We start from the raw sequence: 57,671 nt of genomic DNA on the forward strand, positions 1-57,671 counted from the left end.
CGACCGTTAAGCCCTCCAGCGTCGATGGTACTTGAACCGAAGGGTTCTGGGAGAGTAGAACGTTGCCAAGCGAATGCCCACCTGGTGGGCTTTTTATTATACGGAGGCTTAGTGAAGTGGCTAAACACGGCAGACTGTAAATCTGCTCTCTCCGAGTTCGGTGGTTCGAATCCATCAGCCTCCACCAATTTCATATGCGGAAGTGGCTCAGGGGTAGAGCATCGCCTTGCCAAGGCGAGGGTCGCGGGTTCGAATCCCGTCTTCCGCTTCATATGAAGAAACCAGCAAACATCCAAGTTTGCTGTTTTTTTGTTTTACCACGGACATCCTAGTGGATGATTCGGGTGATCTGTTTCTTTTTCCATGACCAGCGGTAATAAGCATACTGCAAGGCCAGGCTGACGAAGAACGCGATCGGATAGGCGGTCCAAATTCCTTGTATACCCAGACTGGTATAATTGGAGAACACAAAGGCTGCCGGCACTTCCACACACCAGATCGAAATGACGCTGAAGATCGTCGGCATCAATACGGTTCCGCTGGCCCGCATAATCGAAGTTACAATCATGGCATGCCCATAAATCAGATAACTCCATAAGGTAATCATAAGCAGGCTATGCGCGATTTGGATCGTTTCTTGACTGGTGAGGAACCAGGATAAAATATTTTCCGAGAAAAGATAAACGAGTAGAATGAGAATGCCGCCGATCAAGTAGTTCAGCAGTAGGCCGGTGCGCAGCACTTTATCCAGCCGTTCCAGTTGATTAGCGCCTATAGCTTGCGCAGCAAAGATAGACACGGTAATCCCGATGCTTATCGCAGGCATGGACACGTAACTGGCCACTTGATTGACGGCGCCGTATGCTGCGGTAGCATTCGAACCATAATGATTCACGAAAGCAATAACGGCAATCTCCGATAGCGAGACGAGAATCATATTCACACTGGATGGAATCCCAAGGCGCAGCAATAATTTGAGGATGGCAAAGTCCATCTTGAGATGATGCGCTGTCGCGGCGTCGAACCGGAGCGTATGCTTCGTTTTTTGCAGATAGAACAGCAGTAAAATGAAAGTGAATATGGTCGAAATGACCGAAGCGTAAGCCGCTCCATAAAGGCCAAACGCCGGTAATCCAAGCCAGCCAAAGATGAGGACGGGCAATAAGAGCAAATTAAGTGCTGTGCTGACAAGAAGCGAATAAAAGGGTGTCTTCGAGTCGCCTGTTCCGCGCATGAATGTCGTATAAGCAAAGTATAGAAATAAAAAGGGCATAGACCAGAACAAAATCCGCGCGTAATGAACGCTAACCTCAATGATATTCGCCGGTGTACCCAACCAACTCATGATATCCCAGGTGAAAATCCCCCCCAACAGCGACAGCACGATCCCCAAAATAAAAGTGAAGGTGAGCGTCGTGCCGACAACAGCTTTTAATTTTTCTTCGTTGCGCTCCCCGTAAGCTTGGCCGATTAAGATCGCACTGCCGGAACCAATCCCAATCGTAAAGGATACCAACAGGAAAAATAAGGGGAAGAACGACGAAATCGCGGCTAAGGCGTCTACGCCATAATAACGTCCAACAACGACACTGCCTACCAATTGACCGATCGATTGCAGAGCATTGCTTAAAATCAAGGGCATCAAAAACATAAACATAGTTCGAAGCAAAGGTTTGGTATTTGCTTGACGGATCACTTGCGCTTCCAATGTAAAAACTCCTATCTGTGGTGTAGTGTTTTTTTTGCTCACCTATGTCGGAGGAGATAAGTAAACAAATTTATGAATCATCTATTATTATATGAACAAAACACAATTATGTCTATAAAATAAAACCCATTCCAAACCTTAACAGTTCGTGATGGGTGATAGGCATGAATCTTTTATATATGTAAGGCTCGTTCCCGCAGCTCTGAAGGGTAAAAACCAAAGTACTCGCTAAACAGCTTGGTAAAATGCCGTGTGCTATGATAGCCGACTTTCTCAGCAGCCTCTTGCACCTTCATCGCCGGATGCTTGAGAAGCAACTCCTTGGCTTTCAGCATGCGCGTCTCCGTCAGAAATTTGACAAAGGTGACGCCCTGCTTCTTATGAAATAATGAACTTAAATAATTGGGGGTCACATTGAACTCCCCAGCGATTTGTCCAATGCCGATGTCGTTCATATAGTTGTGGTTCACGTATTGAATAACTAACTGAATCCAGTCTCCTTGCAGCTTCTCGTCGGGGGAACGTTCAGAAAGCATTTTTTCACCGTGACTGAGCAGGGCGGCGAACCATTTCTCTGTATCGTCACGCAGGCTGAAGGAGATTTCAAAATCAATGGCACATTGAAGAAAATTGCAAACCGCTTGCACGACTTTTGCGTCATGCAGCAGCTTATCCGTAAACGCTTTCTTTAAGAAAGCGTGTTCCTTCGAATAATGGACATAGTCCTTCTCAGTAAACAGTCTGCACAGCGTTTCCAAGTGCTGGCCCAGCGCTTGAAGCTCCGTCTGTTTGTTCATTCGGACGACTTCCGGGTAGGGAAGGAACCGACCTGCCTGCACGCTGCGGGAAGGGGAACAAGCTTCAATAACCCGGAGCTGCTCGCTAATTTGCCCTAAGTCCGAGCTGGCCTCCGTCTGATAAGCCGTCAATAAGCAGGAGCTATTATTGAAAAGCGCAGCTTCGTGTTCGACACACTGATGAAACTCCTTACGCAAAGCAGCGGAGCTATTTAATGAAGAAGAGGCATCCCATGCCATGAACAAAGCAAGGTTTCCATTATGCAGCGTTGTGATCGCGAATCGGACACCTCGATGCGTCAGTTTGCTCGCCGAGCATTGATGCAATACATGGACAAATCGAGCCCTTAATTCCATTTTTTTGCTTTCATTCAGGAAGCTATCGAGATAAAATACAGTCGCTCTACATTGAAAGCTGCGATAATAAGCGCTGGTGTCCATATCTGCTACGGATTTGGCCCCTGTCGTCAACAGCAGGATATCCTGCTCGAAGTGCCGATTGGCGGCGGCCAAATCCTCGACATATGTCTCGTAAGCTCGACGGATACAGCTGTGCAAATCTTCTGGCGTCGCCGGCTTAAGCAAATATTCTTTGGCTCCCAGCTTTAAGGCGTTCCTCGCATAATCGAACTCGGCAAAGCCCGTCAGCACCACCCATTGCGTGGATGGGCAGCGGTCCTTAACGAGTTGAATGGCATCGAGGCCATTCAGCTTCGGCATGCGGATATCGACGAAGACGAGATCGGGGGCCAGCTTCTCCGCAAGCTCCACGAGTTCCTCGCCATTTTTGGCTTCGCCAACCACTTGAATCGGAAGCTCCAGCTCGCTCAGCATGCTCCGCAGGCTGGATCGAACCAGGCTTTCATCATCGGCAATGAGGACATTCATGCTCTCCACTCCTTATATCGGAATCAAAATGGTTACTAAGGTTCCCGCCCCCGGTGAGCTGGATAAATTTAACTCAGCCTTTTCATAAGACATTAACAATCTGGCTTTGACATTGGCAATCCCGATATGCTGCTGCGCGTCGTCAGGAGCTGCCTCGAAGCCGACACCGTTGTCAGACATTTCGATTCGCAAGCAACTTTGTTCATCGGCCCGCTCCATGGCGGCTGTGATGCGGACGACACACGGCTCATCGGACGGCTCTACGCCATGAATAATGGCGTTTTCCACAATTGGCTGCAGCAGAAGCTTCGGGATCGGGAAGGAGGCGGCGGCCTCGTCTAATTGGAAGATCATCGTTAATCTTTCATCAAATCGCAGCTGCTGCAGCAAGGCATACTTTTGCAGAAACTCAAATTCATCCTTGAGCGTCGCTGATTGGCTATCTCCAAGAATGTAGCGCAGCATGCCGCTTAGGGAGAACACGGCCGCCTCCAGCTTTTTCGTCTCTCCGGCCCGGTTCAAGCCGATGATGCCATTGAGGGTGTTATATAGAAAATGGGGCTGAATTTGTGATTGCAGTGCGCGATACTCGGCATTGCGCTGAGCCAGAACAGCCTTGTATTCGCGATTAATCAACTCGTCCAGCTGATTGATCATTTTATTGAACGACTCTCCCAGCTGGCCGATTTCGTCCATATTGTTGACTGAATAGCGGGCTTCCAGATTTCCCTTTTTAACCTCTTTCATCACTTCCACCATGCGCTTGAACGGTGTGATGATCCAGCGAGAGAAGTAATGAAACATGAAGAAAGTGACAATCAGACTGACGACGGACAGCAGTACAGCGACGAAATAAATCCAACGGACTTTCGCTTTCACTTCGGCGCTCGCTAACAGAACAACGACGTTCCAATTCGAAGTGGCGAGCTTTTTTGAAACGGTTACATAAGACGGATTTTCAATAGTGTCCGGTGTATCACTTTGCTCAAGTTGACGCTTCATCTCCTGTGGAATCGGATGATTGGCATAGATGATCCGTTTATTCTCATCGAGGACGGCAATGATGGAGCTTACGTTGAAGGTGATGTCCTTCGTAATCTTCTCCAGGACGACGGTATCCGCATCCGCCAGAATGACAGCCAGAGGCTCTCGAGAATCAGGATCCTTGATCAGGCGCGCTACGGAAAAAACGCGGGACGCCTTGGAGTTGACGATGTAATCCTGCGGGTGGGAGCTGATAAAAGCGGCCTTGCCGTCGGCTTCAAGCGCTTTCTTATACCAGTCCTGTGTGGAAAATGGGTAGTCGGACACCAGTCTGGATAAATTAGAACGGGAGGTCATGTACACGCCGCCGTTGCCGTTGGAGATCGTGATCGTGCTCAGAATATCATTGCGCGTATTGATCAAATAATTCGGCATGGTGACGGATAAAGCTCTGTCCGTTTGCAATCGGGTGTAGGCGTCGGCATTCTCGTAACGGTTGCTGGCTTTCAGTTTCAGCGCCCGCATGACCTCGTCGTTCAAATAAGGCGAAGAGGACAGGCGTTCCAAATCATCCAGATACGTCTCGATATTGAGTGCCAACGCGTTGATCGTTCCGGTTGTGAGCTTCTCGGTTTCTTTGGTAATCAAGCGTTCGCTAAAAAATGGAAGAACAAAAGCTAAGATAATGATCGGGGTAACGATGGACAGCAGGTAAATGCCGATGAGTTTGAATCTCAATGTGCGGAAAAAGGTCATAGCAACACTCCCTTATGAAAGAGAATACGGTCTTGGGGAGGATTGGTCAACTTTATTTTTGATCAAGTATAATGAATCCAGCATGTGTAGAAATGAGCGCATGGTCTGTTGATTTGGCACATATGAAAGCGTAATCAGCACTGATATTATTGGGGAAGTATAGAGGGTCTATACAAAACTCATCGAGGGGGATATGTATGAGGAAATCAAAAGTGTTTACCGTATTGTCAGTCATGCTGGTTGCAGGAACCGTCCTGAGCGCATGCGGCAGCGGAGATAGCAGCAGTAGCAGCAGTGCCAGCGCCAGCCCGACTCCCGGAACGCCTGCTTCGACGGCGAAGAGCACCGACACAGGAAAGCAAGTAACCCTTACGGTTGCGACAAATATTGTCGGTGAGCCTGCGAACGTGCTGCAGGGGATTGCAAAAAGTTTTGAACAAGAGAATCCGAACATTCATGTTGAATTCAGCGCCCCTGGCGCCGAGTACGAAAATATTATGAAGATTAAGATGGCGTCGAACTCGATGCCGGACGTATTCTCGACGCATGGTTGGGCGAAAATCCGCTATGGCAACTATTTGCTCGATCTCAAAGATCAGCCTTGGGTAAGCCAACTGGATGCTAACATCAAACCGGCTGTAACCGACGAGAGCGGCAAAGTGTATGCGCTTCCGATCGATCAGGATAAATCCGGTCCTGTTTATAACGCTGATGTTCTTAATCAATACGGCATCAAGGTGCCGACCACGATTGAAGAACTGCTGCAGGCTTGCGAAGACATCAAGACCAAAAGCGGTGGCAAAGTGACACCGATTCATATCGGTGGCGCTGACAGCTGGCCAATCGGGCAATTTTTTGATTTCATGGCGAGTTCCTATTTTGTGAGCGGTAACAAAAGCTTTGGCAAGGAATTGAAGGATGGCTCCTTTGATTGGAAAAACTTTGATCAACTGCCGCAGATGTTCCTTGACTTGCAGAAAAAAGGCTACTTGAATAAGGACGTTCTGACAGCCAAGTACGATGATTCGGCCAAAGCGTTTGCGGAGGGCAAAGTGGCGTTCGGTTTCTACGGTCCTTTCCTCATCGAAGAAGCGAAGAAAACGAATCCGAATGTCAAAGGCGGCCTTATGCCGATCCAGGCTGCGGTTGCAGGCGATAAGACGACTTTTGCCGGCGGAGAGAAAACGACGTGGGGAATCTGGAAGGATACACCAAACGCAGAAGCAGCGAAGAAGTTCGTGGCTTACTATGCGAAGCCGGAAAATGTTGCGAAAGTGGCGAAAGCCCAGGTGCTTCCTCCGGGAATTAAAGGCGTGGCGGTGGATGCCGGAGACTTGACGAAAGATTTTGAGACGTACAAAGATGTGCCAGTGTTCCCTTACTTTGACCGGGAGTACTTGCCGAACGGCATGTGGGATGTGATGTGCAAGAACGGCCAGGATATGCTGGCAGGCGCTATTACTCCAAGTCAATTCTCGGAAAATATGAAAAAAGAATTTGATCGTCTGCGAGCAGCTAAATAAAAAAAGAATAGCCCGTAGATGTTGCTGCATAAGGTCTGCGGGTTATTCCTTTTCATAAAGGATGGGAGCTACATGAAATCAGGAGGGCAACCGAGTCTACTGCGCCAATGGTTTAAATCATCTGCTGCGCTAAATATAATGTATGTTCCCGCCATGCTGCTGTTTGCCGTTTTCATCTTTTATCCGCTGATTCAAGGGGTGAAAATATCGTTCACCAATTGGGACGGTTATTCACAGCATTATGCATGGGTAGGTTGGGACAAATATAAGATGATGGTTACGGATCAAAAGGTGCTGCTGACGATGAAAAATACGCTCATCTACGGTCTGGGAAGCACGCTGCTGCAAAATTTCCTCGGCTTGGCGTATGCCCTGTTCCTCGATCAGAAGATTCGGGGCAAGGGACTGATTCGTACCATTGTCTATCTTCCCGTCATTATCAGCCCGCTAATTATGGGATATATTTGCTACTTCTTCTTCCAATACGACGGCGGTGCTGTGAATGATGTACTGCTGCTGCTTCATCTGGAGCCTCTCGATTGGTTAGCTTCGGGGCCTCGCGCCGTATGGATCATCACCTTGGTCAATACCTTCCAGTACATGGGCGTTGCCATGATCATTTATTTGGCCGGCCTGCAATCGATTTCGAAGGAGTATTATGAGGCTGCCGATATCGATGGGGCGCAGTCGGGCGCGAAGTTCAAGAACATTACGCTTCCGCTTCTCATGCCTGCTATCACCATCAACATTGTCCTCAACATCATTGGCGGACTCAAGTTGTTTGACGTCATCATGGCGATGACCAAGGGAGGTCCTGGCTATGCCTCGCAATCCTTATCGACGATGATGTATAACTTGTATTTTGCTCGCCAAGATGCCGGTTATGCGGCAGCGCTGGGCATTGTCATGTTCATTTTTATCTGTTTCTTTGGTCTTACCGCCCTGTACCTGCTGCGAAGAAAGGAAGTGAAGATGTGAAGAAGCGTAGAAACGGACTGGCTTATTTCATTGCCGCTGTGATTTTTGTCATTCACATCATTCCTTTTTATGTGTTGATCAGCATGTCGTTTAAGCCGGCCCAGGACACGAGCAGCAAATGGGTACTGCCCAAAACGCTGTATCTGCAAAACTTCGCCGAGTCGTGGAAAGCGGCTCAGCTGAACAGAGCTATTTTGAATAACAGTATCATCACAATTTCCGTTGTCGTCTTCGTGGTACTCATCGGCGCGCTCGCCTCTTATCCGCTGGCAAGATATCAGACGAAATGGAATAACTTCATTTATACGCTCAGCATCTCTTGTCTCATTGTTCCTGCGCTCACCATCCTGGTTCCTTTGTATAAACTTGTGGTGGATTTGCACGGGATTAACAGCTACTGGGCGATTATTCTCACGCAGGTGGCATTTGCCCTGCCGATTACGATTTTCTTATTTACAGGCTTTATCAACTCGGTTCCCCGTGAGCTGGACGAGGCTGGTCTCATTGACGGCTGCAGCCGGTTCGGGATTTTCTTCCGGATTATTATGCCGTTACTCAAGACGATTACGGCAACGGTCGTCATTTTGATCGGCGTTCAAGTCTGGAACGATTATCAATTCTCGGTATTTTTCCTGCAAAAAAAGCAAATGATGACCATTCCGGTTGCTTTATCCGGATTTATCTCGCAATTCCAAAGCAATGTAAATTGGGTAGCCGCAGGCTGCTTGATCGGCATGATGCCATTAACCGTGGTGTATCTATTACTGCAAAAATACTTCATCAAAGGCATGGTTGACGGCGCTGTCAAAGGGTAGAGACATCCATTCAATGACGATTTATGAAGGAGAGGATACGCATGATTTCAGTTCTGCACCGACCAGCGCGCAAGTGGATATCCACTATGCTTGTACCTGCATTAGTGGTGACAAGCACGTTCGGTTTGACAACAGGTACCGGCACCGTGCATGCAGCTTCCGGCTTCACACCGCCTCAGGCGGTATTCGATCATTTACAGCAAGACGATTGGTCCGAGATTCATGATGTCTTATCCAACGTTTACGGATCGATCACCACTCCGCTCAATATCAGCGATGTCGATAAGGGGAGCTACACAACAGGGCAGCTCATGGGCAATGGCGATATTGGAGCGATTGCCGCAGGTGTATCTCCTACCTCCCAGCAGTTTTATTTTGCCAAGAACGATTTCTGGGGAACGCTGCATGCGCAGGGTAGTTCTGTGAAGGACAACGCCGGCATCTTGTCGGGAGGCGGCTTGGATATATGGCCGACCCAGGGCGGTGGCAGCCAGTCGGCAGCTTCGTTTCAGATGAAGCAAGATATTTTGAACGCTCAAGTCGTTACCCAGATGCAGCTATCGAATGATAAGGGCAATGATGCCGATATTGAGCTGCGGTCGTGGACGGCTGATACGGACAATGTATTTGTCACTGAGGTTCAAAATAAAAGCAGCGACAGCATCACCCTGAATACGAAGCAATGGGTTCCGGCGATGGCCTACGCAAGCGGCAGCGCGACAGATTTAACGGATGCGCAGACAACTTACCCCTATACAGGGGGCATCGATATGACGGGCGCCAATCCGGTCCTGTGGACAACACGGGATACGAATGCGGGGAACTCCGGCAATACGACGGGCTTCAGGAGCCGCATGGCGACAGCCACAACGGTGGTAGGCACTACGCTCACGAATACCAAAGAGAAAATCGAAGCCAATGACTACTATGACAGTAACAAAGGGAAGTATTATAACTCGCTCGGCGAGTCCGGCGATTTCACCGTTGGCGCGAACGCATCCGTCTATCTCGTGACCTATTTCGCGAGCAGCAGCGGTGCTTATGACCAGATCGGCTCTGTGTCCGATGTGCAGACGAAGGCCGTGAGCGGGCTTACCGCTTACACGTCGAAGAGCGCGATCGATCAATTGAAAGCGGAGCATCTGAACTGGTGGAAAAATTACTGGCTGAAGAGCTACGCCCAGTTTAATGATGTTGAACTGAACCAGTACTATTACAGCTCTTTGTACATTCTTGGTAGCTCGAACAGACCGACAAGCGCGAATGGCAAAGTGAATGCGCAGAACCTCCCGGCCTCGATGTACGGCGAATGGGTGCCTGCGGATAATGTGGGCTGGGGCGGAAGATACTTCCTGAATTATAACCAACAAGCCCATTATTACGCTTCAGGCTCAACGAACAGAATCGAGACCGCTGTTCCTTACAACAGGGTGATTGCCTATGACCGTCCTTGGCAAATCAACAATGCGGTTGATCAAGGGTTCGATGGAGCTGTTCATGTGCGAACGCTATCTCCGTTTCACCTCATGGCTCAAGCGCAAGTCGATGCCGACCCGAAAGCGGCAACGAAAACCTATGGATTTAGCTCGGGATCCACGGATCAGAAATCGAACGGCATGTTCGCCGTGGTGCCGATGATTTTCTACTACGAATACACGCTGGATGACGGTTATCTGCGAGATGTGCTGTATCCATACCTGAAAGACTTGCTTACGTTCTACAGTTCTTATGTATTAAAGCAGGATGATAGTAATGGACAGTACCACTACTCCGTCATCGGCTCGTCCATTCACGAAGGGGATGCGGCTGACATCAATCCCGATCTGGATATCGGGGCGATTAAGTACATGTCCAAATTCCTCATCTCGCATGCTGCGGCAATGAACGAGGATCAGGCGAATATCGATCGTTGGCAGGATCTAATGGAACATACCGCCTATCCGGAGGCGATGCTGCCGAAAGGGATTTTTAATGCGGCGAATACCGGCAATCTGGTGCCTACGCTCATCGCGACGGATTATCAATCGCCTGACCAGCCGCATGTGGACATGATCGAGCCCGGGGATCAGCCTGTTGAGCTGGAAGGTGTCGTCTTCCCGTTCGAAAATGCGCAAATGCTGGACGGTGACAAAGAGCTGCTGCAAAAGGTGCGGAATACGCTGGAATATATGAACGCTTGGGCGGCGAGCGGCTTTGCCGGCTGGAGCAGTCAAAATAACGGCTTCCCCAAAGTGTATGCCATCGCTGCAAGAGCGGGTTGGCCAGCGGCAGATCTGCTCGCCAAGTTCAAGACAGCGCTGAAAGCCAAACTCCGAAGCAGCAACTTGACCTATTATGGCAGCGGTGGTGCTGTCGAGACGATCGCCTCCATGGAGGGCTTGAATTCGATGCTGCTGCAGAGCGATACTACGCCGAATATGCCGAGCACGATCTGGGTGTTCCCGAATTGGGATCAGTCGCGATCCGTATCGTTCGAGCGCTTAGGCGCCAAGGGGAATGTGGAAGTGTCCAGTACGTTTGACGCAGCGACGCAAACGGTTCCTTACGTGGACATCCACAGCCGGCGAGAGGGGCAAATCGCGCTGGTCCATCCATGGTCGGCCGGCAAACCTGTCATTCAAGTTGTCAACAATGACAACACCTTGGGTGATGCAGTGCCGTATACGATCCATGGCGGCAAAATTATTTTTGATGCGCATGCTGATACCCGTTATATGGTAATGAACGATATAACGGATGCAACGTCGCATGTGACAGATCTTGCTTTGGATAAATATGCTGCCAATCTGATCTACCAAGGTGGTAATGGCAGTGATAGTGCTGTAGTGACGGCCACTGTATACGGGAACGCTGGCGGCATGGTGACATGGTCTTCATCGGACAGCAGTGTGGTAACGGTGGAAGGGCATGGCCACACAGCTACGCTGAAAGCGGTAGGAACAGGCGCGAATAAAGTGGCCAATGTTACCGTCACGGCGACAAGCGCAGATGATGGCGGCGTGGCGCAGACGATCAAGGTCAAAGTCGCTGACGCTTCTACAGTGCCGACAAGCCTGACGATGGTCAGTCCGGGCAAAGCGACGATTTACGGTCCAGGCAGTACGGACGCTTCCACAGCGAAAGTGTCGGCGACGGACAGACTGCAGCTGACGGCATTCATCAGTCCCGTTAACGCATATGATAAACGGATTTTGTGGAAGAGTGACAAGCCGAACGTGGCGATGGTTGACAAAAATGGTTTAGTCATTGCGCGTGGAACCGGTACAGCCACTGTTACGGGAACGAGTATGGCGAATCCAAGCTTGCCGCCTATTACGAGTATCGTCACCGTGACCTCATCCGGTACGGACTTTAGCGGAGACGCCACGCTGGCTTCCGTCATCAATGCGGCTAAGTCCATATCCGCCTATGCCGGCGACAAGACGGGAAGCGGGGGCTTCACCCAGAAGTCGAGCAGCCCGAACTGGGAAGGCATGCAGGAGAATTTCCAGAAGGCCTATATCAATGCATTAGGCGTCAAGGATAAATACGCCGGTTATTCGACTTTTAATATTAGCCGGGACACCGCTTTCTTCACAGCCGTCGCTTTAAACGAAGCGATCCGCTCGATTGATCCGAGCAAAGCGTTAACCATCGTGCAAGATGTCGATAAAAGCGCGCTCGTTTCCGCCATCGATAGTGCCTCGAAATTGAAAGCTGACAATTTTGACACGGAAGAAGATTGGGCGAATCTGCAAGCTGCTTTGGCAGCTGCTCAGAGCGTGAACAGCGATCCTGCGGCGAAGCAAGCCGATGTGGATAACGCCTACGAGGCTTTGAAAGCAGCGATGAGCAAAGTGGCCAGTATGCCCACATCGTCCGGCGGTGTGCCTGTTATTCAAGCCAATACGGTGACAGCCGACGTATATGGAAGCCGCTTTGTGCAAATGCAGGCACCGCTGGGCACGTGGAAGTGGACGGTGGCGAATGCTGACGGTTCAGCGAGCACGGCGGCCACGATCGATCCAAACGGCGGATTGCTGTACGCCACAGCGGAAGGGGCTTATCAAGTGACAGCCACGGAAGTCGGCGGTTCGTCTGTCTACAATTCTTTGATCGCCTTTCATCAAATGTCAGCCATTACGAATTTGACGATGAACGGCAATGGTAACGGCAAAGTGTTCGGTTCGACGAGCAGCGGTTCCTACCCGCCGACCAACGTTTTTGACGGCAGTACGAGCACGTTCTTCGATCATAGCACTAGCGAGCCTTATGTCGGTTGGGACTTCGGCCAGCCTGTTGCGGCCAATGTCATTCGCTTCCTGCCGCGTACCGGCTCGAATGCAGCCCGCATTTTCGGTGCGAAGCTGCAGGGTTCCAACACGTCGCAATCCAGCGGCTATGTGGACTTGTTAACGATTACGGATGCGATCTCGAATGGCACGTCTTCATCCTGGTTCATCAAAAACCTGAGCAATACGACGGGCTATCGTTATTACCGTTGGCTGGGTACGAACGGGTCGCATGGTAACGTGGCGGAAATTCAGCTTTTTGTCAACGTAGACAAAACGGAGCTCGGCAAAGCCCTGAACGCGGCTCAATCGCTTGTTGCAAGCAATTATACCGAGCGTTCATGGGAAGTTATGCAATCCGCAATGACGAATGCGGATCTGGTGTTCAATAATCCGACGGCCGGCCAAGCGGATATTGATGCGGCTGCAGCCGAAGTGCGCTCGGCGATGGATGGGCTGCAAGTAGCGGAAGGAAGCGTACTGGCAATAGCAGCCGGCATTACGTCGATTGCTCCGCCGGCGAAGGATGCCGTTATGTTAATCCTGCCAACGGTTCCTGCAGGATTCACAATAGCGATTCATAGCTCAAGCGATCCGGTTGTCATTGCTACGTATGGAGCGATTCAGCCGCAGGATACCGATGTGACGGTTCATCTTGTGTTAGAAGTAACCGCAGAATCCGACCATTCGCAAGCACTCACAAACAGCATACCTGTCGTCGTGCCTGCGGGTTCGACAGCTGCTGAGATAGCAGCCGGGATCACAGCCATCGCGCAACCTGCGAAGGATGCGCTTTCGTTAGCGCTGCCGCAGGTGCCGCCAGGATTCACCATCGGCATTAAGAGCTCCAGTAACACCGTGGTACTGGACACGTATGGCAACATTACACCGCCGGTGAAGTATACGACTGTATATCTGGTGCTGGAAGTGACGAAACTGGCGAATCAAACGAAGGCGGATACAGGCGCGATTCAAGTGAACGTGCTGCCGAAGTCCGGAGATGACAAAGGGAATGGCGGCAGTGTAAACAGTGGCGGAAGCGGCTCACCATCGCAACCGGAACAACCGCAAACGGGCACACAGCTCGTGACTTCCGAGGATCTTGCGCAGCTTAACGCTGAAGGCAGCGTATCCATTCCGATTTCGTCGGATGTGCTGCAGGTCGCGCTTCCTGCTCGCTCAGCGGAGCTTCTTGCCGGACATCCACTGGTAATCCAATCGGATAAACTGTCGCTTACCATTCCAGCCGAAGTGCTGGCACAGCTTGCAGATCAGCTTTCAGGCGACGATCTGCTAACGAGCACGATCCAACTGAGCGTGAAGCCGCTCTCCGGTACCGAAGCCCAAAGTCTCCTTGCCAAGGGAGAAACGCTTAGCGGTGCGGATCTTCAATTATCAGGCGAGATTTTTGATTTTAGCTTATCGCTGGTCACCAAAGATGGTCATGTGACAAGCAGCCTAAGCAGCTTTAATCAGCCGCTGACGATTCGCTTGAAGACGGATGCAGCGATGAATCCGGATTTGCTCGGCATTTACTACATCGCTGATAACGGACAGCTGGAGTATGTCGGCGGACGATTCGAGCAAGGCGAGCTGGTGGCGGAGATTCATCATTTTAGCAAATACGCAGTTCTGGCGTTCAAAAAATCATTTGCCGATGTCCCGTCCACTCACTGGGCTGCGGAAGCCATTGCAGCGCTGACGGCGAGGCACATTGCGAATGGAACAAGCGACACTGCTTTTGAGCCGGAACGCTCTGTAACACGTGCGGAATTCACAGCTTTGCTTGTCAGAGCGCTGCATTTAACGGCGGCGGGCGAGCAGAAGTTTGCTGACGTAAATGCGCAGGCTTGGTACGCCGAGCCTATTGCGATCGCGGTGAAGGCAGGAATTGCCGGCGGCAGGAGCGATCAGGCATTTGCTCCCGACATGCAAATCACCCGCGAAGAAATGGTTACGATGCTGATGCGCGCATACGCGCTCGCCAAAGGGACGAAGCCGAATGACAAAGCGGCCGTATCCTTTAGCGATGAGTCAGCCATTGCACCATGGGCTCTCGTTGATGTCAAAGAGGCGGCAGCGCTCCAACTTGTTAATGGACGCGAAGCCGATAAATTCGTACCTGGCGGCATTTCTACGCGTGCCGAAGCTGCCGCGTTAATCTACCGCATGCTGAAGTAAACTATCGCAAGCACCAACGATGAGTTGGTGCTTGCTTTCTACTAAAAAGAGAGCGGAGGAGCTCTGTTATGCCTATTTTTTACCAGGAGTCCAGTAAGCAATTTCATTTACAAGCCAAAGAAACCAGTTATATCATACAGATTCTGCCTTCAGGCCATCTTGCGCATGTGTATTGGGGCAAAAAGCTGCATAGCCGGCATGCGCCCAAGCTGCCCCCGTTTATCGATCGTCCTTTCTCTCCGAATACAGGAAGCGGGAAACGAATGTTTTCGTTAGACACATTGCCGCAAGAATATCCCGCGTATGGCCAGGGCGATTACCGGCATCCTGCATTGGAAACCGAGCTGGAGAACGGCTCGCGCATCACTGATTTACGGTATGCCGGTTACCGCATCTATGAAGGAAAACCGCAGTTAGCGGGACTGCCTGCCACTTATGTCGAACAACAGGACGAAGCTTGGACGCTCGAAATCGAGCTGAAGGACCAAATTAGCGGCTTGCAGGCGACGCTGCTTTACTCCGTTTTTGAACAGCATAATGCGCTGGCTCGGTCGGTTCGTTTCCTGAATAACTCGGATCACAGCTTGAAGCTCGCGCGCGCGTTAAGTATGAGTGTCGATATGCCCCATGCAAACTATGATGCGCTGCATCTGGCCGGCACTTGGGCGAAGGAAAGGCATGTCGAGCGTTCAGCCGTCACAAGCGGCAGCAAATCGATCGGCAGCAGCAGAGGGGCCAGCAGCCATCAGTACAATCCGTTTGTTGCGCTTCTTCAGCCGAACGCCGACGAGGATCACGGGGATGTTTACGGGTTCAGCCTCGTTTACAGCGGTAACTTTAGCGCGACGATTGAAGTCGACCCTTTTTATCATACACGGGTATCGATGGGCATCAATCCTTTTGATTTTACCTGGCTGCTTGAGCCTGGCGAGACGTTCCAGACACCTGAAGCTGTGCTCGTATACTCCGCTGAAGGATTGGGAGGCATGTCCAGAACGTTTCATAAACTGTACCGTACCCGGTTGTGCCGGGGAATTTACCGCGATCAAAGCAGACCTGTATTAATTAACAACTGGGAAGCGACTTATTTTGACTTCAGCGAAGAAAAAATCGAAGCGATCGCCAAGGCCGCAGGCGAGCTCGGCATCGAGCTGTTCGTGCTGGATGACGGCTGGTTCGGGCGCAGAAACGACGATACCAGCTCGCTCGGCGACTGGTACGTGAACCGTGACAAGCTTCCGCACGGTCTGGACCACTTGGCTAAGCGCGTCAATGAACAAGGCCTGCAGTTCGGGCTATGGTTTGAGCCGGAGATGGTATCCCCTGACAGTGACCTTTACCGCGCGCATCCGGACTGGTGCTTGCACGTTCCTGGCCGTGATCGGACGCTTGGCAGAAATCAGCTTGTGCTGGATTTAAGCAGAGAAGACGTCTGCGCGGAAGTCGTGCGCCGGGTTTCAAGTATTTTGGCGGGGGCGCCGATCTCTTATGTCAAATGGGACATGAACCGCCATATGACGGAAATCGGCTCCGCGAAGCTCGCCCCGAACCGGCAGAAGGAGACCGCGCATAGGTACATGCTGGGGTTATACCGCATTATGGACGAGATTACGGCGGCCTTCCCGCATGTTTTGTTCGAAAGCTGCTCCGGTGGCGGCGGCAGATTCGATCCGGGCATTCTGCATTACATGCCGCAGACGTGGACAAGCGACAACACCGACGCGGTGGCCCGCCTGAAGATTCAGTACGGGACCAGTCTGGTCTACCCCGTAAGCGCCATGGGGGTGCATATCTCGGCTGTGCCGAATCATCAAATGCACCGTTCCACCTCGTTGAAGATGCGCGGTGATGTGGCGATGTCCGGCAATTTTGGCTACGAATTAGATCTGACGGCGTTCACGGAGGAAGAAAGAGAACTGGCCATCTTGCAAATTGCCACGTACAAGGAAGTGAGAGAGCTGGTTCAACAGGGCAGCTTTCATCGGATTTTGAGCCCGTTTGACGGTAGCGAGGCGGCCTGGATGTTTGTTGCAGAAGACCAGTCGGAAGCGCTGGTCGCTTATTTTAAGGTGCTCGCAGAATCGAATGAGCCGACGAAACAGCTCCGGTTGAAGGGTTTGCATCCTGAATACGTCTACGAGATGGAAGGAACGGATGAGAGGTATGGCGGAGATGAGCTGATGTATGCAGGCATATTCCTGCCTGATCTTCATGGAGATTTTCAAAGTCTTCTATGGCGGTTTAAGGCAGTAAAATAGCAGCACTTGAAACAGTCCCGTTAAGGCGCAGGCCTCATTGGGACTGTTTATTAGTTTCCACGATTACATCATGGGGATCTTGGATTCCTTGATATTTCCGCTGCTGTACGCCCCATACGGTTAAAGAACCCATTAATACAACAAAGGCAATTACGAGCCAAAACGGCTGGTATATTCGGCGAAAACTATCTGCAAGTTCGGTGCCCGACATATAGATTGGATTTTTCATACCCAATCGCCTCCTATCGACGAATCTAGTACTAGTTTTAACCAATCTATAAACTTCTAAACCTATTAGCGCTGGTAGTGGTGCCGTGTCCGCGCCGGTGCCGGTGCCCGTGCCGTCATAGAATAGAGTTGTAGTTAGGTCAGCTGGCGAAGAGCTGGGAGACGGTCTATATTTTTCTGCTATAATAAAGGGAAATAGTAGGATATCTTCATGATGTGGAGGGAAACATATGGACATTAAGCAGGATGATTTGACAGGTTCCCAAATAGCGGCATTGATCGCGGAGCATCTGCATGGGATGACGCTTCATTCCCCGCCGGAAAGCATTCATGCTCTGAACCTGGAGGGCTTGAAGCAGCCGGATGTGACGTTCTGGAGCGCATGGGAAGAAGAGGAGCTGCTGGGATGCGGGGCGCTGAAACAATTGGATGAGCAGCATGGCGAATTGAAATCCATGCGAACTGCAACCGCACATCTCCGCAAAGGCGTGGCCAGGCGGGTTCTGGAACACATCATCACGGAAGCCAAGCAGCGCGGCTACAAACGGCTGAGCTTGGAGACCGGTTCGATGGAAGCTTTTTCCCCGGCAAGAACGCTGTACGCAAGCGTTGGGTTTCAGGATTGCGGACCGTTTGCCGATTACGAGGAAGATCCGTACAGCATTTTTATGACAATGGAATTATAAAAGATGCTGGTCTGCTTCATGTTTGACATGAAGCTTTCTCTGTGTTTAAATGTTTAAGTGTTTAAACATACAAACTTAATGTTTCAGGGAGGGCTACCCCGATGCAGAAAACGGCGCTAATTACAGGCGCGACAAGCGGTCTGGGCTATGACTTTGTGCAGCTGTTCGCCCAGGATGGGTATCGTCTTGTGCTTGTAGCGAGAGATGGTCAGAAATTGGAAGATATCAAGCGCAGTCTGAAGCATGTGGAAGTGATTACAGTTGCCAAGGATTTGAGCGCGCCGCATGCAGCAAGTGAAGTGTTCGCTGAGCTGGAGGAACGCCAAATTGCAGTCGATGTTTTGGTGAATAACGCAGGATTCGGGTTAATGGGGCTTTTCGATGAACTGGATATACAGAAGCAGATCAATATGATCCAACTAAACATAGCGGCGCTTACGGAATTAACCTATTATGCGCTAAAGCATATGAAAGCGCGGAACAGCGGCCGGATCATGAACGTCGCCAGTACTGCGGCATTTCAGCCAGGGCCGATGATGAGCGTTTATTACGCGACGAAGGCGTACGTGCTGTCCTTTTCCGAAGCGCTTGTGGAAGAGCTGGCCGGCACAGCGATCACCGTGACTACGCTCTGCCCGGGGCCGACGCAGACGAATTTTGGTGCCGTTGCCAATGTGGAGGGCACGAAAATGTTCAGCGCAGCGATGCCTTCGAACATCGTGGCCAAGCAGGGTTACCAGGCGCTGATGGCAGGAAAGCGCGTGATCATTACCGGTGGGATGAACAGAGCCGGGGCGCTGGCAGCCAAATTTTTGCCCAGAAGCTGGGCAGCGAAGATGGCCAAGTATGTAGCGGGGGCGAAGTAACGCTTCTTGCAGCGGTTTTGTCAAAGGGAGGAATTCATAGACAGATGTCATCACAGAACGCTATCGATATATTTAGAGCCTGCATTCCGCTGTTTAATGTCTTAAGCGACCCGGCGCGGCAAGATATTATTCTTCTGCTGGCGGAGCGCGAGTCCTTAAGTGTCAACGAAATTGCGGAGCATTCTAGTCTGTCGCGGCCGGCGATTTCGCATCATTTGAAAATTTTGCGGGATCACCACCTTGTTCAAATCGAGCAGAAAGCGACGCAGCGCTATTACTCGCTTCAACTCGAGCAGAGCGTGCAGCAGCTCAAGCAGCTCATTGAAGTCGTGGAGCGTGAATGTTTGAGTTGACGGATGGGAGAAATATCCATTGCTTTTTAAACAAGGGTCAATTATATTGTAAAATGAAAATTGCATATAAACCCTCATCACGCTGATGAGGTAGAGGTTGCGATGATGAAGAGTACATCGGAGGAAGTCCAGTACAGACTGTTGATTCCGATGAAAAGGCACCATCGCCGAAGCTGCGCGGTTGACTGACCGCGTCTGCTGGGGCCGTTTCCGAAAGGAGCGGAACTGTCATACTGTTTCATTCAAAAACAGTATGTTGTGCTATCTTGATGTTCAGGAATGATGAGGGAGTTAAGGCTGCCTTTCTTGATGAAGAGAGGCGGCTTTTTTTGCGTTTGCAGCAGGTCATTTTAGGCATGCTAAAGGAAACTGGATAAAGGGAGCTGTACAGCAAGTGAAAGAGAATAAACTGCGCAGAGGCTTAAAATCGCGGCATATGGCGATGATTTCACTCGGCGGATCGATCGGAACGGGACTGTTTCTGGCCAGCGGCGGCGCCATTCATTCAGCAGGGCCGGGCGGCGCCTTGCTCGCTTACGCCATTATCGGCATCATGGTGTACTTCCTGGTCACCAGCTTAGGAGAAATGGCAACTTACATGCCGGTATCCGGTACGTTCAGTACGTACGCAACGAAATTCGTAGATCCATCGCTTGGCTTCGCGCTAGGCTGGAACTATTGGTATAACTGGGCGATCACGATCGCGGCGGAATTGTCCGCGGCTACGCTCATTATTAAGTTTTGGCTGCCTAATAGCCCGTCGTTTATATGGAGTGCGCTATTTCTTGCCCTGATGATCGGACTTAATTTGTTATCCGTTAGAGGCTATGGAGAATCAGAATATTGGTTCGCTATGATTAAAATTGTTACCGTCATTGTGTTCATTGTGATCGGCTTGCTTATGATCGTCGGTATCTGGGGCGGAAAAGCGGTCGGGTTCAGCAACTTCACGGCCGGCGAAGCGCCGTTCTCGGGCGGACTGCTCGCTGTGCTCGGCGTGTGCATGGCTGCCGGCTTCTCCTTCCAAGGGACGGAGCTCGTCGGTATTGCCGCCGGGGAGTCGGAGGATCCGCGCAAGAACGTGCCGCGGGCGATCCGTACGGTATTCTGGAGAATTCTGTTGTTCTACATCTTGGCGATTTTTGTGGTCGGCATGCTGATCCCGTATTCCACAGATACCCTCGCTAGTGATAGCGTTGCGGCAAGTCCGTTTACGATTATTTTCGAAAAAGCGGGCTTAAGTGTAGCGGCATCGGTGATGAACGCGGTCATTTTAAGTTCAGTATTGTCCGCCGGCAACTCGGGTATGTATGCATCCACACGTATGCTGTGGGTATTAGCAAAAGAAGGCAAAGCGCCGAAATTGTTCGGGAAGTTGAACAAAAAAGGCATCCCCGTCTTCGCCTTGCTGGCGACAGCCGCACTTGGACTATTAGCCTTCCTGGCCTCGTTTTTCGGCGACGGTCAAGTGTACACCTGGCTGCTCAATGCTTCAGGCATGTCCGGCTTCATCGCGTGGCTAGGGATTGCGATTAGCCATTATCGCTTCCGTAAAGCTTACGTTGCACAAGGACGGAACGTAGCGGACCTTCCCTACCGCTCCAAATGGTTCCCGTTCGGTCCGATTGTGGCTGGCGTGATGTGCGCGATTGTTATCGTCGGTCAAAGCATCAGTGCGTTCTCGGACGGCAAGGTGGACTGGATGTTCCTGCTGGCTTCTTATATAGGCATCCCGTTCTTCCTCGCATTTTGGCTGGGCTACAAGTGGAAATACAAAACAAAAGTGCTCAAGCTGGAAGAATGCCAGTTGGATGTAGAAGAAATATAAGAAAGTGTCCCCGGTCGTTTGGCTGGGGACATTTTTTAGTGGCGACTTTGGGCGGTAGGCGCTTGGCGCTGGGTGTGGGCTGGGTGTGGGGCTAATTGGAATTTGCCCAATTGCGGCGAGGGGAATGACAGTGGAAGGAGCTGTAGTCCGGAAATGCCCAATTGGAGAGCCGTTTATTGCGCTGGGGGGCCTGAGTCGTCGCTCTAATTGGGCAAAGTCGGACTGGAGCTGTCCCTGGGGGGGCATATTCGACTGGGGAACTTGTCAACAGGCGCCCTCAGGCAGTAAGAGACTTGAAATAGCGGTACACTTTTTCCAGCTTGCGGGTCTGCTTCCCGTCTGTTTGTTCCATCCGGCCGAACTCGAAGAACTTCACCCGCTTGATGCCGACGAAGCTGAACAGTGCTCTGCGCAGCAGCACCTTATGCGCATTGTTCAACCAGAAGAGCGGATACAGCGCGGGACCTTTCATCGTGGAGATGCAGACGGCGGATTTGCCTTTCAGCAGCCCTTCGGGGAGCAGACCACGCCCGTCGCGGTAGGCAAAGCCTGATGCGAACATCTGGTCGATGTAGCCGAGCAGCATAGCGGGAGGGCGGCCCCACCAAATCGGGTAGATCATGACAATTTTGTCGGCCCATAATAGTTGCTCGCGGTAAACGGCCAGATCGGGGGCGGTGTGCATATCTCTTCTGCGCTTTTTTTCATTGAAGACAAGAACGGGGTTAAAAGCTTCCTCATAGAGATCGAGCACCTTTACTTCCTGGATCGCCTCGTTTTCGCGGCAGCCTTGAAGGACCTGTTGCAAAAATGCGTAGCTTAAGCTTTGATGGTTCGGATGCGTAAAAATAACGAGCATATTCATCGCAATGCCAACTCCTTTAGTTATCATTTGATAAGTAAATCGTAACATTCGGTTGAATAGTTGTCAAATGATAAATATTTTGCTATCGTTGCATGGAAGAGGTGTAGAACATGGACAAAAAAGATTTGTTTTATCAGGCGGTTTCATTTATTACGTCTGTGCATCAAACGACCTATGAGCTGACGAAGCAAGTACCGCTCGGAGATATCACCCCAGTTCAATACGGGATATTGGAATATATCGCCGTGGCACAGCCCGTAACGCCCAGCGAAATCAGTGAATGTAAGCATATATCCATGCCTAATACAAGCCGCGAGCTGAAGAAATTGAGTGAAAAAGGGCTGTGTGAGAAATATGATGCCCCTGACGATAAGCGCAAGCAGTTCATCCGCTTGTCCGCGGCAGGACAGACCTTTATGAATGAAGCTTTTGCTCATATGGAAAAGCAATTTTTGGAGCGGCTGGGCGCGGCAACAGAGGACGAGCTGAACAGGATCGCGCAGGCGATGGAAGTTCTAAAGGCGGGGTTGTTCCGGTAAAATAATGGTAAAGCCTAGGATGCGATGGATGCATCAGGCTTTTTTTCTAATGTTAATCTTACGTTAACGTAAATTATAGTTCTTTCTGCTATGATAGGAGGAGCTGTCAATTTTTCTGAAAAAGGAAAAGAAAGGAGGCAGAAGAACGACAAATGTCCCTATTGCCGAAATATACGATCGAAGATGTCACGGAGCGGCTCGGCATTACAGCGCGAACGCTCCATTATTATGAAGAAATCGGCTTGCTGCCTGTCGTTTCGCGGACGGAGGGCAGGCACCGCATCTACGACGAGGCGAATGTGGAGCGCATTGAGCACATTCTGCGGCTGAAGCAGGTGCTGGGGGCTTCCTTGCAGGAGATCCGGGATATTCTGCAAGCCGAGGAAGAGCTGGATCACATCCGGGTTCAGTATTACGAAGAACCGCACTCGGAGGAGGAGCGCGATCAACTGCTCGACGATGCGGCAGAGCGGCTGCAAAGCATCATGACGCACATCGATGAGAAAATCGCCAATCTGCAGACGATGCGCCAAGGCTTCAGCGCACGCTTGGAGCGGGCGAAGCTGCTCAAACAGCGGACTCAGTGAATTAGAGCATTTAGAGAGTGATTTATGGAGAGGAAGAGAACCGAATGGATCAATCGAGGAAATGGTGGATCTTATCCGTAACAAGCCTGGGCTCCTTGTTATCGGCGCTCAATTTCAGCACACTGATTATTGCCCTGCCGGATTTGCTCAAAGGCTTGCAAGCCTCGCTGCTGCAGGCGATGTGGGTCATGCTTTCCTACATGGTCGCGCAGACGGTGATGGTACTCATGGCCGGCTCGCTAGCCGACCGGTTTGGCCGCAAGCGGCTGTACATCGCCGGCATGCTGATGTTCACCGTCGTGTCCCTTGTGGCCGGCTTTGCCGATAATGCGCCGGTGCTAATTATATTCCGCATTCTGCAAGGCGTCGGCGGCGCGATGGTCATGGCCAATAGCACCGCGATCGTGGCCGATGCATTCAAGAAAGAAGAGCTCGGGCGCGCGCTCGGGATCAACATTATGGTCGTCGCCGTCGGCCAGATTATCGGCCCGGTGCTGGGCGGTTGGTTGACGACCGCTTATGGCTGGGAGTGGACGTTCTGGTTTAACGTGCCATTTGGCGTCCTCGGTGTCGTATGGGGAATCAAAACGATGGGCCTAAAAGACGAGAAGATCGCTCCGCCGAAGAGCGGGGGCTTGGACCGTGGCGGTATCGTCACCTACGTGATCTCCATCACCGGCCTGCTCATTGCGCTAACTTGGGGCCCGATCGAAAGCTGGTCGTCTCCGGTGGTCTGGATATGCGGGCTCCTCTTCGTGGCGCTGTTTCCGGTGTTTCTCCGCTGTGAGAAGCGGCATCCGAACGCCCTGCTGCATCTGCCGCTGTTCCTGAACCGCACGTTTACGTTCGGTATCATTTCGGCGACGTTGAACGCGATTGCCCGCATGGGCATCATGTTCATGCTGATTTTTTACTTCCAGGGTGCGCTGGAAAAAGACGCGCTTGTAGCCGGCATTATGACGATTCCGCTCGCCGCCGGCATGCTGGTCGTCTCGCCCCTCGCAGGCAGCTTGGGCGATAAATACGGGGAGACGGCGCCGGCGACCGTCGGCTTGTTTTTAAATATTTTTGGCATGGCAGGGTTGGCCTTGGATACAGGACTTTCGACGCCTTTCTGGCACCTAGCCGTGTATATGACCATTATCAGCATCGGGTCGGGGCTGTTCAACTCGCCGAACTCCAGCAGCATCATGAATGCTGCCGGTGCGCAGTACCGCGGAGAGGCTTCAGGCATTCGCTCGCTGACGACGAACATGGGGATGATGCTCAGTATAGCGTTCTCTATGCCGATCGTGACTCACAGTATCCCGCATGAAGCGATGCTGGCCATTTTTTCCGGTACGCAAGTGGGGATGAATGGCAACGAATCGGCGTTGGCCGGATTTATTACCGGGCTGCATGCTGTGTTCTGGTTCATGGCCGGGCTTATGGCGCTGGCAACCGTCCTGTCCTACTTACGCGCGAACAAACGTCCGCAAGCATTAGGGACGTCCATGCATCATAAATAGATTTTATAGAAACCAAGGAGATTTAAGAGAGATGTCGGATCGTACTGTACTTTTAAAGCTTTTGGGCGTGTCGCTGCTATGGGGCGGCAACTATGTGGCCAGCGCTTACTTGCTGCGAGATTTCTCGCCCATCCTGTTATCTTTCACGCGGTTAGTCGTGATGTCATTATTCCTTTTATCCGTAGCGGCTGTCAACAGGTCGATGCGCTGGCCAACTACTCGCGAGTGGGTGCTGCTGCTATTCGCCGGTATTTTCGGCACGCTGTTTAACCAGCTGTTCTATTTCACCGGGCTGAAATTATCAACGGCGGGCAATGCCGCGCTCATTATCGCGCTCTCACCGATCGCCACGACGCTGCTGTCACGGCTGTTTTTGAAAGAAGAAGTTACCGCGCAGAAGTGGTTGGGCGCGTTGGTTGCTTTGGTCGGTGTTGTATGCATTGTTCTCTATGGCGGCAAAGCACTGGGTATCTCCAAAGGCGACTTGTTCTTGCTGCTGGCGATGCTGGGCATGTCGATCAGCCTCTTGTTTATCCGCAAGCTGACCAGCGGCATGACGTCGTATGAAGTGACGATCTATTCCACGCTGATCGGCACGATTCTGATGTCGCCAGCCGTGGGCTTCGAAGCGCTGCAAGGGCAAATGCACTGGAGCCACCATCTGTGGACATGGGTGCTGCTCGTCAGCGTAGCGGTTATCGGTCAAGGGTTGGCCGGCTTCTGGTGGAACCAGGGCATCGCTGTCGCCGGAGCTTCGACAAGCGCGATGTTTATGAACATTCCGCCATTTATCGCGATCATCGTCAGCTTCTTCGTGTTGGGCGATCCGATTCGTACCGCACAAGTGGGCGGCGGGGTTCTGATCCTGGCCGGTGTGGCGATTGCCAATATGAGACGCCGTCAGACACCAAGAGTCCAAACGAAAGATGCGGTCGGTCTTTCTTAGCAGCATAGGGCTGCCTCTACAAGCAGATTTGGCTTGGGGGCAGCCCTTTTTGCATGAAGTACTCGCGCCGCTCCTAAAATCCTGCCATAATTGCAGGATAGACATTGCCGGTCGCGCAAGCGCGCTACGCGCAGCCCGCTCATCACGTTGAAATTATATGTCATAAATTAAAATTTTATTGAAATTTAATTTCAAGATCTATATACTTTAGAGTGGAAACGTTAACAAACTTCCGATCGATCCAAGTCCACTCAGGGCATGTGTCGATCCGGGCGAAGGAGCTTCAGATAGGATGGATCCTCTCAAACGATCGCGTATTGTATCTTTTTTGGAACAAGAAGTTAACAATCAGCATATCCCCGGAGCCGTTCTTTATGTGTCACATCAGGGACAGCCGCTTCTGAAGGAAGCAGTCGGTTATCGGGCGGTACATCCTGCGGCACTTCCGATGCAGTTGGATACGGTGTTCGACTTGGCTTCGCTGACAAAGGTCATTGCCACCTTGCCCGCCGTTCTCAAACTGCTCGAGCAGGGTCGTCTCTCGTTGTCCGATCCGATCGATGCGTTCTTGCCCGATTTTACACAGCAGCAAGGCGAAACGGTTCGCATTCTTCACTTGCTGACGCACACGTCCGGCTTGGCTGCCGATTTGCCAATGGCCGTTACGCTGAAGTCGTCCAGGGAAGAGCTGCTTCAACGGATTACTCAGGCAAGCCCCCGGCATCAGCCTGGGACGAAAGTCGTTTACAGTGATTTAGGTCTGATCATGTTATATCTAATTATTGAACATATTACAGGTGAACCGTTTGAAGTGTTTTTGCAGCGGGAGTTTTTTGACCCTTTGGAAATGCGGGACACGTCCTTCTTACCGAAGTATGAGCCGGAGCGTTTTGCCGCTACCGAATTTTCCGCCGAACATAACGCTTATAAGAGCGGTATCGTTCACGATGAAAAAGCGGAGCGCCTAGGCGGGATCAGCGGCCATGCGGGACTCTTTTCTACAGTCGACGACATGGCGTGCTTTGCAGCGATGATTGAGCAGGGCGGCGTCTACAAAGGTCAGCGGATACTGACCGAGGCGGCCATCGAACTGTCCAGGAACAATTTTACACCTTATGATGCGGAGTTTCGGGGGCTGGGCTGGCAGCTGAAAAACCCCCTGATTTATTCGTCCAGCGGTGACTTTATGTCGCAGGCTTCCTATGGCCACACCGGGTTTACCGGCACCAGCCTGTGGTTTGATCCTGACATTCAGCTGCATGTGATTTTGTTGACGAATCGCGTTCACTATGGGCGTAAGGACCATATTCTTCGACTGCGGCCACGGCTTCATAATTTAATCTACACTTCACTCTAGATTCAAGCGCAGAAAAGAGGAATTCACATGAACTACAACTATATACCATGGACGAGAGAAAAGGCGCCTCAGATTTGCGATTTGTGGAATCGCGAGCTTGGCGGGCAATTTCCGATGCGGCTGGAGCTACTGCTGCAAAACAGTTTTGATGATGCCAATGTGCTGCAGGCGGGCTCTTGGATCGTTCTGGACGAGGAGCAGGTCGTCGGTTTTATCGTGGCGAAGCGCTGGCAGGAGCAGGGGGAATTGGTGCTCGGTCTAGGAAATGGCTGGATTCAAGCGCTGCTGGTGCACAGCGACTATCGCGGGAAGGGCATGGGAAGCGAGCTGCTGAAGCGTGCGGAACAGGCGCTGAAAGCGTCCGGTGCCAAAGATATTTTGCTGGGACGCGATCCGTGGCATTATTTCCCGGGAATTCCTGTTGAATATACGGATACCAAATCATGGTTTGAGCGCAGGGGCTACGAGGATCAGAACCGCGACGAGCACGATCTGCTGGCTGCGTATGCGCCGGAACAAACAGAAGCGCTGCCATCCTTTCCCGGTGTTACCTTTCGTTTATTGAAAGAAGGGGAGCAGGATCAGCTGCTGACGTTCCTGCATCGCTGTTTCCCGGGGCGCTGGGAGTACGAGGCGATCCAGTATTTTGCCAGAGGCGGGAGTGGGAGAGAGTTTGTCGTGCTTGAAAAAGAAGGCAGTGTCATTGGCTTCTGCCGGATCAATGATGCGCAATCCCCGCTCATCGCGCAGAATGTGTACTGGGCGCCGCTCTTCGGCGAAGAGCTCGGTGGCATGGGGCCTCTCGGCATCGACAGTGCTTACCGGGGGAGCGGGTACGGTCTAGCCGTTGTCCAGGCCGGCGTGCATTTCTTAAGGCTTAGAGGCATCGAGAAAATTGCCATCGACTGGACCACACTGGTTGCTTTCTATGAAAAGCTGGGCTACCACGTTTGGAAAAAGTATCACTCTTACACGAAAAAAGCTGAATAGCGGAAGCGGAAGGCCCTACTCTTGCGGCGCAAGAGCAGGGTCTTTTTTTCTATAAAAACTTAAACTTATAAGGCGTTAAGCCCACATGCTTCTTAAACAGCTGGCAAAAGTACGAAAAATTGCCGAGGCCCACCGACTCGCCGATCTCCTGCACCGACATGTCGGTTGTCCGCAGCAGCCAGCAGGCTTGCCGGATGCGCCGGGCGGTCAAGTATTCGGTGATCGAGCTGCCGATCGCTTGCCGGAAGGCGGCCGACACGTGGTTCGGCGTCAGGTGCACGGCTTGCGCGAGCTCGCTCAGCTTGAACGGCTCCCGATAATGCTCTTCGATCCACGCCAGCATGCGCTCGGCGGTCAAAGAGCTTTTGTTAGGGAGCGCCTGAGGCAAGGCTGGAAGCTGCGAGCGGGCTTGCTCTTGTTCGGCATCTGCGCGAAGTTGGTGCACGAACGCCGTTAGGAAGAGCAGCTGCTCCTCTAGCAGCCGCTCCGTGCCGCGTTCCGCCCCGGCCTCGATTCTCGGCGCGTAGAGGCGGAACATGGACGCAAGCGCTGGCAGGCTGGAGCAGCGGAACGCTTGCGGCGCCAGCGGATCTTTCCACAGCTTGCGATAAAACTCCCGCAGCGACGGATGCGTCGTCAGCGCCGCTTCGAGCACCGCCGGCTCGAGGACGAACATCGAGCGGACGTAGCGGTCCTGCGGCAAGTTATAGATGCGCAGGCGGTGCAGTTGGAAAGGGCGGAAGCAAAATACCGATCCGGGTGCCAGCTCGACGAGCTGCTGATCGATGACGGCCAGCCCGTTGCCTTCGTGCACGACAAGCAGCTCCATGCCTTGGTGGGCATGATAAATTTCCTCAAATTCGTGCGTCCGGTCTTTGAAAAAGGAGAGCTGGACCGGATGAATATTCAGGTTCAAGTAATTCATTAATTTCATCGCAGGGTCGATCTCCTCATCGTAATATAGCAACATTTTATCATAAGAGGGCGAAACTTTCTGCGCGTTATTTTTGATACGATAAGGGTAGCAATTGGCGTACAGGAGGAGCACTTCATGATCAAGCAACGGTTAAACGAGCAATGGGAGCATTATCGTGGCAGCTTAGGCGGTCCTTGGGAAGTATGGCGCGCAGATAAGCTGCACAATCACTATAACGTGCCATGGAAGCTCGTTACGCTGCCGCATACTTACAATGGCTACGACGTCATGGACCCGGACGGCAAATATTATCAGGGCCAAGGCTGGTACCGGAACAAGCTGGAGCTCAGTAATCCCTATCCCAAAGGGCGGACGCTGCTGCATTTTGAAGGCGCAGGCCAGCGAACAGATGTTTACGTGTATACGGAAAAAGTAGACTCGCACCTGGGCGGATACGACGAGTTTACGGTCGATATAACTGACGCAGCAGCACGGGCGAAAGAGATCGAGCGGTATGCCGGTCGCGTACCGGTCGCCATCGCTTGCGACAACAGCCGTGAGCTGGAAACGATCCCATCGGATGCAAGCGATTTCAACCTGTATGGCGGCGTATATCGCTATTTGAATCTGGTGTATGTGCCGCAGGTTTCTTTGGCACAGGTGCACGTGGACACGACGCTGCAGGATGCTGCCGGGAGCCGGGCGGCTGGCGGGCAAGTCAAGATTCACGCCAAGCTATATAATCCGTCTTGCGCGAATGAGACCGTCAAGCTGGTGATTGCCTTGAAGCAGCAGGACGGCGTACAGATCGGGCAAGCCGAAATGATACTGCCGATCTGGCAGGGTGAGCAGGAAATTGCCTGCTTCGATGTGCCGGCGCCCAGCCTTTGGTCGACCGAGGCCCCGCATTTATACAGCTGTTCGGTGACGCTGACCTGTGAGGATGGAGCAACGACGCATAACGAGTGCTTTGGCTTTCGTACTTTTGAATTTGTGAAACATGGACCGTTCAAGCTGAACGGGGAGCGCCTGCTGCTGCGCGGTACGCATCGCCATGAGGATCATGCGGCAGTCGGAGCGGCGATGAGCGAGGCGCTGATCCGTGAAGAAATGACGCTGATCAAGGCGATGGGCGCTAATTTTATCCGGCTTGGACATTATCAACAATCCCGCATCGTGCTTGACTTATGCGATGAGCTCGGACTCCTCGTCTGGGAGGAAATCCCATGGTGTCGAGGCGGTCTTGGCGGACCGGCGTACCGCAAGCAATGCATCGATATGTTGACAGCGATGATTGAGCAGCACTATAACCATCCTTCAGTTATTCTATGGGGGCTTGGCAATGAGAACGATTGGGAATGCGATTTTGATTATTTTGATCAGCAGGATATTCGAGCCTTTATGGCTGAGCTGCATACGTTGGCACATGAGTTGGATGCCGGCCGTTTGACGGCGATTCGCCGCTGTGAATTTTGCAAGGACATCATCGACGTGTACTCGCCTTCCATCTGGGCGGGTTGGTACCGGGGCATTTATACGGATTATGAAGCCAGTTGTTTGACCGCTTTTGAACATGTGGATTCTTTCTTCCATATGGAATGGGGCGCAGATAATTTGCCGACGCGTCATGTGGAGAAGCCGTTCACAGGCTTTAAGCAGATGAAAAAGTCAGAAGGCGCTACGGATGAGCGGGACGGCGATTACCTGCTGACCGGCGGCGAACCGCGCGTATCGCGTGATGGCGATTGGTCGGAGACGTATTTTTGCGAGATGATCGACTGGTACTTGAAATCGCAGGAGAACATGGACTGGCTGACGGGAGCAGCGCAGTGGTCGTTTAAGGATTTCTCGACCCCTGTGCGGCCAGATTCCCCGATTCCGTACTTAAACATGAAAGGGATCGTGGAGCGCGACTTGACGCCGAAGGAAGCTTATTATGTATTTCAATCGTATTGGTCGGAAAAGGTGATGGTGCGCATCTACGGCCATACGATGCCGGTGCGTTGGGGGGCGGAAGGCGAGCTCAAAACGATTAAGATTTACTCCAACGCAGCGGAAGTAGAGCTGTTCTTGGACGGCATCAGCCTTGGCGTGAAGCGCCGGGACTCGCAGAACTTCCCGTGCGCCGGCCTGCGCTGGGAGACGGCGCTTCACGCCGGCGAGCACCATCTGCGGGCGGTGGCGGTTCGGGACGGCGTGACCGTCACGGACGAGCTGCGCTTCACCTACCAGACGGCGTCGTGGGGAGAGCCGGCGCAGCTGGAGCTGACGACGGAAGCGCTCGCCGACGGGCGTGTGCTGGTGGAGGCGCGCGCGTACGATGCGAACGGAGTCTTTTGCCCGGATTCGGCTGCCTTCGTCCGATTCGGCCTGGCCGGAGATGGCAAGCTGCTCGATAATCTGGGCACGATCCGGGGATCAAGGCTCGTGCAGTTGGCCAGTGGCCGGGCGGGCATTTATGTGGATCCGTACGGCGGCTTGCCGGCCGCTATCACCGTGCGGGATTTCGTCAGCGCAGGCGGTCCTGCATCCTCCCTGGCTGCCGGCAGCGGAGACAAACGGACGTATACATCCGTGGTCAGCGCGATCTGTGAAGGCATGCCGACACGGACCGTGGTCATTGAAACCTTTTAAAACTACTCTATGGAGGTTTATATATGAAGAAAACAAACGCAGCATGGCCAGCAGCCCTTAACTTGCGCGATATTTTGCCCGAGGTGTGGGAAACGCTGCAGGTGAAAGTCGACCGCATGATCAGCCAGATCGGCTCCAAATCGCCGCACGTCGCCAAAGAGGACGGCTTGTACGATGACATGCGCATCGACTGGTGGACTTCCGGCTTTTGGCCGGGAATTCTGTGGATTCTTCACGACATGACGGGCAAAGAGCATTATAAGGATGCAGCGTGGAGTTGGGATGAAAAGCTGGAGCAAGCCAGCGTGCGCCAAAACAATTTTCATCACGATGTGGGCTTTCAATATTTGCCGACGGCTGTCATTAAGCATAAGCTGACTGGCGATGCGGAAGGCTTGCGCCGTGGGTTGCAGGCGGCGAACTTCCTAGCAGGCCGGTTTAATCTGGCGGGACAATTCCTCCGTGCGTGGAACCAGGACAAAATCGGCTGGTCGATCGTCGACTCGACGATGAACCTATCGATCCTGTTCTGGGCCAGCGAGATGTCCGAGGACCCGCGTTTTGCGCAAATCGCCAAAGCTCATGCAGATACGGTAGTGGACAAATTCGTCCGTGCAGACGGGTCGGTGAATCATATTTTGAGCTTCGATCCGGCGACGGGCGAATTGATTGAATCGCTCGGGGGGCAAGGCGCCGGGCCGCAATCAGCATGGAGCCGTGGCGCAGCCTGGGCGCTGCATGGACTTGCTAACGTGTACCGCTATACGGGAGATGAACGTTATTTGCGTGCGGCACAGCGTGTAGCGCACTATTTCCTGGCATGCTTGCCGGAGGACAGTGTGGCTGCTTGGGACTTCCGCGCAGCGGATTCGCTGGATGGGGAACCGAGAGACACTTCAGCCGCTTCTTGTGCGGCATCCGGTCTCATTGAGCTCGCGTCCTTCCTCCCGGGCGCCGAGGGCAACTTGTACCGCCAGTCGGCTGAGCGCATCCTGCTGTCTCTGACCCAGCATTATGGCACATGGGACCGGCCGGAGCATGAGGCAATTTTATTGGAAGGAACCGGAAATAAGCCTGCTGGGCAAAATGTGAACGTATCCCTGATCTACGGCGACTACTATTATGTAGAAGCGATTGCCAAGCTGCTCGGATGGGAGCAGCGGATTTTTTAAGCTCGACTACAGCACAAAAACAGCCCCCATGTTCTCACATGAGGGCTGTTTATTATTTGCCGCTGCGGTAGATGCTGCGCACCGCACGGTAAGCCTGCTTCGGCTTACGGTACTCGTTCACCAAGCCTTTGTTGTTGAAGCTCCGCGCCCGGTCGCGGAAGTAGTTGCGATCACTGCGAAGATCGACGCGGATATCGGAAAACTGCCAGATCAGCGTGCCGACGATTTTCGGATCATCGCGGAAAATGCTCAGCGCCGTCTCCAATACCTCCGCCTGATAATCTTCGCTGAACAGCCGCGGCTCCCAGCCCGTGTCGCCATAAATGCCCGCAGCTCCGAACTCGCTCATCAGCACCGGACGATCCCCGGCCCGAAGCGTCTCAGCGTGTTTATGGAAATCATCGAGCATCGTGCGGAACCCTTCCGTGCTGCCCTGGTACCAGCCGTAATATTTGTTAATGCCAATCACGTCGAAGAAAGGCAGAACAATATCCTCCTCCGGATAGGCGGTTGCATAAATCACCAATCGGCTGGCATCCAGATTGCGGATTTTCTCCACGAACGCCTCGGTCAGGGAGTAGGCTTCCTCCGTGCGCGTGTCAATTTCGTTATGTGCGCCCCAGAACAAGATCGACGGATTATGATAGTCCCGTTCGATCATTTCTTCAATCATCCGCAGGCCGCGTTCACGGAAAAGAGGACTTGCCAGCGTTTCACGCGACATGAAATAGCCCCACATGGGGATTTCCTCCCAGAATGCCAGTCCCCGCTCGTCGAGCAGGTCGACCCAATATTTGCTTTGCGGATAGTGGGAGCCCCGTACCATGTTGCAGCCCAAGTCCGCCAAAATATCAAGATCCTTCAACATCAGCTTCGGCGGCATTGCGAAGCCCCATTCCGGATGCTCCTCGTGTCGGTTTACGCCTTGGAAGTAGACGGCTTCGCCATTGACCAGCACTTGCCCGCCCCGTGATTCAACCGTGCGGAAACCGATCCGGTCGATCTGATCATCATTCGGCGTGTTAACGCTGAACGTGTACAGCGCCGCGTTGCCGATCTGCCAGCGCTTCACTTGGCGAAGCGTCTCCTTAAGCGTCAACGTCACCGTTTCGCCAGCAGGCACCAGCGCCTCCGCAGCGCCAAAAGCCTGTCCGTTCACTTGGACGGCCACCGGCGTTGAGATCGCTTTCTGGCTGAGCGAGCGCAGTTTCACCTGAACGCTGACATCCGCGTTTTCGCCGGCGAGCGTGTAGTCCATTTTGATGCGGTCGATATAGACATCGCTGAGCTCTTGCAATTCGACCGAGCGGTAGATACCACCGTAGGAGAACCAGTCGGCAATGTCGGTTGGCAGAGTTTGCCAATCCACCGTATTGTCCACACGGATGATCAGTTCATGCTGGCCGGCCGGCAGCTCCGGGATGACATAGGAGAACGGTGTAAAGCCGCCAAAATGATAGCCCAAATGCTGCCCGTCCACATAAACGTCGCCATGATGCATAACGCCGTGGCAGGTAAGGCGCACATGGGTGCTGTCGCCGTTCGTATGGAAATAGGTACGGTACCAAGCCGCTCCCAAGTATTGAAAAAGCCCCATCTCATTGTTCCAGCACGAAGGAACGACAAGCTGGCGCTCAGGTGCAGGAAAGCGGAGGTGCCATTGTTCCTGTACGCCCTTGTTGTCACTATCGGTTACGAAGTCCCAGAGCCCGTCGAGGAGGCTGGTTTTGCGAATCAGGTGCTCGTGAAAAGTACGAATCATGTTGACGCTCCTTTTTGGTCAATTTAGAATTAATGTAACATAGTCATTTCTAGCAAGACAGGGAAGAAATCTTTATATTTTAGTCAAAATCGAAAAAGCAAGGAGGCCGCCGGCATGGACCTAACGCAGTCTAGCCACATTCTCTATCCGATTCAGCTTGTCTACGATAAAGCACCTGTCCCCGGCTGGGAAGATGTGCGCCAAACGCTGGACGTTCATAGTTTATATTGGATTGTGTCCGGTGAGGGCTTCTTTCAAGCGGATGGTGAGCGTTACGAAGTGGGCGAGGGCGTGATGGCGTATTTGAAGCCGGGGCTGAAGCTGAACATGAAGTCGGCGCAAGAGCGGCCGCTTCATATCAAAATGATTTTGTTCCACGCCATCCGCGTGGATTTTGAACCGCAACAGTGCCTGCAGTCGGCGCTTATGGACGATTTGTCGCTGCCTTTTTTGCAGTTGCTGCCGAGGGAGCAGGTTCCGTTGATGAATGAGCGCATCAAACTCATCGCGCAATACTGGTCACCCGCCAGGCCCGCGTCGCATCCGGACATTCAGTATGAGCTTGCTTCGCTCATTATGCAGTTGTCCCGGCTCTCCGCGCCCTTGGACCGCTATGAGGAAGCCTGTACTTCGATCCGCAGATGGATCGACATTCACTACGGTACCGACCTGCGTATCGAGCAGCTGGCGGACAGTTTCGGCATCTCCAGTGTGCACCTGCGCAAATGGTTTCTCAAAGAGCTTGGCCTATCGCCGAAAGCTTATTTGAACCGCATCCGCAATGAGCAGGCCAAGAAGTATTTAGCGCTTACCGCCGAGCCGCTGAAAGCGATCGCCGATGCATGCGGTTTTGCAGATGAGCAGCATTTCGGCAAGATGTTCAGACAGTGGAACCAGACGTCCCCTGGCGCTTACCGCCGCATGAGCATGCAGGGGAACCGAAACGGTCAATAAATTTTGCCTGCCTGATTGTCTTGCCACCTGCTTCAATGGTACTGTTAGATGAGAGCATCTATGCAAGGGGAGGGGTACCAGTCATGTTTGAAAATTACAGGGATTTACTATTAAATATTTTCCTTGTATTCCTTCCAATCACGTTGTATGTACACGTGTTCAAAACGAATCGGACCCAGGCCTACCGAAGCTTGATGACCTTTTTGGTTTTTTGCCCTGCGCTTATTTTAACGATGACATTTCCTGTAGAAATCAAAGGCACCTCTTTCGATTTTCGTGCTGTACCGCTGGCGATTGGTTCGTTATACGGAGGGTGGAATACTTCACTTTTGCTGTATGCCGCTCTGCTGCTTTACCGGTTCATCAATGGCGGCGCTCATCCGATCCTGTATGTCATATCTGCCATTCCTACCTTTTTCATGATTCTCTGGTTCGTTCTCAAATACCACAAATTTACATTGGCCCAAAAAATATCATCTTCGATAGCGGTCTATTTGATCGTCCGTGTCAGCATTTTCGTCTTCTATTTTTACTTAACGGATAATGTAGGGATGCTGAAGCAATACGCTACTTTTGGCATGATTGAAACGATTGCGCTGCAAGGGATCATCACCGGTTTATATGTGTATTTGTTGGAACTTTTCTTGAAAAATGCCCGCTTGCACGATGAAATCATCAAAAGCGAGAAGATGAGGGTCGTGAGTGATATCGCGGCATCGGTCGCGCATGAAGTGCGAAATCCGCTGACCTCTGTTAGAGGGTTCATTCAATTAATGGGCAAGCATGATTTGACCGCCGAGAACAGGCAGTATTATAAAACAATTTGCTTGGACGAGCTGGACCGGGCGCAGCAAATTATTTCCGACTACTTAACTTTCGCCAAGCCGGAGCCAGAGAAGATCGAAAAGATCCATCTCAACCACGAGATCGAATATGTGGCGAACGTCCTTCTTTCGTATGCCAATTACCAGAACGTGCAGGTGCTCATGCAACTCCCGGACGAGGTGATCAGTGTGTTCGGGGATAAATATAAGCTGCGTCAAGCGCTGATTAACATTGGCAAAAATGGGATCGAAGCAATGCCCGATGGCGGTCAACTGACGTTCACCCTGCGCCGCGCGAACCGCTCGCTGATCATTTCCATCACCGATACGGGGGTGGGCATGACTGCGGAACAAGTCAATCGCCTGGGGACGCCTTATTATTCGACGAAAGATAAGGGGACAGGCCTCGGAACGATGGTTTCATTCAGCATTATCCGAAAAATGCAGGGGAACATCGAAGTGACCAGCGAGAAAGGGAAGGGCACCGTTCATTTGATTTCCTTTGAGGCAAAATAAAAAGCCCCCACTTATGTGGGGGCTTTTTTGTAGTCCGATTTTTCCGGACTGCAGAGGCCTCACCGCTGAATTCCTCGCCGTAGTCCGAAATTGCCTGCTTACAGGGTCTGAATCCGCGTCATCGCCGCTATTTTGCTGTAGTAATTGGGCGAAACCGGACTATAGCGTGATGAGGACAGCGCGAGCTTGGTGCAATTGGGCGAATTCGGACTCCAGCAAGTTAAAGTCAGTACGAGCTTGGTGCAATTGGGCGAATTCGGACTCCAGCAAGTTAAAGTCAGTACGAGCTTGGTGCAATTGGGCGAATTCGGACTCCGGCAAGTTAAAGTCAGTACGAGCTTGGTGCAATTGGGCGAATTCGGACTCCGGCAAGTTAAAATCAGTACGAGCTTACTGCAATCGAGCAAAAACGTACTACAGCGCACTAACACCGCTACAAGCAGGAGCGGGATCACGTGGCATCAGGCAATATCCCGGTTTGGCAGCACGCAGACCCATAAACGGCATCTATAGCCAGTATCGAAACTATCAATTATTTGAATGCTCTTTCACCTTTTATAATAAGGGTAGAGCAAGTGATCTACAAAACCAATTGATGGAGGAGAACGAAATTGAATCAAACATCCGTTTCTATAGAAGAGTTAAGCATTAATACGATTCGTACATTGACCATCGATGCTGTCGAAAAGGCGGCCATGGGCCACCCCGGCATGCCGATGGGGGCGGCGCCAATGGCGTATTCCCTATGGACACGCCATTTAAAACATAATCCGGCCAACCCGAAATGGGTGGACCGGGACCGGTTCGTGCTGTCCGCCGGACACGGCTCCATGCTGCTGTATAGCTTGCTGCACCTGAGCGGCTATGATGTGTCCCTGGACGACATCAAAGAGTTCCGCCAATGGGGCAGCCGCACGCCGGGCCATCCGGAGTATGGCCATACAGCCGGTGTCGAAGCGACAACCGGACCACTCGGCCAAGGCGTAGCGATGGCTGTCGGCATGGCGATGGCGGAAGCGCATCAAGCGGCCGTTTATAACCGGGAAGGCTTCCCGATCGTCGACCACTACACATATGCCATTTGCGGTGATGGCGACCTCATGGAGGGTGTTTCCAGTGAGGCGGCGTCGCTTGCGGGCCATTTGAAGCTCGGCAAACTGGTTGTGCTTTACGATTCCAACGATATCTCGCTGGACGGCGAGCTTCATATGTCCTTCTCGGAAAACGTCCGCACACGTTTCGAATCTTACGGCTGGCAGTATTTGCGCGTCGAAGAACAAAACAACGTGGACGCAATTTCCGCAGCCATCGCGGAAGCCAAAGCTGATCTAGGCCGTCCGACCTTGATCGAAATCAAAACCACGATCGGCTACGGCAGTCCGAACAAAGCCGGCAAAGGCGGCCACGGCGGCACGCACGGCAGCCCGCTGGGCAAAGAAGAGCTGCGCCTGACGAAGTTGGCGCTGGGCTGGCCGTTAGAGCCGGATTTCTATGTGCCGGCTGAAGTGACTGAACACTTTGCTGCCTATAAGGAGCAAGGTGCAGTAGCCGAACACAGCTGGGAGCAGCTGTGGAACAATTACAAGCAAGCTTATCCAGAACTGGCTAAGCAGTTTGAACTGGCTACCCGCGGTGAGCTGCCAGCGGATTGGAACGCCGATGTGCCGCGCTTCACGCCGGAAAGCGGCGCCGTATCGACACGTACGGCTTCAGGCAAAGTGATCAATGCCCTTGCGCAGCGCGTGCCTTACTTGGTCGGCGGCTCGGCGGACCTCGCGAGCTCGAACATGACGATGCTGAATGCCAATTCCGCATTCAGCGCCAGCAACTACAGCGGCCGCAACTTCTGGTTCGGTGTCCGCGAATTCGCGATGGGCGCAGCCCTCAACGGAATGCTGCTGCATGGCGGCCTGCGCGCCTTCGGCGGTACGTTCCTCGTGTTCAGCGACTACTTGCGCGGTGCGATCCGTCTGTCTGCGCTGATGAAACAGCCTGTGGCGTACGTGTTCACGCATGACAGCATCGCTGTCGGCGAAGACGGACCGACGCACCAACCGATTGAGCAGATCCCGTCCTTGCGGATGATCCCGGATCTGACGTTGTTCCGCCCTGCGGACGCGAACGAAACCGCGGCGGCTTGGGAATACGTCATGCAAGCGCAGGAAGGACCGTTCGTCTTCGCGCTGTCCCGTCAGAACCTGCCTGTGCTGCCAGGCACGGATAAGCTCGCTTTTGCGAATATCCAGTATGGCGCCTATGTGCTTTCTGATGCTCCTGAGGGCACTGTCCCAGCTGTGCAGCTTATTGCGACGGGCTCTGAAGTCAGCCTTGCTCTTGACGTACAGAAGCAGTTGGCGCAAGATGGTATACAGGCCCGCGTTATTTCGATGCCTAGCCGTGAATTGTTCGAACAGCAGCCGCTCGAAGTACAGCAATCGATTCTGCTGCCGCAAGTTAAGGCCAACGTTGTGCTGGAGATGGCTTATCCGGCTGGATGGGAAGACATTACAGGCGGAGACGGTTTTGTCGTCGGCATCCGCAAGTTCGGCGCGTCGGCCAAAGCGGATCGCGTAATCCGCGAATACGGTTTTACAGTGGAAGGGATCGTACAACAAATCAGACAGAAGTATTTCCAATAACAGCCTATTAAGGGGAAAAGGTAGGGATACGACCATGAAATTGTTCATCGACACAGCCAATGTAGAGGAAATTCGCAAAGCACACGAATTAGGCGTAGTAGCAGGGGTTACTACCAATCCTTCGCTGATCGCCAAAGAAGGCAGAGACTTTTTTGAAACGGTCAAAGAGATCGTCTCCATCGTCGGCGAAGTGCCGATCAGTGCGGAAGTCATTTCTTTGAAAGCTGACGAAATGATTGAGCAAGGCAAGAAGTTGGCAGAGCTCGGCTCCAGCATCGTGATTAAGCTTCCGATGACAGCTGACGGTTTGAAAGCAACGAATGTGTTTTCCCAGCTGGGTATTCCGACGAACGTCACCTTGATCTTCAGCTCCACACAAGCACTGCTTGCCGCACGTGCCGGTGCGACTTATGTATCGCCGTTCATCGGCCGTTTGGACGATATTAACCAGGTCGGGATGAACCTGATCAAGGAAATCAGTCAGATGTTCCAAGTCCACAACATCAAATCCGAAATTATTGCTGCTAGTGTTCGCCATTCCGCGCATGTCATTGAAGCGGCTTTGGCCGGCTCGCACATCGCGACTGTGCCTTACAAAGTTATCGAATCGATGATCAAGCACCCGCTGACAGATGCCGGTATCGCCAAGTTCTTGGCCGATTGGGAAGGCGCAAAGCAAAGCAATTTCTAATACAACAAGGATAGACCCATGGGACATGGGTCTTTTTCCATATAGAGAAGGGCATGATACCATGATTGTGAGTAATGTTCAGCACTACAAACAAGAACGCCATTTGTGGCCAGCAGCTGTCCAGCGTGGCATCGACTATATTCTGACGCGCAACCTGAGTGAGGCGTCTCTGGGCCGGCATGCGCTGGAAGGTGAGAATGGCGAACTGATGTTCGCTAATGTGCAAGAGGCAGAGACGAGACCTGCACAAGAGCAGCTGCCGGAATCCCACGCTGTGTATACCGATATTCAATTTTTGGTCAGCGGCGAAGAAAAAATTTGCTTCACCAAGCTGCACGCAGATATAGCGGTTAAAGAGAATAAATTCGAGTCGCATGACATCGCCTTCTACGAATTGAATGGGGACGAGCCCGAGACAGAGGTGGTGTTGAAACCGGGGATGTTTGCCGTATGCTTCCCATCGGATATTCACCGTCCTAACTGCCTCGTTACGGAGCCGCGGACGAACCGGAAGATCGTGATCAAGATCCATAAGGATTTACTGCAGCTATAAAAGGAATGCCATTCCCATAAAAAAAGTCTGCCTTTCCCTGCTATTGGGGGAGGCAGACTTTTTATTATGCTATTATGCCCTGCTTAAGCCTGGCATCATTTTTGCTTTTTTCCAATTGCCGAATTGATAATACAGCAGGTTCAGCAGCGCGGCGACCGAGAAGCTGATCGGGAACGTCCACCAAATGGCGTCAAAGCCATAAGAATGGCCGATGTAAGTGGCGAGCGGAATGCGGATCAGCAGCAGCGCGATGAAAGCGACGACGAGCGGGAACACGACCGCTCCTGCAGATCGGACAACCCCGGCAATGACGTTAAAGATGCCGAAAATAATAAATGACCACAGCGTAATATTGTTGATGTGTACGCCGATATCAATCGCTTTGCCTTCCGTCGGGAGGAACAGGCCGACTGTCGCGCGATTGAAGAGATGGATCAGAATAACTAGAAATCCGGTCAGAATAATATTGATTCCAACGCCAGCCCAAGTAATGCGCTTGACACGGTCCCATTTGCCGGCACCGATATTTTGTGCGGCCATCGAGGTGACAGCACCGCCGATTGCCATGGCCGGCATTTGCACATAGCTGGAGATTTGCATGGCGACGCCGAAAGCGGCCGTGGACTCCGAGCCGAAGGAATTGACCAGGTTCACCAGAATCAGGTTGCTCAAGGAAACGACGATCATATTGAGGGCCATCGGCAGCCCTTTTTGCACCAGTGTACGAATAATCGTCCAGTTAATCCGTAGCATGTGCGTGTCGTTGCGGGTAATGCGCAGGAAATATTTTTTCTTATACAAATAAATAATTAACGCCACAATGCTGACAGCCTGAGCAAAAAAAGTCGCCGTCGCCGACCCGGCTATGCCCATGCGCGGGAACGGTCCCATGCCTTGAATGAGCAGCGGATTGAGAATAACGTCGAGCACAGCGGACAGCAGCAGGAAATAAAAAGGCGTTTTCGCATCTCCGGATCCGCGCAAAAAAGCCATGATTAGATTGAAGCCGAACATAAACGGTACGCCGGCGAACATAATCGTTGTGTAGGTGACGGCCATGTCGATGACATCGGCAGGCGTGTTCATCCATTTTAAGATGGTTGTAGAGAATAACAGTCCGATCACGGCTAAAATAATGGATAAAGCCATAAAAAAGACCGTGCTTGTACCCACGACTCTTTTCGCTTCGTCAACCTTTTTGGCTCCTAGATTTTGGCCGATTAAAATGACGGAAGCCATAGCAAAGCCGAAAATGGAACTCATCAGGAAGAACATAATAAGGTTCGCATTCGAAGTGGCAGCTAGGGCCCCTTCTCCTAGAAATTTGCCGATCCACATGGAGTTAATGGAACCGTTCAAAGTTTGCAGTATGTTGCCCATTAACATCGGCATTGAAAACAAGATGAGCGTTTTCGTAATAGGTCCTTCGATTAAGGAAGGCCTCGGTTTCTTGCCGTCTTTTCCGTTCATTATCGAATCTCCTTATTCTTGTATCTTGTTCGACTATCAGTATATCAGCATTTGGATGAATTAAGAAATTTTGCACGCTGTACGAGCCTTTGCCAGGATGGTTTTCTATTGGACACACTCACTTTTTTTTAGTAATCTATAGTTTGATAAGTTCAGTTATGATGATAGATTGTAAACATTTACAGCTTCATAGTGTGAGGGGGAACTTCGATGTTACGCCTGGGAGAGAAAATTATTGTCATTGCCGATAGCTTGGAGCAAAATCTGCCAATCGGTCAATATGGATATATTATTGCTTACGACCGGAATGCGGATAGCGTATTTGATTATGTGATTCGTGTCCCTAAAGATAACAAGCATCATTACGTGCCAGCAGAGGATATCGAGCTGGAATCTGTGCTTCTGGAGCAGGAAGCGGAGCGGATCGAGAAAGAAGCTTTGATCGATTACGCGCTGTCTACTAAGAACGAGGAGCTATTTCGCAAAATTATGAACGGCGAGCCGCTGGAGGATGCTGCAGTGGAAGCGAACAAAGAAGTGCAGTCCAGAGAAGATTTCATAAAACAAGTCGGCCTCCGTGCCTGGATTTAAACCTATATATAGAAGCCCGTCATCTTCAGATGGCGGGTTTTTCTTTTTTGGTCATGGTTGATAAAAAAAGGAAAGAGTGGTATAGTAACTACCGAACATAAAACTAAATTAGTATTTTAGTTCTGGGGTGCGACATGATGGATATGGATCAAAAGAAACATTTGATAATGGAATCGGCCAAACAATCGTTTTCGCTTTTCGGTTACAAAGGAACGACCATGGATCAGATCGCCAAAATTGCCGGAGTCGGCAAAGCCACGATTTATTCCTTTTTTGAAAATAAAGAGGAGCTGCTGCACGAAATCGTGCAGTCGCTAGTTGCAGAGATGAAGGCTGTCGCTGAGAAAGCGCTGACGGAAGGCGCAACGACGCTGGAAAGGATCCATGGCGCGATATACGGCATCCTCGTTTTGCGCAAAGAGGAGCGTCTGCTCATCCAGCTTGCGCATGAAGTGCAGCAATTCGGCAATCAGGTTACGCGCGACGCCCTCGCCGGCATTGAGACTGAGCTGGTTGATTTCATCGCCCAGCATATTGCGCGTGCCATTCAGAATGGCACCATGAAAAACTGCGATCCGAAGATGACAGCATTCATTATGTATAAGCTGTATATCGCGTTGGTGTTCGATTGGGAGAAAAACAATGAGCCGCTGACCGACGAACGGATCTCGGAGCTGCTTAAACTTTATTTTGGCAATTTTCTTAGTTCATAATTCTCTTTCATTTATGGAGGTACAGCTATGCGATTCATCAGACCTGTCATTTATTCGGTGATGGCGGTTGTCATCGGTACGAGCGCTTTTTTATTGTCGAGCAAACAAGCGACCAGTCAAACGGATCCTGTTAACCAGGTTCACCCGACGGCATACATAGAGAAGAATGAAGTGAGCGCCAGCTTCAAGGTTGGCGGTAGAGTGACGGAAATCCTCGTGAAGGAAGGGGATAGCGTGAAAAAAGGCCAAGTGCTCGCCCGGCTGCAGAGCGGGGAGATCGAGGCCAAAGTCGCGCAGGCCAAGGCGGCGGTTTCGCTCGCACAAGGCAAGATCGCCGAAGCCCAGGGCGCGAGCGCGACAGCGGAAGCGAAGCGCCAGCAGGGCATTGCCGGCGTGAACGTCACGGCCGATACGGCGGAGCAGCAAGTTGCGCAGGCGCAAGCTGCGGTCAGCGCCGCCCAAGCCAAAGTCGACGGGCTGCACAACGGTGCCCGCCCGGAAGAGAAGAAGCAGGCCGAGATTCAGTTCCAGGCGGCGCAGGAAGTGTATACGATCGCCGAGCAGAACCTGAACCGGATGAACGCGATGCTGGAGCAAGGGCTCGTCGCCCAAGCTGATGTGGATAAGGTGAAGGTGAGCTACCAGGAGGCGAAGACGAAGCGTGATCTGGCCGAGCAGCAATACAATATGGCGAGCCAGGGACCGCGCGAGGAAGAAATTCGCGGAGCGGAGGCTTTGCTTGAGCAGGCGAAGGCGGCCTTGAAGCTGGCGGAGGCGAATCGCGAGACGGTGCAGGTGCGCCAAGGCGATGTCGCTGCAGCGGTCGCTGCCGTGCAGCAGGCGCAAGGGGCCGTCAAGTCGGCGCAGTCCGGCGAGCAGCAGGCCAAAGCTGCACAGCTTGAAGCGGAGACGTATCTCAGCTATACGGAGCTCGTCGCGCCGAGCGATGGCGTCATTTTGTCGCAGTCGGCTCAGCTCGGCGAGATGGTCGGTTCCGGCTTCCCGGTGTTCTCGTTGGAATCCACGGAACAGCCATGGGCGAAGTTTTACTTACCGGAAACGGCCATCGCCGGCCTGAAAACAGGCAGCAAAATCAGCATGACACTCGTGTCGACCGGCGAGAAGGTGGAAGGCGTCGTGACGAATGTCGCAGCTGCGCCGGATTTTGCCGTGAAGAAAGCGACTCAAACTTCCAGTGAGACGGACATCCGTTCGTTCGGCATCAAGGTGGAATTCAGCGCGCTGCCGGACAATGCAACAACCGGTATGACGCTGGTCTGGAACGGAAAAACGGAAGGATGATGAACGCATGGATCTGCGGATTGGCAAGCTCATAACCGAAGAATGGACGCACATCTTGAAAGATCGCCGTCTGTTCGCCATCTTGTTCATCGTGCCTTTGATGTATACCCTGCTTTTTGGCTCAATCTATGTGCACCACAAAGTAACGGAAATGGCCACCGTCGTCATGGATGAAGACCAAAGCCCGCTGAGCCGGCAAATCATTCAAGCCTTTGAACAGAGTGAGTCGTTTCAGATTACGAAGGAGTATCACTCTGAGGATGAGGTGAAGCGGGCTTTAGCCAGCGGTGAGGCCAGAGTCGGCCTCATTATCCCATCCCAGTTTGAAGCCAAGCTCAAACACGGTGAAACGTTGCCGCTGCTCACCTTGATCGACGGCAGCAACATGATGATATCCAACTCGGCTACCAAGGGGGCGAATGAAGTCATCACGACCTTCAGCATGGGCTACTCGCAAAAAAAGCTCCAGCTGCAGCAAGGTCTCCAGAGCGAACAAGTGATGAACACTCTATCGCCGATTCCTTACCGGTACCGGATTATGTACAATTCCGCGTTTAACTATAGCGATTTTATGCTTTATGGATTGATGGGCGCGATCTTGCAACAAGTGTTGTTTTTAGGCATTGCCTTGACGATAACCCGGGAAAAAGATGGCGGCACCTGGCGCCGGTTCGAGGCGTGGAAACGAAATCCTTGGCGAATCGCCTACGCGAAGACGGCGCCGTACTTTTTGATTAATCTTTTTAACACCTCGGTCGCCTTCGTCGTTGCGCTGTACGTCTTTGAAGCGCCGATGGGCGGAAGCTTGCTGACAGGGCTTGCGCTCACGCTGTGCTTTACTTGGGCGGTCAGCGGCATCGGCTATCTGATCAGCTTGTTTTCAAGCAATCAGCTCGGCTCGACGCAAACGGCCATGCTGGTCGCTGTGCCTTCCTTCATGCTCTCGGGCTTCACCTGGCCGATGGAGGCTATGCCTAAAGCGCTGCAAGTGGTCAGCCATATGCTGCCGCTCACCTACTATTTGGACGGTGTTCGCAACGTCTTTGTCAAAGGCAATGATATGCATGTGATTGCGCATGACTGCATCGCTTTGATTTTGACCGGGACGCTCACCTATTTTATCGCCATGCTGCTGACGCGGTTCGTTGTATTTCCCAAAAAAAAATCGCAGGAAGCTGCCGTGGATCCACAGCCTGTTCTTCCTTCGGGCTCGAACTTATCGGTATAACCAAGAGAAAGGATGCGTTTACTTTGAAAAAATATCTCCTTAGCCTATCCGCAGCCTTGTTGTTATTTTCAAGTTCTCAAGCGCCCGCTCGGGCTGACATCGTCGTGGACGATTCTGAAGACACGGATCAACACGTGTATGTTCATACGGATGTGCTGGACACGGTCTCTTCGATCGACTTACCTTATGTGCTGGAAAGGGCGCTGAAAGATTCTCACAATCTGACGCTGCTGAACCTGAAATATTCGGCGCAGGTCAGCAAGCAAGGCGATCTGGAGGAGCAACTAGATACGATGGGCTCCGCATCGTTCTCCCCGGTGCACGTGCCGAATACGCCGGCTGAACTGGCGACCACCCCAGGCATGCCTGCTATGACAGATCCTGTGACTGTGACTTGGACGGTTTACCAGAACACCGTTATGAATCAAATGCTGCAGGGCATGGGAGCGCTAGCTGGCGGCTTGAACGAAATCATCTACAAGCAACGGGAGCAGATGAACACGGCCGCCCACCAACTGGGCACCGACCAGCGCAACTCGCTGCTGCAAAGGGATGAAGCTAAAGCGGGTATCAGCCTGCAGATGATTGCGCAGTACGCGCAGCTTCTCGGGCAGAAGAAGCAGCTTGCTTTCATGCAAGAGTATGAGACGGTCATGGAAAAGGACTTGCTGAAAGCGCAGCTTTTTGCCCAGCAAGGGCTTGCTTCGCTGGATGATGTGCAGACCGTTCAGAAGGCGATCAACAAGCAAAAAGACGATATCGTTACGTTGACGAACAATTTTCGCTTGGGGCTTGTGCAGCTTTCGGTCGATATCGGGATTTCCTATAATCCCGAGCTGATATTACGGGATATCGAGGGGATCCAGGTCGAGCCTGTTGCGGAAAGCGATACGATGACACTGCTCACAAATTCGTATCAGATGAAGATGTCCGGCAATAACATGGATGAGGCCGTCTGGGCTTCGGATCATACCGTGACTGAGAATACGTATGGGGAAACGTATTTGGGCGTTAATATCGCGATTAGCGGGGAGAAGAACGAGCAGACGATTGTGGATTTGACGAAAAAAATCAAACTTACATATAACGATGCCAATAATGCTTATCAGGCCGTTTTGACTGAGCAGCGCAATCTAAACGATGTGAAGGCGGATTATGCCAACATGCAATTCCGCTACAGTGTGGGAGTCATCTCCAAGCATGATCTGAACAAATTTGAAGTCAAGCTGCATCAGAGTGAAACCACCCTCGCCGCCGCCAAGCTCAAATATTATGTCTTGAAGGAAAAAGCGAAAGCGATGGATTCCGGCTTTATCCAGTAACAAAGGCGGACCCGTCATAGACCTTGAACCATTCCCGGCTTGCGCCGGTGAGGCTCAGGTGCTGTGGCGGGTCTTTTGCGTAGTAGAGCCATCCACTTCCTGTTTCTGGATTGAGTTCACAATATATCTGGGATATAATGAAAAGAATGACTAAACGCTTACTAAGGGGTGCAGAAACTTGAGCATTACTAAATCGGATGTCGAGCACGTCGCCAAGCTGGCTAGACTCGAACTGAGCGACGCTGAGAAGGAGCAATTTACCGAGCAGCTCAATGCCATTTTAAAATATGCAGAGCAACTGGACGCATTAAATACGGATGATGTAGCGCCCACAAGTCACGCCATGCCAATGGTTAACGTCATGCGTGAAGATGTAGCGGGCCCCTCATTGCCGATTGACAAAGTGATGCTGAACGCGCCCGATGAAGAAGACGGCCAGTTCAAAGTCCCAGCTGTCCTCGAATAGCCATACATATATAGAAGGGAGTGCCCGTCATTGTCTTTGTTTGATTTAAACCTCCAAGAAATCCAAGCCAAACTCCAAGGCAAAGAGCTCAAAGTCGCCGATCTCGTCGATCAGTCCTTTGCCCGCATTCAAGACGTCGAATCCAAAGTTCGCGCATTTCTTACATTAGATGAAGAGAATGCCCGAGCAGCTGCGCAGCAATTGGACGAGCAGCTAGCAACTGGCGGCGCGGCCAGTCCTTTATTCGGTCTGCCAATCGGGATTAAAGATAACATGGTAACAGAAGGCCTCACAACGACCTGTGCAAGCAAATTTTTATCCAATTATAATCCGATCTATGACGCAACGGTCGTAAGCAAGCTGAAAGCAGCACAAACCATTACCATCGGCAAACTTAACATGGACGAGTTCGCTATGGGTGGTTCTAATGAGAACTCCGCCTTCCATCCGTCCCACAACCCGTGGAACACGGAGTACGTACCGGGCGGCTCCAGTGGAGGCTCCGCCGCAGCGGTTGCTGCCGGCGAAGTTTACTTCGCGCTCGGCTCTGACACCGGCGGCTCGATTCGCCAGCCGGCTGCTTACTGCGGTATCGTCGGTCTTAAGCCGACATATGGACTTGTATCGCGCTACGGCTTAGTCGCGTTCGCATCTTCGCTTGATCAGATCGGTCCCCTGACCAAGAACGTGGAAGACTCCGCGTACCTGCTTCAAGCGATCGCAGGCCATGACCCTAAAGATTCCACTTCAGCCAAAGTGGACATCCCGGACTACCTGAAAGCCTTAACCGGCGATATCAAAGGCCTCCGCATCGGCGTGCCTCAAGAATACATGGGCAAGGGCGTCGACCCTGCCGTCAAAGAAAAAGTGCTGGAAGCGCTGAAAGTGCTGGAAAGCCTGGGCGCTACCTGGGAAGAAGTGACACTGCCGCACTCGGAATACGCAGTGGCAGCTTACTATCTTCTCGCTTCCTCTGAAGCGTCTTCGAACTTGGCGCGCTTTGACGGAATCCGCTACGGCGTTCGCTCCGACAATGCCCGCAATTTGCTCGATGTCTATAACATGTCGCGCAGCGAAGGTTTCGGTCCTGAAGTGAAGCGCCGGATCATGCTAGGCACCTACGCGCTCAGCTCCGGCTACTATGATGCGTACTACCTCAAAGCGCAAAAAGTCCGCACTTTAATCAAACAAGACTTCGAACAAGTGTTCGAGAAATATGACATCATCATCGGTCCAACGGCGCCAACGCCAGCTTTCAAAATCGGCGAGCAAAGCGGCGACCCGCTGACGATGTACTTGAACGATATTTTGACCATTCCGGTCAGCTTAGCAGGTATTCCTGCGATCAGCGTACCTTGCGGTTTCGTAGGCGGTCTTCCAGTCGGCCTGCAAATGATCGGCAAAGCGCTCGACGAAGCGACGCTGCTGCGCGTAGCCCATGCCTTCGAGCAGCACACCGATCACCACAAACAGCGCCCGCAGTTGTAGGCCGATCCTATTCGGTTCCCTGCGCATCACCTGGTTTTGCAAGTTAAACGAAGGAGGCTTTCATTTTGACGGCAACGGATACCCAATTTGAAACGGTAATCGGTCTGGAAGTTCACGTCGAGCTTCATACCGCTTCCAAAATATTTTGCAGCTGCGCCACTTCATTCGGAGCCCCTCCGAATACGAATACATGTCCGGTCTGCTTAGGCCATCCAGGCGTACTGCCGGTTTTGAACCGCCAAGCGGTTGAATATGCCATGAAGGCGGCCATGGCGCTGAATTGTACAATCGCAACCGAGAGTAAATTTGACCGTAAAAATTACTTTTATCCCGATTCTCCCGACGCTTACCAAACTTCCCAATACGACAAGCCGATCGGTGAGAACGGTTGGATCGACATCGAAGTCGGCGGCGTGACCAAGCGCATCGGCATTACCCGCCTTCATTTGGAGGAAGACGCGGGCAAGCTGACGCACGTGGATGGCGGTTACGCCTCCCTGGTCGACCTTAATCGCGCCGGAACGCCGCTCATCGAGATCGTATCCGAGCCGGATCTGCGTTCTCCAGAGGAAGCTCGCGTTTATTTGGAGAAGCTTAGAGCGATCATGCTGTATTGTGACGTTTCCGATGTGAAAATGGAAGAAGGTTCCATGCGCTGCGATGCGAACATCAGCTTGCGTCCTTTCGGACAAGAGAAATTCGGCATTAGAGCCGAATTGAAGAACATGAACTCCTTCCGCGGCGTCCAAAGAGGCCTGGAGTATGAGGAGTTCCGTCAAGCTGACATTCTCCGCAGCGGCGGTGAAGTCGAGCAAGAAACGCGCCGCTGGGATGATGCCCAAGGCAAAACGTTGACGATGCGCGGTAAAGAGGATGCTCACGATTACCGTTATTTCCCGGATCCTGACCTCGTTAGCCTGTTCATCGACGATGAGTGGAAGGCTAGAGTCAAAGCATCCATCCCTGAGCTGCCGGACGCGCGCAAAGCGCGATATGCTAGCGAATACGGGCTGCCTGCCTATGACGCTGAAGTCATTACATCTTCCATGAAACTGGCCAATTTCTTCGAGGAAAGTCTGCAATATACGCAAGACGCGAAGTCGGTCTCGAACTGGATCATGGGCGATCTGCTCGGTTATTTGAATGCGAATAACCTTGAAATTCAGGACGTCAAAGTAACCGGCCGCGGCTTAGGTGAAATGATCGGACTGATCGAGAAAGGGACGATCTCCAGCAAAATCGCTAAAACCGTCTTCAAAGAAATGATTGAAAGCGGCAAAGACCCGCAGAAAATCGTTGAAGAGCAAGGTCTCGTGCAAATTAGCGACGAGGGCGCCATTAAGGCGGTTGTTGAGCGGGTTGTGGAGAACAGTCCTCAGTCTGTAGCCGATTTTAAAGCAGGAAAAGAAAAAGCGATCGGCTTCCTGGTCGGACAAGTCATGAAAGAAACCAAAGGTAAAGCGAATCCGGGCCTCGTTAACAAGTTGATTGTGGAGTGCCTGAACAGCAAATAATGCATAACAGTGGCGATCTTTCTGCAAGGTCGCCGCTTTTTTTTTCATAATGACGAGGGGGGAGCTGCCATATGTCAATTGACTTGCTTGAGTTGGAAACCAATGAAGAGATTTTAGCCCTGCTGTCCCTGCAAATCGCTTCTTACCAGGTTGAGGCGGAAATCATCGGATTCCGGGATATTCCTCCGCTTAAAGATGGAATCGCTTCCATCCGTGAGGCAAAAAAAGAAGAAACATTCCTCGGCTATTTCACATGTGAAGCTGAGATAAATAAGCTTGCCGGTGCGATCTCTTTTTCGCGGGAAGGCACCGTCGTTACCATCTGCCGGATGATGGTGCATCCGGACTATTTTCGCCGGGGAATCGCCCGAGCATTGATTCAGAATGTCATTGACCGTCAGGAGCAGCAAGGCGCTTCACGTTTTATTGTTTCAACAGGTACGGACAACACGCCTGCAGTTCAACTGTACGAAAGCTTTGGCTTCACAACGCGCCGCGTGTTCACGGTTCCGCCGGGCGTGAGTCTCACTACGTTTGAAAGGCCTGCATCGCAGTAATTTTTCCAGATAAGCGGGTTCCCATCTCATTGCAAACGGATACAATGTGTTAACACCGTTATGAAGGGAGCTTTCGATATGACGAATCCTTGGGTCATTGATCAGCTGCACGTCACGATTCGCCTACTTTTGGCCGTATTGCTGGGGGGATTAGTCGGAATTGAAAGGGAAGTCAGCAGCCACCCCGCAGGGCTTCGCACGCATATTTTGGTTTGTGTCGGCTCTGCGCTCGTGATGCTGCTCTCGATATATGGCTTCAGTGCATTCGTGAATGAAACCAATGTGCGGATCGACCCTTCCCGACTTGCGGCGCAGGTCATCAGCGGGATCGGCTTCTTAGGCGCAGGCACGATTATCTTCAACGGGCGTTCCATTACAGGGCTGACAACAGCCGCCTCGTTATGGGTAGTGGCAGGCATCGGCCTTGCTGTTGGCGCAGGCTTTTACTATCCGGCGGTCCTGGCTTGTGTGATGGTGCTGGTTTCTCTATGGATACTGAACAAAGTGGAGCATAAATATTTTAATGGGAAAAAGGTACGCATCCTGCAAATTCGCGCCTTCGACCAACCGGGGACGCTCGGACATATTACGAACTTGCTGAACAAGAACAATATTGATATCCGCAAAATTGCCATGCAGGAACAAGGAAACCTCGATCCGACAGGCTCGATGGAGATCACTTTTTTTGTCTCGATTCCGAAGCCTGCGGTTATCGCTGCCCTTTTGGAGGAAATTAACAGATGTAATGGCGTTGTTGGCGTAACGATCGAAAAAAGCAGCAAAGCTTGAAGGGGCTGGGCGAAGAGCAGCGTCTAACTTATAGAACAACCGGAAAGGGGGAGGTCGGGCATGGACAATTTGACGGATGAACAGCTCGTGGAGCAGGTTCGTCAAGGTCGTTCTGAGGCCTATCGCGTATTGATTGAACGGCATAAGAGCTACATCTATACGATCATCTATCGCATGGTAGAGCATAAAGAAACTGCTGAAGACCTAACCCAGGACGTTTTCATGAAGCTGTATCGCACGATTGCCAATTTTCGCGGTGAGGCGAAGTTTACGACCTGGCTGTATCGCATAGCGACGAACCTGGTTACAGACTACCGCCGATCGCAGAAGCGCAAGCCTTATACCGCTTTGCTAGACAAGATGAAAGGCTGGTTGAGAGATACCAAAGCGCAGCCGGAGGAAGTCGTCCTGCAAAAAGATGAGCAGCAGCGCATGCAGCTCCTGCTTGCCGGACTTCCGGATAAGTACAGGCTGATCCTTTATCTGTATCACTATAAACAGCTTTCCTACCAAGAGATGTCCGCAATAACCGGATTGCCGGTCAAAACATTGGAGACAAGACTTTACCGGGGAAAAGCGATGCTGAAAGAAAAATGGTTGGAGGTGAATGCGCATGAGACAGAAGTCCGCAGAGGAAGTCCGGCTCACGCAATCCCTAAATAAGCTGCTGGATGAAATGCCGCTGCTGGAGCCGTCTCCAGCAATTACTGATCGCGTGATGCGTTCCATTGTCGAGGAGAAGCTTGCGGATCAGCCGGGCTCCCAGCAGCGGCGCAGGCGCAAGGAGTGGGTAAACAGCTGCATTGCAGCGGCGGCTACGATCTTATTAATCCAATCAGGCATCATGAACAAGGTTCTTCATTTGGATGCACAGATGACACATTTGGCCGCATATATTGAGCAGCTGTCTGTGTTTCTGCAATTTTAATCAACATGCGGATAGGAGGTTTTGTAAGTGAATAGCAGCAGCGAACAACATTACGAGATGCCGCAGTTTCCGGCCCAGGACGAGCTCCGTCAGCCAGCTTTCTATACACCCTATTATCCGATGCCAAAGAAGCGAAAATGGGTAGCAGGGCTGCTGGCGCTCCTCGTTCCAGGAACAGGCCATTATTATCTGGGCTTCATGCAGCGCGGCTTGTTTTTTATGATGCTGATCATTCTTGACATTTTCACGATCACCACGTTGGTCACACTGGATCAGCCGTCTAAAGTGCCGATGGTGACACTTTTCGCCTTATTGATTCCGGTCGTCTACTTCTATAACATTTTTGACGCGCTGCAAGCGACGGATAATGTCAATCGACGCCTGGAGTTCGGTGAAGCAGCCGGTCCGATGCAAGATCCGCTGCAGCAGCTGTTCCGAGGCAACAATATGGGCATACTATTAGTCATTGTCGGCGTGCTATGTTTCTTGCTAAGCTCCAAGCCGCGTTGGTTTGCCGGGATCTTTGAAATGCTTGGTTCCTACATAGGATCGATTGTGTTGATTGTGGCCGGTTTTGTTATGTTTTTATTGGAATCACGTAAAAATAGAGCAGAATAATCGCGTAACCATGCCCGTTGTCATTGACAAAAGTTAATTTTCACACGTAAAATATGATGTAAAGATTAGCTGACTAACATCGGGTGGTGAGTTTCATGACCGTACACTTAGAAAAGGCTTTAGCCAAGTTAAAAACAACAGGAGTTCGAATGACACCTCAGCGGCACGCCATTCTATCCTTTTTACTCGATTCCATGACTCATCCGACCGCAGATGACATTTACAAATCTCTTGAATCGAAGTTTCCGAATATGAGCGTAGCTACCGTATATAACAATCTCAAAGTATTTATTGAAGCAGGGCTTGTTCGCGAGCTCACTTATGGAGATAGCTCCAGCCGCTTCGATGCGGATATGACGGATCACTATCATGCGCTTTGTGAAGTTTGCGGCAAGATTACCGATTTTGAGTACCCTCCGCTACATGATGTTGAGGAAACCGCAGCACAGCAGACAGGGTTCAAGGTACGTGGGCATCGGTTGGAAGTTTATGGCATTTGCGCGGATTGTGAAGGAATTACCAAGCACTAATTGGAGCAGAACTCCTCAATCCAGGCTACTATGTTGTATAATTAAACGTGTTCGACCTCTCGTTATGAAGAGGGGCAGGACACGTTTTTTTTCTTTGTAATTTTCTAAAAGGAAGTGAAGAATTGCAGCCGACATCGACAGAACTTCAGCCGAAGCGACAATCTAGCGCAAGACTTTGGATTTTATTGACAATCATACTTATTCTCTTGCTTACGGGTGCTGGCTTTTACTTATGGCAGAAATATGCGCCGAATCGCCAGCATGTAGACACAGCATATCATGAGCTGCAGAAGCCTGTGTTTTATAACGGTGAGTTTTATCCTGTCTCTGCCATTGGTGACAAGGAGAGTTTGAAACTTCCGCTCGAATTAATTCAAAAATGGATCGACCCCACCATCATTTATGAAAAAGAAAGCGATTCTGTCATTATTACGACTACAGATAAAGTGCTGCGATTCAAAACAGCGGAACTTTCTGCGCTCATGAATGAGAAGTCGATCACCCTGTCATTCCCTGTTGAGAAGAAAGATAATGTCATATATGTCCCGATTGAGCCATTACGGCAGTTGTATCCGCTGGATATCCGTGAGTCTGATACAACGGGCGCGGTGATCCTCCATAAGCAAGGGGAGAAGATTAACTGGGGCAAATCGCTCAAGCCCGAAGGCGTCCCTCTGCGAACAGATGCGACGATCAAAGCGCCAATCGTATCAACAATTGCAGCCAATGAGCAAGTGACAATATTGAGCGAACAAGCGGATTGGTACAAAATCCAGCAGCAAAGCGGCCCGGTCGGCTTCGTGCGCAAATCGGATATTACGGCCGATCACGAAGAGTGGATTCCGGTTCAGGAACAGCCTGCTGCCTATGTACCTTGGAAGCCGCAGAGCGGCAAGTTGAATATGACTTGGGAACATGTCATCACGAAGAATCCGGACACGGCCAAAATACCCGATATGCCGGGGTTACAGGTGGTCAGCCCGACGTGGTTCTCCTTGGCCAACGACGATGGCCGGGTATCGAATCAGGCCGATGCCGCTTATGTCAAATGGGCGCAGGGCCGAGGCTACCAAGTGTGGGCGCTTTTCAGCAATGGCTTTGAGCCTGACCGTACATCCAAAGCGCTGTCCACTTACGACAGCCGGATAAAGATCATCAAACAGTTGCTGGGCTTCGCTCAAACCTATAAGCTGCAAGGGATCAATATAGATTTTGAAAATGTATATCTCAAAGATAAAGAAAATCTGGTTCAATTCGTCCGTGAGCTAACGCCATTCATGCATGAGCAGGGTTTGGCCGTCTCTATTGACGTTACACCTAAATCGACCAATGAAATGTGGTCCATGTTCTATGATCGTCCTGCACTTGCCCAAGTCGTGGATTATATGATGGTCATGGCTTATGACGAATACTGGGCGACAAGCCCCAAATCCGGTTCGGTATCCTCGCTCCCTTGGACGGAAAAGTCCATCGAGACGCTATTGAACAGCGAAAAGGTGCCGCCTAATAAGCTTGTCCTGGGCGTGCCTTTCTATACGCGATTGTGGACAGAGGAACCGAACAACGGCAAGACGTCCGTCAGTTCCAAAACATTAACTATGGATGCCGCGCAAACTATCATCAAAGATAAAAAGCTGACGCCAGCCTTCTCGCCGGAAGCGGGCCAGAATTATGTAGAATACAAAGAAGGCGACAAATTGATGCGCATCTGGCTGGAAGATGACGTATCGCTTAAGGCGAGGGTGGAGTTGGTGAAAAAGTACAATCTCGCGGGACTCGCCTCCTGGCGAAGAGGTTTTGAAGTGCCGTCGATGTGGAAGGTTCTCCAAGACGCTTTGAATGCAAAATAAAGATAAAAGCCGGCCTGTAAAGGCGCGGCTTTTTATTATGGCATCAGTGAGGCTTGTGTTCATGGTCCCGATTCGGGTGAAAATGGGGCAAGTGGGCTTCGACCGAAGCTTCGCTGTCAGCATCTGACTTATACTGCGGATCCACCGTCAGAATCGTTTTGCAGAACATGCAGCGGTCCGTTTTCCCTAGCATCTTAGTTCTTCTCCCGCATTCTGGGCAATCAATGACCGTTGCCGATGTGGAAAGCATACCGGCCCAGAAATAGATACCCATACTGACCATCATGCTGATCATGCCGATAATCATAAAAATAACGGCGATAATCCGGCCTGCCGTTCCCCAATTAAACACAATGCCGGCAAGTCCGACGATCATGAGCAGCATACCGCCCATTGTCATGGCTAGTCCCCATAGCCTAAACTCGTTTACTTTACTTGATCTCATTCGCATTTTGTTCTTATCCCCCCATAAACTGTCTGCAGCTTTTTGTATGAATTGTCACAGAAATCAGCAGGAAACTCTCTCTACGTTGTAGAAATATGATAGATGTAAATATCATTTCAGACAGGAGCTAACGGATACCCATGGGAATCGATAAAGAGCAGGTTTTGCAAAAGTTCCGGAATGACCAACGAGTCATCAGTGTCATGGCGGTTGAAAACCCAAGGCAGCTCCCTGCGCTAACAGACGGTTTCGATACTCTGCTACTTATCATTACGAATGACCTGAGCCTGAACAATCATGCTACTAATTATATAAGAGACGACCAACGTATACAAGAAAGATGGACGGATACGGCTTCCCTGGAACAATGGATTCGCCTAGGCGTTAATCGGAATATCATTCACTGGTTGTTAAAGGGGGAGATACTTCTGGACCATAACACGTACTTGGAAGGGCTTCGCCATAGAATGCTTGAATTTCCTGTTGATCTGCGCGAACATAAACTGCTTGTAGAATTCTCGTTATTTCTCCGCAAGTATTTGCAGAGCAAAGAGTATATTCTCGATGATCACCTGCTGGATGCGTATAATAATGTTCTGGAGGCTTTGCATCATTGGGCCCGCATCGTGATTATTGAAGACGGCTACCACCCGGAGATTACCGTATGGCGGCAGATCCGCGCGATTAACCCGGGCGTGTACAAGCTATATGAAGAATTGACAACGAGCAAAGAAACGCTGAAACAACGAATTCAGCTCGTGCTTCTTGCCTGTGAGTTCTCTGTCATGTCCAAAATGGAACGATGCTGCGGGGCGCTAATTCATATTTTAGCTGAGGGTAAGCATCCGGTAGGTTCAGATCAGCTGCAGCAGCACCCGCAGTTGGCTGAGATCAGCGTGGAGCTTCCTCTATTATTGAATAAGCTGGTCAAAAAAGGGCTCATCAAAGAAGTTGCCGTTCCTATAGATGACGAGTTAACGGAGTTAGAACTGCAATATTCGCCCTTGTAACGGTGATTGAAGCGCAAAGAATCGGACTTTGTTCCGATTCTTTTTTTATGCTTGACTTGGGTGCTTGTTCTATGATAAATTAACTTTCGCCGCCAAGAACGGTACACATTCAACGAAGACTTGAACAAGACAAGCGGTTAAGAGGTTCGAAAAAAAAGCTTGCATTGATCGGATTGAATGTGATATATTATAAAAGTCGCCGCTAAATGGGCGGTCGATAAATGAAAGCAATTGTTCTTTGAAAACTGAACAACGAGTGAGAAGCAAGTCGAGCAAT

Annotated in this window: 48 protein-coding genes, 2 tRNA genes and 1 riboswitch; of the genes, 41 read left to right on the forward strand and 9 right to left on the reverse strand. The window is 51.6% G+C overall.

Features of this window, described 5'->3' with window-relative positions:
• Positions 1-102: 102 nt before the first annotated feature.
• Together O9139_RS17065 and O9139_RS17070 are read left to right on the forward strand one after the other, a co-directional pair.
• Positions 103-187, forward strand: a tRNA-Tyr gene (locus tag O9139_RS17065).
• Between the two features lie 9 nt (positions 188-196).
• Positions 197-268: transfer RNA gene (locus O9139_RS17070), tRNA-Gly, on the forward strand.
• A 60-nt stretch (positions 269-328) separates the two neighbouring features.
• Here the strand turns inward: O9139_RS17070 and O9139_RS17075 are convergent.
• From O9139_RS17075 to O9139_RS17085, 3 genes are all read right to left on the reverse strand, one after another.
• Entirely contained in the window at positions 329-1,657 is a 1,329-nt protein-coding gene (locus tag O9139_RS17075; protein ID WP_270880726.1) for an MATE family efflux transporter, read from the reverse strand.
• Positions 1,658-1,881: 224 nt separating this feature from the next.
• Entirely contained in the window at positions 1,882-3,393 is a 1,512-nt protein-coding gene (locus O9139_RS17080; protein WP_270880681.1) for a response regulator transcription factor, read from the reverse strand.
• Positions 3,394-3,405: 12 nt separating this feature from the next.
• On the reverse strand, positions 3,406-5,133 hold the full coding sequence (locus O9139_RS17085) for a cache domain-containing sensor histidine kinase (RefSeq protein ID WP_270880682.1): 1,728 nt from the start codon (positions 5,131-5,133) through the stop codon (positions 3,406-3,408).
• A 197-nt stretch (positions 5,134-5,330) separates the two neighbouring features.
• On the opposite strand from O9139_RS17085, the gene O9139_RS17090 reads away from it, so the two are divergent.
• The 5 genes from O9139_RS17090 to O9139_RS17110 all read left to right on the forward strand — a co-directional run bounded on the left by O9139_RS17090 (position 5,331) and on the right by O9139_RS17110 (position 17,159).
• On the forward strand, positions 5,331-6,656 hold the full coding sequence (locus O9139_RS17090) for an ABC transporter substrate-binding protein (protein WP_270880683.1): 1,326 nt from the start codon (positions 5,331-5,333) through the stop codon (positions 6,654-6,656).
• 72 nt (positions 6,657-6,728) lie between these two features.
• Positions 6,729-7,634: a carbohydrate ABC transporter permease gene (locus tag O9139_RS17095; RefSeq protein ID WP_270880684.1), complete on the forward strand. Its 906-nt coding sequence runs from the start codon at positions 6,729-6,731 to the stop codon at positions 7,632-7,634.
• On the forward strand, positions 7,631-8,449 hold the full coding sequence (locus O9139_RS17100) for a carbohydrate ABC transporter permease (protein WP_270880685.1): 819 nt from the start codon (positions 7,631-7,633) through the stop codon (positions 8,447-8,449). Before O9139_RS17095 ends, O9139_RS17100 begins: the two co-directional genes overlap by 4 nt.
• Before the next feature lie 41 nt (positions 8,450-8,490).
• Entirely contained in the window at positions 8,491-14,901 is a 6,411-nt protein-coding gene (locus tag O9139_RS17105; RefSeq protein WP_270880686.1) for an S-layer homology domain-containing protein, read from the forward strand.
• A gap of 68 nt (positions 14,902-14,969) precedes the next feature.
• Positions 14,970-17,159 carry an alpha-galactosidase gene (locus tag O9139_RS17110; protein ID WP_270880687.1) on the forward strand — a complete coding sequence of 730 codons (2,190 nt, stop codon included), beginning with the start codon at positions 14,970-14,972 and terminating at the stop codon, positions 17,157-17,159.
• A 34-nt stretch (positions 17,160-17,193) separates the two neighbouring features.
• On the opposite strand, the gene O9139_RS17115 is transcribed toward O9139_RS17110, so the two are convergent.
• The gene (locus O9139_RS17115) at positions 17,194-17,388 is read right to left on the reverse strand and encodes a hypothetical protein (RefSeq protein WP_270880688.1); all 195 of its coding nucleotides are present in this window, start codon (positions 17,386-17,388) and stop codon (positions 17,194-17,196) included.
• Positions 17,389-17,617: 229 nt separating this feature from the next.
• Between O9139_RS17115 and O9139_RS17120 the strand changes: the two genes are divergently transcribed.
• The 4 genes from O9139_RS17120 to O9139_RS17135 all read left to right on the forward strand — a co-directional run bounded on the left by O9139_RS17120 (position 17,618) and on the right by O9139_RS17135 (position 21,120).
• Positions 17,618-18,073: a GNAT family N-acetyltransferase gene (locus O9139_RS17120; RefSeq protein ID WP_270880689.1), complete on the forward strand. Its 456-nt coding sequence runs from the start codon at positions 17,618-17,620 to the stop codon at positions 18,071-18,073.
• Between the two features lie 101 nt (positions 18,074-18,174).
• Entirely contained in the window at positions 18,175-18,939 is a 765-nt protein-coding gene (locus O9139_RS17125; protein WP_270880690.1) for an SDR family NAD(P)-dependent oxidoreductase, read from the forward strand.
• Positions 18,940-18,983: 44 nt separating this feature from the next.
• Positions 18,984-19,292 carry an ArsR/SmtB family transcription factor gene (locus O9139_RS17130; protein WP_270880691.1) on the forward strand — a complete coding sequence of 103 codons (309 nt, stop codon included), beginning with the start codon at positions 18,984-18,986 and terminating at the stop codon, positions 19,290-19,292.
• A gap of 83 nt (positions 19,293-19,375) precedes the next feature.
• Positions 19,376-19,564: riboswitch (Lysine riboswitch) on the forward strand.
• A gap of 164 nt (positions 19,565-19,728) precedes the next feature.
• Positions 19,729-21,120, forward strand: a complete 1,392-nt coding sequence (locus tag O9139_RS17135; protein WP_270880727.1) for an amino acid permease — start codon at positions 19,729-19,731, stop codon at positions 21,118-21,120.
• A 277-nt stretch (positions 21,121-21,397) separates the two neighbouring features.
• Here the strand turns inward: O9139_RS17135 and O9139_RS17140 are convergent, their stop codons facing one another.
• On the reverse strand, positions 21,398-21,985 hold the full coding sequence (locus O9139_RS17140) for an NAD(P)H-dependent oxidoreductase (protein ID WP_270880692.1): 588 nt from the start codon (positions 21,983-21,985) through the stop codon (positions 21,398-21,400).
• A 110-nt stretch (positions 21,986-22,095) separates the two neighbouring features.
• On the opposite strand from O9139_RS17140, the gene O9139_RS17145 reads away from it, so the two are divergent.
• From O9139_RS17145 to O9139_RS17170, 6 genes are all read left to right on the forward strand, one after another.
• Positions 22,096-22,524 carry a MarR family winged helix-turn-helix transcriptional regulator gene (locus O9139_RS17145; protein ID WP_270880693.1) on the forward strand — a complete coding sequence of 143 codons (429 nt, stop codon included), beginning with the start codon at positions 22,096-22,098 and terminating at the stop codon, positions 22,522-22,524.
• Between the two features lie 152 nt (positions 22,525-22,676).
• Positions 22,677-23,111 (forward strand): MerR family transcriptional regulator, encoded by a 435-nt coding sequence (locus O9139_RS17150; protein ID WP_270880694.1) that lies wholly within the window; start codon positions 22,677-22,679, stop codon positions 23,109-23,111.
• A 44-nt stretch (positions 23,112-23,155) separates the two neighbouring features.
• Positions 23,156-24,619, forward strand: coding sequence for an MFS transporter (locus O9139_RS17155; protein ID WP_270880695.1), 1,464 nt, complete (start codon positions 23,156-23,158; stop codon positions 24,617-24,619).
• Positions 24,620-24,650: 31 nt separating this feature from the next.
• Complete coding sequence (locus tag O9139_RS17160; RefSeq protein ID WP_270880696.1) at positions 24,651-25,565, forward strand: DMT family transporter; 915 nt, start codon at positions 24,651-24,653, stop codon at positions 25,563-25,565.
• Positions 25,566-25,857: 292 nt separating this feature from the next.
• Positions 25,858-26,922 (forward strand): serine hydrolase domain-containing protein, encoded by a 1,065-nt coding sequence (locus O9139_RS17165; protein ID WP_270880697.1) that lies wholly within the window; start codon positions 25,858-25,860, stop codon positions 26,920-26,922.
• Between the two features lie 27 nt (positions 26,923-26,949).
• Positions 26,950-27,912, forward strand: a complete 963-nt coding sequence (locus O9139_RS17170; RefSeq protein ID WP_270880698.1) for a GNAT family N-acetyltransferase — start codon at positions 26,950-26,952, stop codon at positions 27,910-27,912.
• A gap of 49 nt (positions 27,913-27,961) precedes the next feature.
• Here the strand turns inward: O9139_RS17170 and O9139_RS17175 are convergent, their stop codons facing one another.
• Complete coding sequence (locus O9139_RS17175; RefSeq protein ID WP_270880699.1) at positions 27,962-28,846, reverse strand: AraC family transcriptional regulator; 885 nt, start codon at positions 28,844-28,846, stop codon at positions 27,962-27,964.
• 117 nt (positions 28,847-28,963) lie between these two features.
• On the opposite strand from O9139_RS17175, the gene O9139_RS17180 reads away from it, so the two are divergent.
• Both O9139_RS17180 and O9139_RS17185 read left to right on the forward strand, forming a co-directional pair.
• A complete protein-coding gene (locus tag O9139_RS17180; RefSeq protein WP_270880700.1) occupies positions 28,964-31,462 on the forward strand; it encodes a glycoside hydrolase family 2 TIM barrel-domain containing protein in 2,499 nt (832 codons plus the stop codon).
• Positions 31,463-31,485: 23 nt separating this feature from the next.
• Positions 31,486-32,634, forward strand: a complete 1,149-nt coding sequence (locus tag O9139_RS17185; protein ID WP_270880701.1) for a glycoside hydrolase family 88 protein — start codon at positions 31,486-31,488, stop codon at positions 32,632-32,634.
• A 52-nt stretch (positions 32,635-32,686) separates the two neighbouring features.
• Here O9139_RS17185 and O9139_RS17190 read toward each other — a convergent pair whose 3' ends face one another.
• Entirely contained in the window at positions 32,687-34,396 is a 1,710-nt protein-coding gene (locus tag O9139_RS17190; protein WP_270880702.1) for a glycoside hydrolase family 2 protein, read from the reverse strand.
• Between the two features lie 114 nt (positions 34,397-34,510).
• On the opposite strand from O9139_RS17190, the gene O9139_RS17195 reads away from it, so the two are divergent.
• The 6 genes from O9139_RS17195 to O9139_RS17220 all read left to right on the forward strand — a co-directional run bounded on the left by O9139_RS17195 (position 34,511) and on the right by O9139_RS17220 (position 40,573).
• Positions 34,511-35,350 carry an AraC family transcriptional regulator gene (locus O9139_RS17195; RefSeq protein WP_270880703.1) on the forward strand — a complete coding sequence of 280 codons (840 nt, stop codon included), beginning with the start codon at positions 34,511-34,513 and terminating at the stop codon, positions 35,348-35,350.
• An 83-nt stretch (positions 35,351-35,433) separates the two neighbouring features.
• On the forward strand, positions 35,434-36,690 hold the full coding sequence (locus O9139_RS17200) for an ATP-binding protein (RefSeq protein ID WP_270880704.1): 1,257 nt from the start codon (positions 35,434-35,436) through the stop codon (positions 36,688-36,690).
• Positions 36,691-36,876: 186 nt separating this feature from the next.
• Positions 36,877-37,203 (forward strand): hypothetical protein, encoded by a 327-nt coding sequence (locus tag O9139_RS17205; protein WP_270880705.1) that lies wholly within the window; start codon positions 36,877-36,879, stop codon positions 37,201-37,203.
• A 98-nt stretch (positions 37,204-37,301) separates the two neighbouring features.
• Entirely contained in the window at positions 37,302-39,329 is a 2,028-nt protein-coding gene (gene tkt, locus O9139_RS17210) for a transketolase (protein WP_270880706.1), read from the forward strand.
• 34 nt (positions 39,330-39,363) lie between these two features.
• The gene (gene fsa, locus O9139_RS17215; protein ID WP_270880707.1) at positions 39,364-40,020 is read left to right on the forward strand and encodes a fructose-6-phosphate aldolase; all 657 of its coding nucleotides are present in this window, start codon (positions 39,364-39,366) and stop codon (positions 40,018-40,020) included.
• Positions 40,021-40,081: 61 nt separating this feature from the next.
• The gene (locus O9139_RS17220) at positions 40,082-40,573 is read left to right on the forward strand and encodes a YhcH/YjgK/YiaL family protein (protein ID WP_270880708.1); all 492 of its coding nucleotides are present in this window, start codon (positions 40,082-40,084) and stop codon (positions 40,571-40,573) included.
• Positions 40,574-40,645: 72 nt separating this feature from the next.
• On the opposite strand, the gene O9139_RS17225 is transcribed toward O9139_RS17220, so the two are convergent.
• Positions 40,646-42,043, reverse strand: coding sequence for an MATE family efflux transporter (locus O9139_RS17225; protein WP_270880709.1), 1,398 nt, complete (start codon positions 42,041-42,043; stop codon positions 40,646-40,648).
• A 210-nt stretch (positions 42,044-42,253) separates the two neighbouring features.
• Here O9139_RS17225 and O9139_RS17230 point away from each other — a divergent pair, with 210 nt between their 5' ends.
• From O9139_RS17230 to O9139_RS17300, 15 genes are all read left to right on the forward strand, one after another.
• Entirely contained in the window at positions 42,254-42,634 is a 381-nt protein-coding gene (locus tag O9139_RS17230) for an ATPase (RefSeq protein ID WP_270880710.1), read from the forward strand.
• A gap of 134 nt (positions 42,635-42,768) precedes the next feature.
• Positions 42,769-43,347, forward strand: coding sequence for a TetR/AcrR family transcriptional regulator (locus tag O9139_RS17235; protein WP_270880711.1), 579 nt, complete (start codon positions 42,769-42,771; stop codon positions 43,345-43,347).
• 27 nt (positions 43,348-43,374) lie between these two features.
• The gene (locus O9139_RS17240) at positions 43,375-44,649 is read left to right on the forward strand and encodes an HlyD family secretion protein (protein WP_270880712.1); all 1,275 of its coding nucleotides are present in this window, start codon (positions 43,375-43,377) and stop codon (positions 44,647-44,649) included.
• 7 nt (positions 44,650-44,656) lie between these two features.
• Positions 44,657-45,877 (forward strand): ABC transporter permease, encoded by a 1,221-nt coding sequence (locus O9139_RS17245; protein ID WP_270880713.1) that lies wholly within the window; start codon positions 44,657-44,659, stop codon positions 45,875-45,877.
• 23 nt (positions 45,878-45,900) lie between these two features.
• On the forward strand, positions 45,901-47,199 hold the full coding sequence (locus O9139_RS17250; RefSeq protein ID WP_270880714.1) for a TolC family protein: 1,299 nt from the start codon (positions 45,901-45,903) through the stop codon (positions 47,197-47,199).
• A gap of 178 nt (positions 47,200-47,377) precedes the next feature.
• Positions 47,378-47,665 carry an Asp-tRNA(Asn)/Glu-tRNA(Gln) amidotransferase subunit GatC gene (gatC, locus tag O9139_RS17255; protein WP_270880715.1) on the forward strand — a complete coding sequence of 96 codons (288 nt, stop codon included), beginning with the start codon at positions 47,378-47,380 and terminating at the stop codon, positions 47,663-47,665.
• A gap of 30 nt (positions 47,666-47,695) precedes the next feature.
• Positions 47,696-49,153 carry an Asp-tRNA(Asn)/Glu-tRNA(Gln) amidotransferase subunit GatA gene (gene gatA / locus O9139_RS17260; protein ID WP_270880716.1) on the forward strand — a complete coding sequence of 486 codons (1,458 nt, stop codon included), beginning with the start codon at positions 47,696-47,698 and terminating at the stop codon, positions 49,151-49,153.
• Between the two features lie 62 nt (positions 49,154-49,215).
• Complete coding sequence (gatB, locus tag O9139_RS17265; RefSeq protein WP_270880728.1) at positions 49,216-50,667, forward strand: Asp-tRNA(Asn)/Glu-tRNA(Gln) amidotransferase subunit GatB; 1,452 nt, start codon at positions 49,216-49,218, stop codon at positions 50,665-50,667.
• A 71-nt stretch (positions 50,668-50,738) separates the two neighbouring features.
• Entirely contained in the window at positions 50,739-51,224 is a 486-nt protein-coding gene (locus O9139_RS17270; RefSeq protein WP_270880717.1) for a GNAT family N-acetyltransferase, read from the forward strand.
• Positions 51,225-51,302: 78 nt separating this feature from the next.
• Complete coding sequence (locus O9139_RS17275) at positions 51,303-52,013, forward strand: MgtC/SapB family protein (protein WP_270880718.1); 711 nt, start codon at positions 51,303-51,305, stop codon at positions 52,011-52,013.
• Between the two features lie 60 nt (positions 52,014-52,073).
• Positions 52,074-52,676, forward strand: a complete 603-nt coding sequence (locus O9139_RS17280; protein ID WP_270880719.1) for an RNA polymerase sigma factor — start codon at positions 52,074-52,076, stop codon at positions 52,674-52,676.
• On the forward strand, positions 52,627-52,941 hold the full coding sequence (locus O9139_RS17285) for a hypothetical protein (protein WP_270880720.1): 315 nt from the start codon (positions 52,627-52,629) through the stop codon (positions 52,939-52,941). The genes O9139_RS17280 and O9139_RS17285 overlap by 50 nt, the downstream gene beginning before the upstream one ends.
• 27 nt (positions 52,942-52,968) lie before the next feature.
• The gene (locus O9139_RS17290; RefSeq protein WP_270880721.1) at positions 52,969-53,559 is read left to right on the forward strand and encodes a DUF6677 family protein; all 591 of its coding nucleotides are present in this window, start codon (positions 52,969-52,971) and stop codon (positions 53,557-53,559) included.
• Positions 53,560-53,654: 95 nt separating this feature from the next.
• Positions 53,655-54,089, forward strand: a complete 435-nt coding sequence (perR, locus tag O9139_RS17295) for a peroxide-responsive transcriptional repressor PerR (protein ID WP_270880722.1) — start codon at positions 53,655-53,657, stop codon at positions 54,087-54,089.
• Between the two features lie 122 nt (positions 54,090-54,211).
• A complete protein-coding gene (locus O9139_RS17300; protein WP_270880723.1) occupies positions 54,212-55,939 on the forward strand; it encodes a glycosyl hydrolase family 18 protein in 1,728 nt (575 codons plus the stop codon).
• 43 nt (positions 55,940-55,982) lie between these two features.
• On the opposite strand, the gene O9139_RS17305 is transcribed toward O9139_RS17300, so the two are convergent.
• The gene (locus O9139_RS17305) at positions 55,983-56,390 is read right to left on the reverse strand and encodes a DUF2614 family zinc ribbon-containing protein (RefSeq protein WP_270880724.1); all 408 of its coding nucleotides are present in this window, start codon (positions 56,388-56,390) and stop codon (positions 55,983-55,985) included.
• A 134-nt stretch (positions 56,391-56,524) separates the two neighbouring features.
• Here O9139_RS17305 and O9139_RS17310 point away from each other — a divergent pair, with 134 nt between their 5' ends.
• Positions 56,525-57,394: a nucleotidyltransferase-like protein gene (locus tag O9139_RS17310; RefSeq protein ID WP_270880725.1), complete on the forward strand. Its 870-nt coding sequence runs from the start codon at positions 56,525-56,527 to the stop codon at positions 57,392-57,394.
• Positions 57,395-57,671: the final 277 nt, after the last annotated feature.

The organism is Paenibacillus aestuarii, from assembly GCF_027789125.1.
Taxonomy (GTDB): domain Bacteria; phylum Bacillota; class Bacilli; order Paenibacillales; family NBRC-103111; genus Paenibacillus_E; species Paenibacillus_E aestuarii.

Excerpts from the sequence above, each read along its gene's own strand:
- O9139_RS17075 (WP_270880726.1), bottom strand. The coding sequence starts at position 1,657 with ATGTTTATGTTTTTGATGCCCTTGATTTTAAGCAATGCTCTGCAATCG.
- O9139_RS17080 (WP_270880681.1), bottom strand. The coding sequence starts at position 3,393 with ATGAATGTCCTCATTGCCGATGATGAAAGCCTGGTTCGATCCAGCCTG.
- O9139_RS17085 (WP_270880682.1), bottom strand. The coding sequence starts at position 5,133 with ATGACCTTTTTCCGCACATTGAGATTCAAACTCATCGGCATTTACCTG.
- O9139_RS17090 (WP_270880683.1), top strand. The coding sequence starts at position 5,331 with ATGAGGAAATCAAAAGTGTTTACCGTATTGTCAGTCATGCTGGTTGCA.
- O9139_RS17095 (WP_270880684.1), top strand. The coding sequence starts at position 6,729 with ATGAAATCAGGAGGGCAACCGAGTCTACTGCGCCAATGGTTTAAATCA.
- O9139_RS17105 (WP_270880686.1), top strand. The coding sequence starts at position 8,491 with ATGATTTCAGTTCTGCACCGACCAGCGCGCAAGTGGATATCCACTATG.
- O9139_RS17110 (WP_270880687.1), top strand. The coding sequence starts at position 14,970 with ATGCCTATTTTTTACCAGGAGTCCAGTAAGCAATTTCATTTACAAGCC.
- O9139_RS17115 (WP_270880688.1), bottom strand. The coding sequence starts at position 17,388 with ATGAAAAATCCAATCTATATGTCGGGCACCGAACTTGCAGATAGTTTT.
- O9139_RS17120 (WP_270880689.1), top strand. The coding sequence starts at position 17,618 with ATGGACATTAAGCAGGATGATTTGACAGGTTCCCAAATAGCGGCATTG.
- O9139_RS17125 (WP_270880690.1), top strand. The coding sequence starts at position 18,175 with ATGCAGAAAACGGCGCTAATTACAGGCGCGACAAGCGGTCTGGGCTAT.
- O9139_RS17130 (WP_270880691.1), top strand. The coding sequence starts at position 18,984 with ATGTCATCACAGAACGCTATCGATATATTTAGAGCCTGCATTCCGCTG.
- O9139_RS17135 (WP_270880727.1), top strand. The coding sequence starts at position 19,729 with ATGGCGATGATTTCACTCGGCGGATCGATCGGAACGGGACTGTTTCTG.
- O9139_RS17140 (WP_270880692.1), bottom strand. The coding sequence starts at position 21,985 with ATGAATATGCTCGTTATTTTTACGCATCCGAACCATCAAAGCTTAAGC.
- O9139_RS17145 (WP_270880693.1), top strand. The coding sequence starts at position 22,096 with ATGGACAAAAAAGATTTGTTTTATCAGGCGGTTTCATTTATTACGTCT.
- O9139_RS17150 (WP_270880694.1), top strand. The coding sequence starts at position 22,677 with ATGTCCCTATTGCCGAAATATACGATCGAAGATGTCACGGAGCGGCTC.
- O9139_RS17155 (WP_270880695.1), top strand. The coding sequence starts at position 23,156 with ATGGATCAATCGAGGAAATGGTGGATCTTATCCGTAACAAGCCTGGGC.
- O9139_RS17160 (WP_270880696.1), top strand. The coding sequence starts at position 24,651 with ATGTCGGATCGTACTGTACTTTTAAAGCTTTTGGGCGTGTCGCTGCTA.
- O9139_RS17165 (WP_270880697.1), top strand. The coding sequence starts at position 25,858 with ATGGATCCTCTCAAACGATCGCGTATTGTATCTTTTTTGGAACAAGAA.
- O9139_RS17170 (WP_270880698.1), top strand. The coding sequence starts at position 26,950 with ATGAACTACAACTATATACCATGGACGAGAGAAAAGGCGCCTCAGATT.
- O9139_RS17175 (WP_270880699.1), bottom strand. The coding sequence starts at position 28,846 with ATGAAATTAATGAATTACTTGAACCTGAATATTCATCCGGTCCAGCTC.
- O9139_RS17180 (WP_270880700.1), top strand. The coding sequence starts at position 28,964 with ATGATCAAGCAACGGTTAAACGAGCAATGGGAGCATTATCGTGGCAGC.
- O9139_RS17185 (WP_270880701.1), top strand. The coding sequence starts at position 31,486 with ATGAAGAAAACAAACGCAGCATGGCCAGCAGCCCTTAACTTGCGCGAT.
- O9139_RS17190 (WP_270880702.1), bottom strand. The coding sequence starts at position 34,396 with ATGATTCGTACTTTTCACGAGCACCTGATTCGCAAAACCAGCCTCCTC.
- O9139_RS17195 (WP_270880703.1), top strand. The coding sequence starts at position 34,511 with ATGGACCTAACGCAGTCTAGCCACATTCTCTATCCGATTCAGCTTGTC.
- O9139_RS17200 (WP_270880704.1), top strand. The coding sequence starts at position 35,434 with ATGTTTGAAAATTACAGGGATTTACTATTAAATATTTTCCTTGTATTC.
- fsa (WP_270880707.1), top strand. The coding sequence starts at position 39,364 with ATGAAATTGTTCATCGACACAGCCAATGTAGAGGAAATTCGCAAAGCA.
- O9139_RS17220 (WP_270880708.1), top strand. The coding sequence starts at position 40,082 with ATGATTGTGAGTAATGTTCAGCACTACAAACAAGAACGCCATTTGTGG.
- O9139_RS17225 (WP_270880709.1), bottom strand. The coding sequence starts at position 42,043 with ATGAACGGAAAAGACGGCAAGAAACCGAGGCCTTCCTTAATCGAAGGA.
- O9139_RS17230 (WP_270880710.1), top strand. The coding sequence starts at position 42,254 with ATGTTACGCCTGGGAGAGAAAATTATTGTCATTGCCGATAGCTTGGAG.
- O9139_RS17235 (WP_270880711.1), top strand. The coding sequence starts at position 42,769 with ATGATGGATATGGATCAAAAGAAACATTTGATAATGGAATCGGCCAAA.
- O9139_RS17240 (WP_270880712.1), top strand. The coding sequence starts at position 43,375 with ATGCGATTCATCAGACCTGTCATTTATTCGGTGATGGCGGTTGTCATC.
- O9139_RS17245 (WP_270880713.1), top strand. The coding sequence starts at position 44,657 with ATGGATCTGCGGATTGGCAAGCTCATAACCGAAGAATGGACGCACATC.
- O9139_RS17270 (WP_270880717.1), top strand. The coding sequence starts at position 50,739 with ATGTCAATTGACTTGCTTGAGTTGGAAACCAATGAAGAGATTTTAGCC.
- O9139_RS17275 (WP_270880718.1), top strand. The coding sequence starts at position 51,303 with ATGACGAATCCTTGGGTCATTGATCAGCTGCACGTCACGATTCGCCTA.
- O9139_RS17280 (WP_270880719.1), top strand. The coding sequence starts at position 52,074 with ATGGACAATTTGACGGATGAACAGCTCGTGGAGCAGGTTCGTCAAGGT.
- O9139_RS17285 (WP_270880720.1), top strand. The coding sequence starts at position 52,627 with ATGAGACAGAAGTCCGCAGAGGAAGTCCGGCTCACGCAATCCCTAAAT.
- perR (WP_270880722.1), top strand. The coding sequence starts at position 53,655 with ATGACCGTACACTTAGAAAAGGCTTTAGCCAAGTTAAAAACAACAGGA.
- O9139_RS17305 (WP_270880724.1), bottom strand. The coding sequence starts at position 56,390 with ATGCGAATGAGATCAAGTAAAGTAAACGAGTTTAGGCTATGGGGACTA.
- O9139_RS17310 (WP_270880725.1), top strand. The coding sequence starts at position 56,525 with ATGGGAATCGATAAAGAGCAGGTTTTGCAAAAGTTCCGGAATGACCAA.